The sequence below is a fragment of the Streptomyces sp. NPDC000345 genome, from assembly GCF_042898825.1.
In the GTDB taxonomy this organism is placed as follows: domain Bacteria; phylum Actinomycetota; class Actinomycetes; order Streptomycetales; family Streptomycetaceae; genus Streptomyces.
Window position 1 is genome coordinate 222,795 of record NZ_JBIAZE010000006.1, and the last position, 53,422, is coordinate 276,216.

A 53,422-nucleotide genomic window follows, 5' to 3' on the forward strand; every position below is an offset into this window, starting at 1 on the left:
GGCTGCGGATCGTCCCCGACCTGGCGCTGGACTCCGTACGCCCCGAGGACAGCTCGCTGCTGATCCTTCCGGGCGCGGACCTGTGGGACGCGGGCGACGACCTCGCGCCCTTCGCCCGCACGGCCCGCGCGTTCCTGGCCGCCGGCACGCCCGTCGCCGCGATCTGCGGCGCCACCGCCGGACTCGCCCGCGAGGGCCTGCTCGACGACCGGGACCACACCAGCGCGGTCTCCTTCTATCTGGCGGCCACGGGCTACGGCGGCGGACCGCGGTACGTCGAGACGGACGCGGTGACGGACGGCCTCCTGGTCACCGCCGGGCCGACCGAGCCCGTCGCTTTCGCCCGGGAGATCCTGCGGCTGCTCGGGGTGTACGAGGGTGAGGTGCTGGACGCCTGGTACCGGCTGTTCCACGACTCCGACGCGCAGGCGTACGCGGTGCTGGAGAAGGCGGCGGCCCGGTGAGCCGTGCGCACCAGGAGCTGCTCAGCCGCAGCGCGCTCGGCGCGTTCCGGCTGAACGGCCGCTTCCTCGCCGTCGCCGAGGAACTCGCCCGGCCCGCCGGGATCACCGCCGCCTGGTGGCAGGTGCTGGGCGCGGTACTGGGGGAGCCGCTGCCCGTGTCGGGGATCGCGCGGGAGATGGGGATCACCCGGCAGAGCGTGCAGCGGATCGCCGACCTGCTGGTGGACCGGGGGCTGGCCGCGTACCGGCCCAATCCGGCCCACCGGCGGGCCAAACTGCTCGCGCCGACCGAGGAGGGCCTGGCGGCGATCGCCCGTATCGACCCCGGGCACGCGGCCTTCGCCGAGCGGCTGGCGGCGGCGTACGGGGAGGCGGAGCTCGCCGAGGCCGTCCAGGTGCTGGAGCGGATGTCCGAGGTGCTGGACGCCCTGGAGCCGCCCGCCGCGCACCCCGCCGGACCGCCCGTTACGGAACCGTAGACATCGCGCCACGCGACTCCCCGAACGGCCGGTTTATTCTCGGCTCGATCACACATGTGGGGGAAAGGCGGCGCTGCCATGGAGAAACTGGGGCCGAAGGACCCGCAGCGCATCGGCGGCTACCGGCTGCTCGCGCGGCTGGGGGCCGGAGGCATGGGACAGGTCTACCTCGCCCGCTCCGACCGGGGACGGACCGTCGCCGTGAAGCTGGTCAGGCCTGAGCTGGCCGCGCGCGAGGAGTTCCGGGCCCGGTTCCGCCAGGAGGTGCGCAACGCGCAGCGGGTCGGCGGGTTCTGGACCGCGCCCGTGCTCGACGCCGACACCGAGGCCGCGGTGCCCTGGGTGGCCACCGGCTACGTGGCCGGGCCGAGCCTCCAGCAGGTCGTGGGCCACGACCACGGTCCGCTGCCCGAGCGGTCGGTGCGCATCCTCGCCGCCGGGCTCGCGCACGCGCTCACCAACATCCACGCCGCCGGGATCGTCCACCGCGACCTCAAGCCGTCCAACGTGATGGTCACCATCGAAGGCCCCCGCGTGATCGACTTCGGGGTCGCGCGGGCCCTGGAGACGGTGACCGACAGCGGTCTCACCCGCACCGGCGCGGTGATCGGCTCGCCCGGCTTCATGGCGCCCGAGCAGGTGCGCGGCGAGCAGATCACCCCCGCCAGCGACGTCTTCTGCCTCGGTTCCGTCCTCGCCTACGCGGCCACCGGCACCCTCCCCTTCGGCGGCGACGAGGGCGGCGGGGTGCACGCCGTGCTGCTCCGCATCACCGAGGAGGAACCCGATCTCGCGGGCGTGCCCGAGGGCATCGCCGACCTGGTCCGCGCCTGCCTGCGCAAGGACCCCGCCGCCCGGCCCTCGCTGGCCTGGATCCTGGAGCGGACCGGCGCCGGGAACACCGTCTCCGACGGCCACTCCCGTGAGCCGTGGCTGCCGGGCGCGCTGGTGGCCCAGCTGGGCCGGCACGCGGTCCGGCTGCTGGAGACGGAGGACCCCGAGAGCGCACCGGAGCACAGCGGCCGGTACGGCGAGGGCACGCCGGGGGCCGTGACGCCGACGCTGGTCGCGGGCCCCGGCCGGGTCCCGCCGCAGCAGCCGCCCGCACCCGCCGCCGTGCCGCACCCGGCGTACGGCCACGCCGTGCAGCATCCGCAGGCCGGCTACGGCCGTCCGCAGCAGCCGACGGGCGCGCCGATGCCCTACCACCCGTACACGGGCGGCGCCGGCGGCGGCTCCGCGTACGGCACCTCCGTCCACGGCACCTCGCCGTACGGCGGCCCTCCGCCCGTCGGTGCGACCCCGTCGTACGGCGGCCCCCACGATCCGCCGTACGGCCACGACCCTTCCCACGACGAGCCGGAGCCGGCCGGCCGCGGCGGCCGGACCACCGCGCTGCTGGTGGTGCTCGCACTGGTCGTCGCCCTCGCGGTCGGCGGCTCGGTGTACGCGTTCAGGAGCGGCGACGGTTCCCCGGACACGAAGGCGGGTCCGACGCCGAGCCGGACGGCCGCCTCCCGGGGTTCCGGCTCCTCGGGGTCCGAGGAGTCGTCCTCCCCCTCCCCTTCGCCCTCCGCCTCCGCCACCGACGGCGTGATCCCCGCCGCCTACCTCGGCACCTGGACCACCACGATCGACAACGCGAGCGGCGAGAACACGCGCCGGCTCACCATCGAGCAGGGCGAGGTCGGCGACGCGGTGCTCTCGCTCGTCGCCGAAGGGGACACCTACCACTGCGAGTTCACCGCCGAGCTGGCCGGCCGGCCCGAGGGCGACGGCCCGTTGGAGATCGGCCCGTCCACCGTCACCTCCGGCCGGCCCCGCTCCTCCTGCACCCCGGGCGCCGCCACCGAGGTCACGCTCCTGTCCGACGGCAGGCTGCAACGGGTCAACAACGACACGGGGGAGAAGCTGACCTACAGCCGCCGGTGAGCGGACGCCTCCGTCACCGGACCCGCCCCGGCTGCCGCCCGCCCCGTGCGCCGGTGGGCGTCACCGCGGCTCCGGCGGCCGCTGACGGGGCATGTTCGGGCGGGAGTTCGCGCCAGGCGGGAGGGGAAACCTGCCCTGCCCCGCCGCCGCGTCCTGCCGCCCGCCGGACGCCACCGCGGCCTGGATCCCCAACGGCGCCGACCCGGTGCGGAACTCCACCATCCAGTCGGCCGTCTCCGTCCGCACCAGCTCCATCACATCCTCGGAGAACCGCCGCAGCACGCCCAGGCACCGCTCGGCCGCCTCACTCGCCGTCCCCTCCGCGGGCCCCAGCACCTCCCGCACACTCTCCGACGCCCAGTCGAACTGCAGCACCTGCAGCCGTCGCTGCACGGCCTGCGCCGTCGCCATGTCCCTTATCCACCCGGACGTCACCCCGAAGAACCGGTCCACCACCACACACGCCACCGCCAGCAGCAGCGCCAGATAGCCCCACGGCGCCACACCCCCCAGCACCCCGGTGAGGTCCAGCAGCGGAAGCCCCGCCCCGGCGACCGCCCCCGCCGCCGCCCCGCCGCGCAGTACCCGCGCACCCCGCCGCTTCCACACCCGGTCCGCGAGATACCAGGACGCCGTCTGCAACGCCCCCCGCTCCACCCACCGGTACAGCTCCTCCAGCCGCTCCGCCGGCTCGCCCCAGTCGCCGAGCGGCAGCGCCCGCCCGGCCAGATCGCCCGGCCGCAGCCCGGCCGCACCCTCGCCCCGCCCGTCCTGAGGCGGACCCTCGGGCTGCATCTCCGGCTGCTGACCCACCCGGCACTCCCTACTGATCCCGGCCGAACACGAACGGCGACGTCACGTGACACTCGATGACGACGGTGCTGCTGACACGCCGGATCCTTCCTACCGCCCAATGGGTGGCGGAGAAGCGGCTTTCGCCGCCTTTCCGCCCGGAAGTGGGCCTTGATCAGGTATAGACCGCCGACCGAACTCACTCGAAAGAGTGCTGGGGCGACACCCGCACAGACCACGTAGGCTCGTGCCGAGCGGGAAAATCCCGTACCGATCTCAGGCCCTGAGGGTCCGGAAGAGGAGCTGATCGTGATTCCCGGTGGTGGCCAGCCCAATATGCAGCAGCTGCTCCAGCAGGCTCAGAAGATGCAGCAGGACCTGGCCCGTGCCCAGGAGGAACTGGCGAACACGGAGGTCGACGGGCAGGCGGGCGGCGGTCTGGTGAAGGCCACGGTGACCGGCGCCGGTGAGCTGCGCGCGCTGAAGATCGATCCCAAGGCGGTGGACCCGGAGGACACCGAGACCCTCGCCGACCTGATCGTCGCGGCCGTCCAGGCGGCCAACCAGAACGCGCAGACGCTCCAGCAGCAGAAGCTCGGCCCGCTGGCCCAGGGACTGGGCGGCGGCAGCGGCATCCCCGGCCTGCCTTTCTAAGACGGGCCCCGGCCAACTACCGTACGTACTGCAAGGAACCCCAGGAAGGACGGCAGTCCGTTGTACGAAGGCGTGGTCCAGGACCTCATCGACGAACTGGGGCGGCTGCCCGGCGTCGGTCCCAAGAGCGCGCAGCGGATCGCCTTCCACATCCTCCAGGCGGAACCGACGGACGTACGGCGTCTCGCGCAGGCCCTCATGGAGGTCAAGGCGAAGGTCCGCTTCTGTGCGACCTGCGGGAACGTGGCGCAGGAGGAGCTGTGCGGCATCTGCCGCGACGCCCGCCGCGATCTGTCGGTCATCTGTGTCGTGGAGGAGCCGAAGGACGTGGTGGCGATCGAGCGGACCCGCGAGTTCCGCGGCCGCTACCACGTGCTGGGCGGAGCGATCAGCCCCATCGAGGGGGTCGGTCCCGACGACCTGCGCATACGAGAACTTCTCGCGCGGCTGGCCGACGGGACGGTGACGGAACTGATCCTGGCCACGGACCCCAACCTGGAGGGCGAGGCGACGGCGACGTACCTCGCCCGCATGATCAAGCCCATGGGCCTGAAGGTCACCCGCCTGGCCAGCGGCCTCCCTGTGGGCGGCGACCTGGAATACGCGGACGAGGTCACCCTCGGCCGCGCCTTCGAGGGGAGACGACTCCTAGATGTCTGACGCCACGCTGCACGCGACCGAACGGAATCCGGACGACTTCGCGGTCCAGATCGCGGACCAGGTGGAGAGCTTCCTGGTGGCCGTCACGGAGGTCGCGAAGGGAGACGAGCCGGACTCGGCCGTCCCCTTCCTCCTCCTGGAGGTCTCCCAGCTGCTGCTGGCCGGCGGCCGCCTCGGCGCGCACGAGGACATCGTCCCCGACGAGCGCTACGAGCCCGACACGGGCCCCGACGCGGACGTCGACGAACTCCGCGAGAACCTGGCCCGTCTCCTGGACCCGATCGACGTCTACTCCGAGGTCTTCGACCCCTACGAGCCCCGCAAGGCGCCCGTCCCGGCCCGGATCTCCGACGACCTCGCCGACGTCATCACCGACCTGCGCCACGGCATGGCCCACTACCGCGCCGGCCGCACCTCCGAGGCCCTGTGGTGGTGGCAGTTCTCCTACTTCTCCAACTGGGGGTCCACCGCCTCCGCCACCCTGCGCGCCCTGCACTCCGTCCTCGCCCACGTCCGTCTGAACCAGCCCCTCGAGGAACTCGACGGGCTCGACACCGACCAGGGCGTGGGCGACGACACCCTGGAGTTCGAGGCGGGCAAGGTCATGGAGGAGGAGATCGCGGACCACCTGGGTCTGGGCCGCGCGAGGTGACGCCCGTCCCCGGCCGGCCCGGCCCCGAGCCCCTCGGCCGGCTCGTGGGCCCGGCCCCGTGGGGGCTCACAGCCCCCACAGCCCCTTCGCCATCGCGCTGAACCCGCCCGTCAGGGACAGGGCCAGGATCAGCAGGCGGGCTCGGGGTTCCGGCAGACGGCCCGCGAGGGTTCTGCCGAGGAGGGCGCCCGTCATCAGGGCGGCGGCGACCGAGGCCCACTGGGGGCCGGTCAGAGCCGGCGTGCCGTTCGCCGCCACCGAGAACGCGTTCACGACCACGCCGTAGAACTGCGCGTTCGGGACGAATTCCCGTACCGTCCAGTCCGCGTTGACGGCGTAGAGGGAGACCGGCGGGCCGCCGACGCCCGCCGCCGCGTTCATGAAGCCGCCCGCCGCGCCGGCCACCACCGCACCCCGCACGCCCCGCAGCGCGGGGACCCGGGCGCCCCGCATGACCAGCAGGACCGCGAGGGTCACCAGGGAGCCCATCACCAACAGCAGGACCGGCTCGGGGAGTTGGCGGGTCAGCCAGGCCCCCGCCGGGACCGTGCAGGCCGCGGCCGCGCTCAGCGGGACCATCGCCGCCGGGCGTACCCGGCGCCAGCCGCCCGCCAGGCCCACGACGCTGATCGCGCCCGCCGCGCAGTTCGCGAGGACGACCCCCTCGGAGGGGCCGAGCAGCAGCACCAGCGCGGGGACCGCCACCAGCGCGAAGCCCATTCCGGTCAGCCACTGCACGCACGAACCCAGCAGCACGATGCCCGCCAGCAGTGCGTCGGCCATGCTCGCTCCACCCGTCATGGTGTACCTGCCTACACCCCCGGTCCGGGGGTGCGCTCTCTCCTTTGTCCAGGCCGGGGACGGGATCGTTGATCCCGCAAGCGCAGCGCCCACGACGTCGAAGGACACGACCCCATGAAGACGCTCCTCTCCTCCCGCCCCGTCCTGTGGTTCCTCTTCCTCTTCAATCTCGTCGTGGCCCTCGCCGCGCCCTTCGTGCTGGACGGGACGCGGGGTGTGATGACCGCCGTCGGCATGGGGGTCGTCTCGCTCGGGGCCGGCGTCAGTCTGGTCCGGGACCGCGCCGGCCGGGCCTCCGCCTGAGAATTGGCAGGGTCCTGGACGTCCCCTGTACGACGGCTGCACGGGCCCTAACCGACCGGACGCGAGTCTTGAGTCATCCCAACAGGCACTGCCCGCACAGGAGTTGCGATGACCCGCACGACCCGCGTACGCGCCGCCCTCGTCACCGCCACCGCCCTCGTCACCGCCGCCACGGTGACCGCGGGGGTCAGCGCGGCCGGTTCAGAGAAGGCCCGGAAGCCGACCGAGAAGCAGATCGCCGCCCTCTTCGACGGCTGGAACGCCGCCCTGCGCACCGGCGACGCCGAGGCGGTGGCCGACCGCTACGCCAAGGACGCGGTCCTGCTGCCCACCGTCTCCAACAAGGTCCGCACCGACCGCGCCGGCATCGTCGACTACTTCGCGCACTTCCTGCGGAACAAGCCGGTCGGCAAGAAGACCGAGACGCACATCAACGTCCTCGACGCCGACTCCGCGATCGACACGGGCGTGTACGAGTTCACCCTCACCGACCACGACACCGGCGAGAAGCGTGTCGTCGAGGCCCGCTACACCTACGAGTACGAGAAGCGCGGCGGCGCGTGGAAGATCGTCAACCACCACTCGTCCGCGATGCCCGAGGGCTGATCACCCCACGCGCTGCGCCGCCCGCAGGGTGATGCGCACGCACAGGCCTCCCCCGGCCGCGTCCGCCAGGGTCACCGTCCCGCCGTCGTCCGTCACCAGCTGCTTGACGACGGCGAGGCCGAGCCCCGAACCGGAGCGCCCGGTCAGGCCCTGGCCGCGCCAGAAGCGGTCGAAGGCGCGGGACTTCTCCGCGTCCGACATGCCCGGTCCCTCGTCCGCCACGGACAGGACCACTTCCCCCGCCCCGGACTCCATCCGGACGGTGATCGTCCCGCCGTCCGGGGAGACCTCCAGGGCGTTCGAGAGCACGTTGTCCAGCACCTGGTCCAGATGACCGGGGCCGGCCAGCACAGACGGCCGGTCGCCGACACCACTCCCCCTGAGCGTGATGGTGACTCCGCGCTCGTCGGCGGCCGGTCTCCACACCGTCAGCCGTTCGTCCACGATGTCCTTGAGGGACAGCGGCTCCGCGGCCGTCACCTTCGCCTCGGCCCGCGCCAGCACCAGCAGGCCGTTCACCAGACGGCTCATACGGACCACCTCCGCCGTCGCCTGGTCCACGTCCTCCCGCACGGACTCGTCGTCCACCCCGTCCGCGATGTTGTCCAGTGACAGGCGCAACGCCGTGAGCGGCGTGCGGAGTTGGTGCGAGGCGTCGGCCACGAAGATGCGCTGCGAGGCGACCAGGGTGTCCAGGCGTTCCGCGCCCTGGTTGAGGGTGCGGGCGAGGGTCTGGGTCTCCGGCGGGCCCGTCACGGGGGAGCGGGCGGTCAGGTCGCCGTCGCTGAACTTGCTCGCCATGGAGTTGAGTTCGCGCAGCGGCGCGGTGATCCGGCGGGCGGCGAACGCGCCGATGGCGGCCGCGGCGGCCAGGACGAGGACGGCGAGCCCGGCCCGGAAGCCCCAGATCTGCCACAGCCGTCTGGTCATGTCCGAGGTCGAGTAGACGATCCGCACGGCCGTCGCCCCCCGGGCGGGTACGGTCACCGTCAGACGCTCGCCCCAGATGAAGTCGGAGCCCCAGTCGGTCGTCGGATCGTCGTGCCTGACGGCCCGGGTCAGCGCCGCGTCCGCGGTGGGCTCCGGCAGGTGCGGGGCGCAGCTGCCGGTGGGGGTCGCCTGGACGTCGCCGGGGGTCTCACGGCCGTACGCCCTGGCCACCTCGGTCAGCGCCTCGCAGGAGATGCGGTCGCCGTTGCCCAGCAGCAGCGCCATGGTCTCGGCCTCGCGCAGCACGGACAGCTCGGTGTCGTCGCGCAGCTGCCTGGTGAGCGTGAAGGCCACCGGCACGGTGAACAGCAGCACGGCGACCGCGACGAGCAGGATGTAGCTGCGGATGAGCTGCCGGTTCACGAGGCCTCGGCGTCCTGGACGATCTCCAGCCGGAAGCCGACCCCGCGCACCGCCTCGACGGCGATGACCCCGGCGAACTTCCGCCGCAGCGCCGCCACATGCACGTCCAGCGTCTTCGTCGGGCCGAACCAGTTCGCGTCCCAGACCGCTTCCATGATCTGCTCCCGCGACATCAGGGCGCCCGGTTCCTCGGTGAGGAAGGCCAGCAGGTCGTACTCCTTCGGCGCGAGGGCGACCTCCTCGCCGTCCACGCGCACCCGGGCCGCCTTGCGGTCGATGGTCAGCCGGGACCCGTACCGGTCCGCCCCGCCGGCCTCGTCCGGCGAACGGGGCTGCGCGCGCCGCATCACCGCCCGTATGCGCGCGATGACCTCCCGCACCCCGAACGGCTTGGTCACATAGTCGTCGGCGCCCAGCTCGAGGCCGACCACCCGGTCCGTCTCGTCGCTGCGCGCGCTGATCACGATGATCGGCACGTCACCGCGCCCGCGCAGCGCCCGGCAGACGTCGAGGCCGTCGGTGTCGGGCAGTCCCAGGTCCAGGAGGACGACGTCGTAGGGGCCCGCGTGGGCGAGGGCCGCGGCGCCCGTGGCGACCCAGTCGACCTCGAAGCCGTAGCGCTTCAGTCCGCGCCGCAGCGACTGGGCGACCGGCTCGTCGTCTTCCACCAGGAGTATGCGCACAGCCGCACGATAGTGCTTGAAACTTAATTCACAGCTATCACTTCGGCGTCAGGGGGAAGGGAAGTCTCCGAGCGGGCGTCCGGCACATCTCACGATGCGGTACTCGGGAGGTGAGATGCGGGCGCTCGTTAGACTGAGCCGACCGCGGTACAACGGCGTATGTGCGGAAAGAGACAAACTGAGCGAGGAGCGCACGTGGGCCTTGTCGTGCAGAAGTACGGAGGCTCCTCCGTAGCCGATGCCGAGGGCATCAAGCGCGTCGCCAAGCGGATCGTGGAAGCGAAGAAGAACGGCCACCAGGTGGTCGTCGTCGTTTCCGCGATGGGCGACACGACGGACGAGCTGATCGATCTCGCCGAGCAGGTGTCGCCGATGCCTGCCGGGCGTGAGTTCGACATGCTGCTGACCGCCGGAGAGCGGATCTCCATGGCACTGCTGGCCATGGCGATCAAAAACCTGGGGCACGAAGCCCAGTCGTTCACCGGCAGCCAGGCAGGCGTCATCACCGACTCGGTACACAACAAAGCCCGGATCATCGATGTCACGCCGGGCCGCATCCGGGAGTCCCTGGACAAGGGCAACATCGCCATCGTCGCCGGGTTCCAGGGTGTCAGCCAGGACAAGAAGGACATCACGACCCTGGGCCGCGGTGGCTCCGACACCACCGCCGTCGCCCTCGCCGCCGCGCTCGACGCCGAGGTCTGTGAGATCTACACCGACGTCGACGGTGTGTTCACCGCCGACCCGCGGGTGGTGAAGAAGGCCAGGAAGATCGACTGGATCGCCTTCGAGGACATGCTGGAGCTCGCGGCCTCCGGGTCCAAGGTGCTGCTCCACCGCTGTGTGGAGTACGCCCGCCGTTACAACATCCCGATCCATGTCCGGTCCAGCTTCAGCGGACTTCAGGGCACCTGGGTCAGCAGTGAGCCGATTGGGGACCAGAAGGTGGAGCAGGCCATCATCTCCGGTGTCGCGCACGACACCTCCGAGGCCAAGATCACGGTCGTCGGTGTGCCGGACAAGCCGGGCGAGGCCGCCGCGATCTTCCGGACGATCTCCGACGCCGAGATCAACATCGACATGATCGTGCAGAACGTGTCGGCAGCGTCGACCGGGCTGACGGACATCTCCTTCACCCTCCCCAAGGCCGAGGGCCGCAAGGCCATCGACGCCCTGGAGAAGAACAAGGCCGGCATCGGCTTCGACTCCCTGCGCTACGACGACCAGATCGGCAAGATCTCGCTGGTCGGCGCCGGGATGAAGACCAACCCGGGCGTCACGGCCGACTTCTTCACGGCCCTGTCCGACGCGGGCGTGAACATCGAGCTGATCTCGACCTCCGAGATCCGCATCTCGGTCGTCACGCGCGCCGACGACGTCAACGAGGCCGTCCGCGCCGTGCACACGGCCTTCGGGCTCGACTCCGACAGCGACGAGGCCGTCGTCTACGGAGGCACCGGGCGCTGATGCCGGGAACCCGCCGGCCGACGCTCGCGGTCGTGGGAGCGACCGGAGCCGTCGGCACCGTGATGCTCCAGATCCTGTCCCAGCGTGCGGACATCTGGGGCGAGATCCGTCTCGTCGCCTCGCCGCGTTCGGCCGGCCGCAAGCTGGCCGTGCGCGGCGAGGAGGTCGAGGTGGTGGCCCTGTCGGAGGAGGCCTTCGACGGGGTCGACATCGCCATGTTCGACGTACCGGACGAGGTCGCCGAGCAGTGGGCGCCGGTCGCCGCCGCCAAGGGCGTGGTCGTCGTGGACAACTCCGGCGCCTTCCGGATGGATCCGGACGTGCCGCTGGTCGTCCCCGAGGTCAACCCGCACGCCGTGCACATCCGGCCGCGCGGGATCGTCGCCAACCCCAACTGCACGACCCTGTCCATGATCGTCGCCCTGGGCGCGCTGCACGCCGCGTACGGGCTCCGCGAGCTGGTGGTGTCCTCGTACCAGGCGGTCAGCGGGGCCGGGCGGGCCGGCGTGGCGACGCTGCGGCAGCAGATGTCGCTGGTGGCCGGGACCGAGCTGGGCACCAGCCCCGGTGACGTGCGGCGGGCCGTGGGCGAGAACACCGGGCCGTTCCCGGAGCCGGTCGCGCTGAACGTGGTGCCCTGGGCCGGGTCGCTGCGCGAGGACGGCTGGTCGTCGGAGGAGATGAAGGTGCGGGACGAGTCCCGCAAGATCCTCGGGCTGCCGACGCTGCCGGTCGCCGTGACCTGTGTGCGGGTGCCGGTCGTCACCACGCACTCCCTCACCGTCCACGCCCGCTTCCAGGACTCGGTGACCGTCGAGGGCGCCCGCGAGATCATCGCCACCGCCCCCGGCGTCGTCCTGTGCGACAACCCCGAGGCGGGCGAGTTCCCCACGCCCGCCGACGTCGTCGGCACCGACCCGACCTGGGTGGGCCGGGTGCGCCGGGCCCTGGACGACCCGACCGCCCTGGAACTGTTCGTGTGCGGGGACAACCTGCGCAAGGGAGCCGCCCTCAACACCGCGCAGATCGCCGAACTGGTGGCGGCGGAGCGGGTGTGACGTCTGCGGCGCCCGCAACGCTGGACAAGTGAGCGCTCCCACGCGGAAATGCCCTGGCCAGGACCGGGAGCGTTTGTATGATCGCGGAACGAAGTGTGAGCCGGTCGATGGTCCGGACCACTTGTATCGGACATCTTTACGGCCGAAGATTGTCCGAAGACTTTCCTCCCCGCCCACCGCAACCATGCGGAGGGCGGGGAGCGTCTTTGCGGTCCCGGCGTGGGGACGCCGTGGCCCGGGCGTGGGGACGCCCGTACATATGGATACAGGGGAAGAGCGGGACACATGAGACGGGTATGCGTGGCCTCGGTCGACGTAAAAGTGACACCCGGCGCGTACAACCTCCACGGGGGGACGTGTGTCCAACTGGCGTGGCAGAAGTACTCGACTTCCCCGTGGCGACCCGCGGTACGGCCCTTCGGCCGCCCCGCGCCGTCGTCCGACCCCGTGTGCCCGGGGCACCCGGCGGCATGCCGGTGATCGCGCCCATGCCCGCAGCGCGGCCCACCCGCATCCCCAGCCAGCGTGACGGTTCCGAGTACGCCGAACCCGCCGAGAACGCGGTCGCGGCCGGCACCACCGTCGACCACCTCACCGAGACCTACCGGGCGCACTACCGCTCGCTGCTCGGTCTCGCCGCCCTCCTCCTCGACGACACCGCCTCCTGCGAGGACGTCGTCCAGGAGGCCTTCATCCGCGTCCACTCCGCCCGCAAACGCGTCCGCGACCCGGAGAAGACCCTCGCCTACCTGCGCCAGACGGTCGTCAACCTCTCCCGCTCCGCCCTGCGCCGCCGCATCCTCGGCCTGAAGCTGCTCTCCAAGCCGATGCCGGACATGGCCAGCGCGGAGGAGGGCGCCTACGACCAGCTGGAGCGCGACTCGCTCATCAAGGCGATGAAGGGACTGCAGCGCCGCCAGCGCGAGGTCCTCGTGCTGCGCTACTTCGCGGACATGACCGAGGCCCAGGTCGCCGAGACCCTCGGCATCTCCCTCGGCTCGGTCAAGGCCTACGGCTCCCGCGGCATAGCCGCCCTGCGCACCGCGATGGGGGCCTCGGCGTGAACGACGAGGTCGAGGGCCGGGGCTCGCACGAGCGCCATGAACCCTACGCGTGGCACGAGCCGATGACGCCCCCCACACAAGAGCCGAAGCAATCGCACGCTGGGAACTCAACCGTGAACCACCACCTCGACGACCAGGGCTCCGACGGGCTCGACTCGGACGAGCTGGCACTGCGCCGGATGCTGCACCAGGCGGTCCAGGAGATGGAACCGCGCGACGGAACCCTGGACCACCTGCGCCGGGCCGTCCCCGCCCGCCGGGCCCGCAAGCGGCAGGCCACCGTCGGCATGGCGGCCGCGGCGCTCTTCCTCTGCACCGCCGTCCCCGCCGTGCTCCACGTGTCCAACGCGGGCGGCTCCGACGCCAACCCCGCCATCGCCGGCCAGGCCTCCCAGTCCGAGGGCGGCGCGAACGAGGGCAAGGGCCCCGACGGCGGGTCCACCGGCAAGGTCGGCGGCCCCTCGGACAAGACCGACGAGCAGGGCAAGGAGAGCGCGGGCGACTCCGGCCAGAACAAGGGCACGGGCAGCACCGGCACCTCCAGCGGCTCCGAGTCCTCCTCCACCTCCACCGCGTCCGCCCCCGCCTGCACGGCGTCCCAGCTCGGCTCCACCTCCGCGGGCGTCAACGGCCCCGACTCGGCCGGCACCGTCTACGGCACGTTCCGGGTGGCCAACGTCTCGGGCACCGCCTGCACCGTCGCCGGGGCCGTCTCCCTCACCCCGACCGCCCAGGGCGCCGCAGACCCCACGAAGATCAGCGTGGCGCAGCATGTCTCCGGCGACGCGGCGGCCGGCCTGCCCGACCCCTCGCTCTACGTCACCCAGCACGTGCTCTCCCCGGGCTCCGCGTACGAGGTGCGGTTCGCCTGGGTGCCGTCCGAGACCTGCCCGACCACGAACAGCAGCGGCGGCGGCACCGGAGGCGAGTCCTCTCCCTCCCCGACACCGACCGGGCAGACCGGCACCACCGGCGACACCGCCTCCGGCGCGACCACCCAGATGCTCACCGAGGACGGCACCGCCGACGGCAGCGTGGTCGTCACCTACACCGCGGACGACGGTTCCACGGCGCTCTCGGCGACGGTGCCCGACGCGTGCGCGGGCGTCGTCTACCGGACGGGCGTGCTGGCCTCGTCCTGAGCCGGCGCCTCCGCGGCGCCGGAAGCCTCGTCCGGGACGATCCCGAGGGCCGCGTCCCGGGCGAACTCCACCTCGCGGCGCAGCAGCCGGAACCACATGAACACCACGAACCCGGCGAAGACGAACCACTCACCGGTGTAGCCCAGGTTCTGGAACGCCTTCAGGTCCAGCCCCGAGTCCGGCGCCGCGCTCACCGGCACCGTCGTCATCCCGGCGTCGGCGGAGCCGAGGGTGACCCACGCGTCGTACACGTCGTACGGCACGAGATTGATCAGGGACGCGGCGCTGATCGCCGCGGTCTGGCCGTCCGGCAGGCCGCCCCGGCCGCTCACCCCGTTGTCACCGGGCTGCTCGGAGGCCTGCAGGGCGCCGGTGACGGTGACCTCGCCGGAGGGCGGGGCGGGGGCCTCGGCGGGGTCCGCCTTCCCGGGCAGCCAGCCCCGTACGACGGGCAGCGCCTTGCCGCCGTCCGTCCGCAGCAGGGTCAGCACGTAGTACCCGCTCTCGCCGTCCAGGTCCCGGTCCGGCACCAGCAGCTGCTCGCCGTACCGCCCGCTCGCGGTGACCTTCTTGCCGACGGTCGCCTTGTCGACGGGCAGCAGTTCCGCCAGCGGCCGGGCCGCCTCCTCGCGGTTCGACTCGGCCCGAGCCGTTGCCTCGCGATGGTCGTCGACACGTGACTCGAACCGGCTCAGCTGCCAGGACCCCATGAACACGCAGAAGGGGATGGCCAGCAGTACGAAGACGTTGATCCCCCACCAGCGGGGCGTCAGCAGAAACCGGTACACGCCCTCCACGGTACGTGGCGGGGCCCCTGTGCCCGGGCGCGGGGTCGACACCGGCGGGGAACGCGGTGCCAGGCGTCTTGCGCACCCTCACCGGAAAGCGGTTCACGCCGCTCTGACCTGCGCGGATGTAAAGGTTGTCCACAGGCCTGCGGCCACGGCGGTCGATTGTCGTCGCGGGCGGGCAGTATGGGTCCATGACTGAGAGCTACGGATCCGCTGCGTCGGAGTTTTACGAGGAGATGCCGGACTGGGAGAAGCGCTTCAGGGCGCCCAGGGTGTCGCTGCCGGACTGGGCGGAGGACGCGCCTGACCGTTCCCTGTTCGTTTCCAATGCGACGGGTACGTATGAGCTGTACGCCTGGGACCGCGCCACGGGCGAGCAGCGCCAGGTGACGCAACGGGCGAACGGCACGACGGACGGCGTGCTCACCCCGGACGGTGCGTGGATCTGGTGGTTCGACGACAAGGACGGCGACGAGTTCGGCGTCTGGCGCCGGCAGCCGTTCGAGGGCGGAGAGGACGAGCTGGCGACGCCGGGACTGGATCCCTCGTACCCGGCGGGGCTCGCGCTCGGCCGGGACGGCCGTACGGCGGTGGTGGGCCGTTCGACGGACGAGGAAGGCACGACGATCCATGTGGCACGGACCGGTGAACCCCCCTTCGAGCTGTACCGCCACCGGGAGTCGGCGGGCGTGGGCGACCTGTCCCACGACGGCTCGCTGATCGCCGTCGAGCACACCGAGCACGGGGACGCGATGCACTCCGCGCTGCGGGTGGTGCGGCCGGACGGCACGGTCGTCGCCGAACTGGACGACACCAAGGGCGGCCAGGAGGAACTGGGCCTGGAGGTCCTGGGCTTCGCGCCGGTGGACGGCGACACCCGGCTGCTGATCGGGCATCAGAGGCGCGGCCGCTGGGAGCCGCTGGTGTGGGACGTGGCCACGGGCGAGGAGACGGACCTGGCGCTGGACCTGCCGGGCGATGTCAGCGCCGAGTGGTACCCGGACGGCTCCGGCCTGCTGATCGCGCACAGCTTCGAGGCGCGGAGCGAGTTGTTCCGCTACGACCTGGTGAACGGCGGGCTGGACCGGGTGCCGACCCCGCGGGGCACGGTCTCCGGGGCCACGGCCCGCCCGGACGGCAGCGTGGAGTACCTGTGGTCCTCGGCCGCCGAGCCGCCGGTGGTCCGCTCGACGTCGGGCCGGGTCGTCCTCGACCCGCCGGGCATGAAGTCCCCGGGCTCGGTCCCCGTGGAGGACGTGTGGGTGGAGGGCCCCGGCGGCCGTATCCACGCCCTGGTCCAGAAGCCCGCGGGCGCCACCGGGCCGCTCCCCACCGTCTTCGACATCCACGGCGGCCCGACCTGGCACGACAGCGACGCGTTCGCGGCGGCCCCGGCGGCCTGGGTCGACCACGGGTACGCGGTGATCCGGGTCAACTACCGCGGCTCGACGGGCTACGGCAGGGCCTGGACGGACGCGCTGAAGGTGCGGGTCGGCCTGATCGAGCTGGAGGACATCGCGGCGGTGCGGGAGTGGGCGGTCTCCTCCGGCCTGTCCGACCCCTCCCGCCTGATCCTCACCGGCGGCTCCTGGGGCGGCTACCTGACCCTCCTCGGTCTGGGCGTCGAGCCGGACGCGTGGACCCTGGGCATCGCGGCGGTGCCGGTCGCCGACTACGTCACGGCCTACCACGACGAGATGGAGGCCCTGAAGGCGATGGACCGCACCCTGCTGGGCGGCACCCCCGAGGAGGTCCCCGACCGCTTCGAGGCCTCGTCCCCCTTGACGTACGTCGACGACGTCAAGGCTCCCGTGTACATCTCGGCCGGTGTCAACGACCCCCGCTGTCCCATCCGCCAGATCGACAACTACGTCAAGCGTCTGGAGGCCAGGGGAGCCACCCACGAGGTCTACCGGTACGACGCGGGCCACGGCTCCCTGGTCGTGGACGAACGCATCAAGCAGGTGAGGCTGGAACTGGAGTTCGCGGAGCGGCACCTGCGGTAGGCGGGCCGGGCCGGGGCGGGGCGCCGGGGGAGGCCGGGGCCGGGGAACATCTGCGGGCGCGTCATGGCTGATCGCGCCGTTCCCCGCGCCCCTTTCCCGCCGATCGGGTCCCCCGCCGCTCGAGCGGGGCCGAGCCGAGCGCGGGGGGAGGGCGGGCGCAGCGTCACCCCACGAGCGCGGGGGAGCGGACCGCCTCGGGCCACCACCCGCGCCTACCCCGTCGTCCGCCCGCGCCTCGCAGTGACCTGCCCGCGCGGCCATGCCGTCGTCCGCCCGCGCCTCGCAGTGACTTGCCCGCGCCCGCGCGGTGACGCCTACGCCTGCGGGGTGCCCCGCCTGCGCCGTCCCAGCAACTCCGCCAGCCCCCGCCGAGTGGCCGCCAGCACCACCCGGTCCGAGTCCCGCAGTACATACGTGTCGGGCAGGTCCCACACCAGCCCGCCCCCGCCCTCCCTCTCCGCACCCGCGTCCAGCGCCAGCACCCGCCACAACCCCGGCCGGAACGCCTCCCCGACCGTCCTGCCCGTCAGCTGCGCACACCCGCCGACCTCCAGCGCGGCGAACAGCAGTACCCGCCGCTCCACCGGGATCGCCCCCAGGATCTGCCGCCCCATCATGGCCCCCGCGAACGACGGCGCCGAAAGATGCGACACGCTCCGGCTCCGGGTCAGCGCCTGCGGATGCGCGGCCCGCAGCGTCCGGTACACCGCGGTCGCGAAGTCGTCGTCGTACAGCCGCAGCACCACCCGCAGATCGCTGCGCAACGACCGCGCGTACAACGCGGCCTCCAGATTCGTCGTGTCGGAACTGGTCACCGCCAGCAGTGCGTGCGCCCGGTGGATCTTCGCGGCCTCCAGCACCCCCTCCTGCGTGACGTCCCCCAGCACCACCGGCACCCGTAACCGCCGCGCCACCGCGAGCCCCCGTGCCTCGGGCCCCGCCTCCACGCACACCACCGGGATGTTCAGCTCCCGCAGCCGGGTCAGCACCCGGGTCCCGATCTTCCCCAGGCCGAGCAGTACGACATGCCCGCCCAGCCCCCGGGGCGGCCGGCGCAGCGACCCAGCCCCCCGGAACGTCCCGAGCGCCTCCAGCACCGCCGCCAGCAGCACCGGCAGCAGCAGCAACCCCACCAGCCCGGACAGCAGTTGCAGCACCTGTCGGGCCGTACTCGCCCCGACCGCCGGATCGTTGATCGAGAACAGGTCCAGCAGCGTCAGATAGAGCGCCCCCAGCGGATGGATCCGGGTGACCACCCACAACGCCACCGCCAGCGCGAACACACACCCCACCAGACCGGCCAGCGACCACCGCAGCCGCCGTGAGAAGAGGGAGGCGAACGGCGCCACGACGCCCATGCCCCGCCCCGCCTGCTGCGCGGGCCAGGCCGAGTACGAGACCTGCTCCAGGACCACCGAACCGCGCCGCCCGGCCGCCTCCCGCACCGCCGCCGCGTCGGGCAGCAGCAGCGGCCCCTGCTCGCCGCTGTTCTCGGAACCGTCCGCGAAGGCGGGGTCGTTGCCGGTCGCGGACAGCAGCGCGAGGGTGGGGCGGCCGCTCAGGCCGCCGAGGGCGTCCCCCTCCCCGGCCGGCGGCCGCTCGACCGCACGCAGCATCAGCCCGTCCGTCTGGACGACCTTGGTGGTGCCGGCGACGGCGGACGCGGCCAGCGCGGGCGCGGCGGTGTCGGCGTCGGACAGCACGGTGGTGGAGGCGTCGCCCCCGTCCGCGCCGGTACCGCCGCCCGTGGCCAACGCCGCTGCCTGGTCGAGGAGTTCCTCGATGTGCTGGCCCAACCGCCGGTTGTAGAGCCGCAGCACGAGCCGCAGCCGCGGGTTGAGCCTGCGGGCGGTGAGGGCGGCGCGGATGTTGGTCTCGTCGTCGTCGTACACGAGCGCCAGCGCCGCGGCCCGCTCCACGCCCGCCTCGGCGAGCACCGCCTCGGTGGCCTCCACGGCCTCCAACGTCCGCTGTCCGCCGACGGGTTCACCCGCGGCGGGGGCGGTGCCGTTGCCGGCTGCCCGGCTCACCGCCGCGCTCACCACGCGGTCGAGGAGCGCCGCCGACACCGCGCGGGCGCGTCCGACGACCGGCGGCCGCACCGAGCGCTCGGCGGGCGGTACGACGAGCGTGACCTGCTCCTCGTAGACACCCCGCAGCTCGGCGGCGAGCCGGTGCGCGAGCCCGTCGTCGCCGCATACGACCATGTGCGCACCGGCGTCGCCCGGTGCCCGGCCCTGATTCGGAACGCTCCCCACGAGGGAGAAGACTGCCTCACCGGGACGGGAGGTTCCACGGAGCAGGTGAACACCGGGCACCCGGCTCCCGTAGAAAAGGGGAGGGAATGCGAGAAACAGGGATCAGGCAGAGCACGGAACGCGGAGGTGCCCGGCCCGTGGCCATCACCAGACCGGCCCCGCAGGACGGGGACACCGGCAGGGACACCGTTCCCGCGCCGCCCGACGAGCCAGGGCGGCTGACCTCCCCCCTCGCCCTGACCCTGCTGCTGCTCCTGCTGGTCCTGCTGCAGAGCCCCATCCGCCGCGCGCTGTCCGCCCCGGTGATGCAGAGCTGGACGACGGTGTTCGTGGCGGTCGTGATCCAGGCCCTGCCCTTCCTGGTGCTGGGCGTCCTGCTGTCGGCGGCGATCGCGGTCTACGTCCCGCCGTCCTTCTTCGCCCGCGCGCTGCCCTCCCGCCCCGCCCTCGCCGTCCCGGTCGCCGGGGTGGCGGGCGCGGTCCTGCCGGGTTGCGAGTGTGCCTCCGTGCCCGTCGCGGGGGCGCTGGTCCGCCGGGGCGTGACCCCCGCCGCGGCCCTCGCCTTCCTCCTCTCCGCGCCGGCCATCAACCCGATCGTGCTGACCGCGACGGCCGTCGCCTTCCCCCGGAACCCCGAGATGGTGCTGGCCCGTTTCGTCGCGAGCCTGCTGGTGGCGTGTGCGATGGGCTGGCTGTGGCAGCGGGTGGGCCGCACGGACTGGATGCGGCCGCCGGCACACGCGCATCACGAGGGGCGGACCAAGGGCGCCTCGTTCTGGGACTCGGTCCGCCACGACGTGATGCACGCGGGCGGCTTCCTGGTGGTGGGCGCGATGGCGGCGGCGACACTGAAGGCGGTCGCCCCGGAGAGCTGGCTGCGCACGGCGGCGGACAACCCGGTGGTGGCGGTGCTGGCGCTGGCCGTCCTCGCGGTCGTGCTGTCCATCTGCTCGGAGGCGGACGCGTTCGTGGCCGCGTCCCTCACCCAGTTCTCCCTGGCGGCCCGGCTCGCGTTCCTGGTGGTGGGCCCGATGATCGACCTCAAGCTCTTCGCGATGCAGGCGGGCACCTTCGGCCGCGCCTTCGCTCTCCGCTTCGCCCCCATGACCTTCGCCCTGGCCATCGCGTCGGCCGTACTGACAGGAGCGGTCCTGCTGTGAACCGACAGTCCCAGGCCGCCGTCCTCTTCCTCCTCGGCGCGGCCCTCCTCCACGCCGGCACCACCGACCTCTACCTCCGCTACGTCAAGGCGGGCCTGCGTCCCCTGCTGCTGGCGTCCGGCGCGGTCCTGATCGTCGCCGCGCTGGCCACGGCGTGGTACGAGCGCCGCCGGAACAAGGGCGACGGGACGGACGGCCCGGGTCACCCGCACCCCGAACCCCGGATCTCCTGGCTCCTCGTCCTGCCGCTGCTCGCCCTGATCCTGGTCGCCCCGCCGGCCCTGGGCTCCTACAGCGCGACCCGCACCGGCACGGCCCTGCAGGAACCCCTCGCCTACCCGGCCCTGCCGGACACCGACCCCCTGCGCCTCGGCATCGTGGACTACGCGGGCCGCGCGGTCTACGACCACGGCCGCGGCCTCACCGGGCGCCGCGTCCAGCTCACCGGCTTCGTCGCCCTGGAGCACGACGGCACCCCCTACCTGGTCCGCATGGCGCTCAACTGCTGCGCCGCCGACGCCCAGCCGGTCAAGGTCGCCCTGACCGGCGACATCCCGCCGGTCCTGCAGCCCGACACCTGGCTGACCGTCACCGGAACCTATGTCCCCCGCCAGTCCCGCGACCCCGTCAACGACGGTCCCATCCCCTTCCTCGAGGTCACGACCGCGAAGCCGGCGGCCGAGCCCCGGGACCCGTACGACGAGTCGTACAACAACTGACGTTCCCTGCTTCACCCGTGTCCCGTCAGACGCTGCGCGAGGATCCCGTCCGGCGCGTCACGAGGTGCCCATCAGGGCCATGACGGCCGTGACGACCGGGGTTCCCACGGCGCCGAGGACGGCGGCGATTCCGGCGATCCTCTCCAGTACGTTGCGCAGACCCTCGCCGGAGGGGTGCGAGGCGATGTCCCTTACGGCCGCGTCCACTTCCGCCCGGCGGCCGTCGTCCAGGTGCTGCCGCAGCGCCCGGACCTCGCGCAGAAGTGTCTCCAGGGCCGCCGCCCGCCCGTCCGTGCCGCCGCCCGTGTGCTTGCCGCCGGCCACGATGTCCCCGGAACCGCTGTGGACGACTTTGCCGAAGTTGCCGGAGCCGTACTGCTGGATGTGGTCGCCGCTCATCGCGAGCCCACGATGTTGCCGGAACCGCTGTGCTGGTTCTTGCCGGTGTTGTGGTCGCCGTACTGGTTGACGATGTCGCCGTTGACGGCGTGCTGCACGTTGTAGGTGATCTGCGCGATGTCCGGGTGGCCGATCGCCTTGGTGATCTCGCCCACCAGGTACATGATCTCGCTCTCCTCCGTGGACCACACGGCGTCGTGCTGGGTGCCGGAGGTGTTGAGGACCAGGCCGTACAGGGTCGGCTTGGCGAGGGTCTTCACGAGCTGCCAGACCAGCAGGCCGTGCACCGCGAGCCAGACGAGAACGGCGAAGGTTCCCGCGACGGACGCGATGAACCCGCCGAGGAAGAGGCAGACGAGCGTGCGCTGGATGAACCTCTTCCAGACCGCGCCTCTGTCGATCTCCAGCACGCGCTGTCCTACGTGGGCGATGTTGCGCAGTGGATAGGCCTCGGCCTCCACCCACAACACGCCCTCGTTGACCCTTACCTGCACCACGTCGGCCTCCTTTGTTCGGTGATGGCCGCGACGGGATGGACAGTAGGGGTGGGAGCAGCCGCCCTTCGGCATTTGCCGGTTATTCACGCAAACTGATTCATATGGACAATCCGTGGGGCGCGGATGACAGAGTCAGGAGGCCGAGGGGGACGCGCCGTAGGGGGATTCCTCGATGGTGCCGCCGAGTTCGGCCCGGGCCTTGTCCATCGCCGTGCGCGGGTCGGCCGAGAGCACCCAGCGGTTGCCGACCAGATAGACACCGCCGTACATCTGCGCCGTGTCGAGCCAGTCGCGCTGGCCCTCGGCGGTGTCGAAGGTCAGCAGCACGTAGTCGGCGTCCGCCGACGCGCACACGCCCTGCCGGAAGTCGAGGGTCTTGCCGGCCTCCTTCGGCGCCGTCTCGCAGCCGACGGCCTTTCCCAGCGCCTCCAGGGTCATGGGGCGCGCGCTCGGCACCGCGCTCTTCGACGCGGCGGCCCGCTTCTCGTCCCCGCCGCCGGAGCCCGCGCCGCATCCGGCGAGCAACAGCGCCGCGGCGACCGCGCACACCGCAACACCGAGAGGACGACGGACGGGACGGGACATCGGGACTCCGTACGCGGGTGGGGGACCGGTCCCCCTGGAGTACGGGAGGCGGCTTGCGGGTGTTCAGCCGTGTCCCCGCCGGCCGGGGCCGCGCGCCCTCGCCCCGGGCATCGCCGGACGGCGCTACGGCCCGGTTACGTCTGCCTCAAACTCTGGTGGCCGTGCGGTGAGCACCCCATGATGGGGCTATGACGACGGCCTGGCATGCCCTGGCACAGCTGGTGAGTTGGCCCGATCTCACGGAGACCGGGTCCAGTTGCGGCACCGGCCGGGCACTGCGTTCGGCGGGCGCCGAGCTCGCGCACTTCCACTCCGACCGGCGGGTCGACCTGCACCTCACGGCCCCTGCCATCCGCCGGTACGAGCGGGACCTGCGGCGTTCGACCGCGATCCGGCTGGTGCCCGGCTCGCACTGGGTGACCGTACGGCTGGAGTGCGAGGCGGACGTCAGCCTGCTGATGACCTTGATGAGCGCCGCCCTGCGGGCCCACCAGGAAGGGCCGGACACACCCGACGCCCCGGCCGCGCGCTGCAACGACCGGCTCGAGGCGGCGCTGGCACAGCGCGAGTACCTGTAAGGCGATCCGCAGGCAGGGCAGGCAGGGCAGGCAGGCCAGGCACGGCGGGGCAGGGCCGGGCCGGGAGGGTCGTCCGGGCTCGGCTCAGGTCCGTCCGCGCACGGCCGCCGTGCGCCGCGTCAGGGAGTCGAGGACCACCGCGGTGTACAGCACCCCACCGGTGATCATGAACTGCACGGGCGATCCGACCCCCAGCAGCGCCATGCCCGAGGCGATCGACTGGATGATGAGCACGCCCAGCAGCGCCGACCAGGTCGAGCCGCGCCCGCCGAAGAGGCTGGTGCCGCCGATGACGGCGGCGGCGACGGCGTTGATCAGCAGCATGCCGGAGCCCGGGACCTGGCTCGCCGAGGTGAGCCGCGACGCGACGAACAGGCCGCCGACCGCCGCCAGGGTCCCCGACACCGTGAACACCGCGATCCGTTCGGCGCCGCCGCCGTCACCTACGGGCTGGCGGCGCCCGTCACGGCGCGAGGGTGATCCCGCCATCCCCGCCGCCGCCACCGCCCCCGGCGCAGCCCCCGGCCAGGCTCAGGGCGGCGGCGACCGCGACGGCCACGGACACGCGGGCGAGGGACCCGCGCCGCACGGCCGAAAGCCTGACACCGAGACCCATCGTCGGTTCCTCAGAGATCGGTCCCTCAGGAATATGTTCGGTAATGACCTTTATGGGAGTTTAGTACCCAGCTCAAGGATGTCGCCGAAGCACCCCGGCGCTTCGGTGCTCGGCCCGACGGGTCAGACGTCCCTGGCCGGCCAGTCCAGCAGCCGGGCCCCGATGACCGCGGTCTGCAGCTTGTAGCGGTGGGCGGGATCGGCGGGATCGGCGCCGGTGAGCTTGTGGATGCGCTCCAGGCGGTACGTCAGGGCGCGCACGCTCAGGGACAGGCGCCGGGCGGTCTCGGCGGCGACGCAGCCGCAGTCGAAGTACGCGGTGAGGGTGTCCAGGAGCGGCTCGGCGCCGCCGCGTGCGGTGGTGAGCGGGCCGAGGGTGCCGAGGACGAGGTCGGCCATGGCCTGGCGGTCGCGGGTCAGGACGGGGTAGACGAGCAGGTCGACGGCGCGCAGCACCGGGTCGTCCAGACCGAGGCGCTCGGCCAGTTCGAGGGCGTTGAGGGCCTCCTCGTACGACTGGACGACCCCGCCGGGCCCGGGCTGAGGGCGCCCGATCGCCACCCTGCCGCCTTCGGTGGCGGCGTGGGCCTGCTGGGCGAAGCAGGGCAGGATCTCCTCCTCGGAGCCGGGGGCGATGCACAGCAGCCGGCCGTCCTTGGTGGTGAGCAGCACGTTGCGATGGCCGAACCGGGCCAGCAGGGCCTGCTCCACCCGCCGGGGGACCGGTGCGCCCTCCTCGTAGGCGGCCGGGCCCTCGGCGACGGCCACCGCGTGGGCGTGGGAGAGGCGCAGACCGAAGCGCTCGGCGCGTTCGGCGAGGCGGCCCAGGTCGCTGCGCCCGTACAGGAGGTCGTCGATGAACTCCCGCCGCGCCGCCTCCTCCTGGCGCACGGCGAGGCGCTGGGCCCGTTCGTAGCCCTCAGCGAACGCGTCTATCGCCTGGTGCGCGGCGGCCAGCGTGCTCTCGGACGCGGTCAGGACCTGCGGCCAGGTCGCGCGGGTGGCGGACAGATGGGCGCTGACGAGGGCGCGCAGTCCGTGACCTGCCTCCGCGGCCTGTTCGCCGAGCACGCGCCGGGCCTCGAGCTCTTCCCGGGTGAGGCGGCGGCCGGTGGCCGAGACCTCCTCCAGGATGCGGGTGTAGCCGTCCAGATACCGCTCCGGAATCCCCCGGTCCGTCACGTCGCCCCCCCCGCATCCTGACGCGCCGTCGACACCGCCTCGGCGGCCCACCGGCATCCAGACCCTAGTGAACACTGCCGGAGATCGGCAATGCGCGGGCGTGCGCCGGTCGCCCATCATGGCCCGAGGGGAGCACTGCGGAGGGTTCCGGTGCCGGACTCCGGCAACAGCACGGCAGGAGTACGGCACCAGGACCCGGACGCCGCAGTACGGCACCGGGACCCGGACGCCGTGGTACGGCACCGGGACCCGGACGCCGTGGTACGGCGATCGACGCGGCCGGACCCTCCCGACCGTTACACCGGGCGCGGGGAACTCCGCCACCGCGTCATCGAGTTGATCGGGGCCGCCCCGGTGAACGGGGGGTGCCGGCTCAGGACGCGGCCGCGTCCGCGACGGTGTCCCGCACGTCCAGGACGGTGTCGGCTCCGGTGACCTCCAGGACGCGTCTGAGCTGGGGTGCGGGAGCGGCCACGCGCAGGGTCGTGACCTGGTGGACGCGCAGCAACAGGTTCAGCAGCGTGGAGTCCGCGAAGGTGATCCCGGCGGCGTCCAGCACCACGCGGGGGTGCTCCTCGGCGGCTGCCCGCAGGGCGTCGGCGAGCGGGCCCAGGGAATGCATGTCGTAGGCGCCTCGCGCCTCGACCACCCAGGCCGCGCCCCGAGCGTACTGCGTCACACCCGCCGGCTCCTGCTCGTGCCCGTTGAGCCGGGCGGACGGCTCGGGCCCGTTCCTGTCGACCGGACTCATGTCCGGGAGTATGCCCCGACGGGGCGTCCGAGGTGCAGTACGCCTCAGCTCTGGAGAAAGCCTTTACGCCGAGTCAGGGGCGAGCGGCGCAGACGCCGTCCACGGCGCGAGCGGCGAAAGATTGGCCGCTTGCTGGTCTGCCGCTGTCGTTTCTCTGGCCTTGCTCTGTACCGCGTGTCCCTAGGGTCGTCGACATCCCCCGGAGGACCGGCGGCGAACCGCCCCGGCCCCCGCTCCCCGAAGCTCTGGAGACGTCTGATGCGTGCACTGCCCCGTCGTGCCCTGGCCGCCGCCGCTCCCGCCGCCGTCCTGATGTTCGCCCTGGTCGCCTGTGGCGGCGGTGCCGACTCCGACTCCGGCGGCTCGGCGGCCGCGGACAGCCGGCAGTCGGCGCGGAGCGCGGGCGGCGCTCAGGCCGAGGGCGAGGCCGCAGAGGAGGCCGGTGAGAAGACGGAACCGCCGCTGACCGGCGAGGTCAAGGAGAAGGCCGAGGCGGCGGCGCTCGCCGCGTACCCCGGGACGGTCGTGAAGTCCGAGGAGGACGTGGAGAAGCCCGGCATGTACGCGGTGGAGATCAAGAAGGCCGACGGCTCGACCGTCGAGGTCTACCTCGACACGTCGTACAAGGTCACCGACACGAAGGAGGAGGGCACGGAGGAGGACGAGGGCTGACCCCACAGGACGGCGAAGGCGCCCCCGGCCAGGTCCCCGCGAGTTCCCGTGAACAGTTCAAGCGCCCCCGCTCAGCTGTGCGAGCCTGTCGCCATGCGGCTGCTCCTGATCGAAGACGACGACCGGATCGCGGGACCCCTCACGGAGGGGCTGGGCCGTTACGGCTTCACCGTGGACCGGGTGCGCACCGGCGCCGCCGGACTCGCCGGCGACGGCTCCGCCGACCTGGTCCTGCTGGACCTCGGGCTGCCGGACATGGACGGCCTCGACGTGTGCCGCAGCCTGCGCGCCCGCTCGCCCGTCCCGATCATCATGATCACCGCGCGGGGCGAGGAGGCCGACCGGGTGGCGGGCCTGGAACTCGGAGCGGACGACTACCTGGCGAAGCCGTTCGGCGTACGGGAGTTGGTGGCCCGCATCCGCGCGGTCACCCGCCGGACCGGCGCCCTCCCGACGGTGCCACCGGCCCAGGCCACCGCTCCGCCCACGGCGGCCGCCCCCCAGCGGCTGGGCTCGCTGGAGGTCGACCGCCGGACCCGGCAGGTCCGGGTCGAGGGCGGGGAGATCGCCCTGACCCCCAGGGAGTTCGACCTGCTCGCCTACCTCGCCCAGGACCCGGGGGCGGTGCACTCCCGGCAGCAGATCATGGACGCGGTGTGGGACCCGCACTTCTTCGGCCCCACCAAAACCCTCGACGCCCATGTCGCCTCCCTGCGCCGCAAGCTCGGCGACGCGGGCTGGATCACCACGGCGCGCGGCGTCGGCTTCCGCCTCACCGTGCCGGGGGCTCCGCCACCGGGGGCCAGCGCATGACCCGTCGTCTGCTGCTCAGTTACCTCGGCCTGGCCCTGCTCGTGCTGGCCGGGCTGGAGATCCCGCTGGGCTGGATCTACGCCCGCGGGGAGACCGCCCGCTTCTCGCAGAGCGCCGAGCGGGACGCGTCGATGCTGGCCGAGCTGGCCGAGGAGGACATCGAGGAGGGCAAGACGTCCGAACTGCCCGCTCTGGTCGGCGAGTACGCCGCCGAGTCGGGGAGCCGCGTGATCGTGGTCGACCGCACCGGCATCGTCCTCGCGGACTCCGCGGACTCCGCGGACTCCGCGGACTCCGCGGACTCCGCAGGTGCCGGTGGCGCCGCGGCCCACCGCCCCGGAACCGACCTCTCCCGCGAGCCGGACATCGCCGCCGCCCTGCGCAACCGGACCACCGTCACCACCCGCACCGACGCCGACGGCGGCGAGGTGCTCTCCGCCACCCTGCCCGGCTCCTCCGGCACCACTGTGCGAGGCGCGCTGCGGCTGACGTACCCGATGACCGTGGTCACCGACCGGGTGCACCGCATCTGGCTCGCCCTCGCGCTGGCCGGCGCCTGTGTCCTGGCCGTGGTGGCCCTGGTCGCCTTCACGCTCGCCCGCTGGATCACCCGCCCCCTGCGCACCCTGGAACGGGCCACCGCGCAGCTCGCCGACGGCCACCTCGCCCACCCGCCCGACGCCACCACCGGCCCGCCCGAACTCCGCCGTCTGGCAAGCTCGTTCACCCGGACCGCCACCCGGCTGCAGCATCTGCTCAAGGCCCAGCACGCCTTCGCCTCCGAGGCCTCCCACCAGCTCAAGACCCCACTGACCGCGCTGCGGCTGCGCCTCGAGAACTTCGAGCCGTACCTCGACCCGCGCGCCCATGCCAGCCTGGACGAGACCATCGACGAGGTCGAACGTCTCGGCCGCATGGTCCAGGGGCTGCTCGCCCTCGCCCGGCTGGAGAACACGGCGACCACCGCCGAGCCGGTCGACCTGGACGCCGTACTCGCCGAGCGGGTCACCATGTGGGAGCCGCTCGCCGCCGAGCAGTACGTCGCGCTCGCGGTCACCGGATCACCCCCCGGCCCGGTGTGGGCGATTCCCGGAGCCCTCGAACAGATCATCGACAACCTCGTCGCCAACGCCCTGCGGGTCTCCCCGCCCGGCTCCACCCTCACCCTGCACCGGACTCCCGGCGCCGAGCTCCACGTGATCGACCAGGGCCCGGGCATGACCGAGACCGACTGCGCGCGTGCCTTCGACCGCTTCTGGCGCGCCTCGGACTCCCTCCACGACGGCACCGGCCTCGGCCTGCCCATCGTCCGCCACCTGGTGCACGCGTCCGGCGGCGACGTCACCCTGCGGCCGGCTCCCGGCACCGGCCTGGACGCGGCCGTCCGCCTGCGCCCGGTCGACGCGGGGCGCGCACCGGGCGCGAAGGGGGCACTCCGCGCCGCGCGGGCGCCCGCGCGGTGAGGCGTCACGCGGTGAGGCGTCAGCGGGGGCCTTCCACGGCGCGTCGGCGGGAGGCCTCGATCTCCGCGTACGCCTGCTCGCGGCCCTCCCAGTGGGAGCCCTCGACCGATTTGCCCGGCTCCAGATCCTTGTAGACCTCGAAGAAGTGGGTGATCTCCAGCCGGTCGAAGGAGGGGATGTCCCCGATGTCCTGCGCGGTCGCCCAGCGCGGGTCGTGGGCGGGCACGCAGAGGATCTTCTCGTCCGGGCCGTGCTCGTCCTTCATCACGAACATGCCGACGGCCCGGCATTCGATGATGCAGCCGGGAAAGGTCGGCTCGCCGGTCAGGACGAGGGCGTCCAGGGGGTCGCCGTCGCCGCCGAGCGTGTGGTCGATGTAGCCGTAGTCGGCCGGGTACTTGGTCGAGGTGAACAGCAGCCGGTCCAGCCGGATGCGGTGCAGTTCGTGGTCCATCTCGTACTTGTTGCGGGATCCCTGGGGGATCTCCACGATCACGTCGAACTCCATGACGCCTTCCTCGCCTCCTCGCCGCGCCGGCCGCCGCACCCGAACCGCCGGCCCGGCTCCGCCGCCGTCACGGCGTCTCCTCCCGCGCTCCCAGTTCCTCGCGCAGGCGCCGCAGTTCGTCCGCCGGCCGCCCCAGACCGTTCAGCTGCAGCCGGGCCGCCTCCGTGCGGGCGTCGGGGTGCACGGTGAAGGCCAGGTCCGCCGCCTGGCGCACCATCCACTGGGCGTAGGACAACAAACGCTCGGCGTACGCCCGGGCCCGCACGAGGTCGGGTTCGGTGAGCCGTGTCTCCCGCAGCCGGGCCCGCAGCCGCAGGAGGGCCGAGCTGACGTCGCCGCAGTCCCGGGCGGCCCGTCCGGAGACGGGGCCGGGCTCCCCGCACGCGGCCACCGCCGCGTCGGCTGGCCGCTGGGCGGCCACCGCCTCGTCCAGCACCGCGAGCAGCGCCCGCAGCTGCGCCGGGCGCGACGGACAGGGCGGAGCGGGCCGGGCCCGACGGCGGGCGAGCAGCGGCACGATCTGCCGCCGCCGGACGGCGCCTTCACCGGGCGAGGACACGGGCATGGTTCCTCCTGGCCGGCACGGCTGGACCGGGGTCTGGCCGGCACGGCTGGGCCGGGGACCGTCGGCGGAGGCGTCCGCGGTAGCGGCGAGACCCGCCACCGGCGCGCCCTGAACGGCAGTGTGCCCTTCCAGTGTGCGCCTCCCGCGCTTCCGGGGCGGCTTCCCGCGGCCTCGCACCCCGCCCCCGGTCTCGATCAGCTGTGGGAGAGGGCGAAGGAGACCAGGAATCCGCTGACGGTGATCAGTCCCATGGCCAGGTGCGTGTCCTCGAACGCCTCGGGGATCATCGTGTCGGCGATCATGGCGAGGATCGCCCCGGCCGCGACCGCGGTCACTCCGGCGATCACGGCGGGGGAGAAGGCGCCCACCACCGTGTAACCGAGGACGGCCGACACCGTGCTCGCGGCGGCGATGGCGCCCCAGACGCCGAAGACGTACGCGGCGCCGCGGTGCGCCTTCTTCATCCCGGCCGAACTGGACAGCCCCTCAGGGACGTTGCTGATGAACACCGCCGCCACGGTCACCAGGCTGACCGTGCCGCCGTCGAGGAGACTCACCCCGATGACGGCGGACTCCGGCACGCCGTCGAGCAGGGCGCCCAGCGCGAGCGCCGTCCCGGACCCGCTCTGCTCGCCCTCCGACGGCTGCGCCCTCTCCCGGTGGTGACCGGAGCGCTTGCGATGGCGGGCGCCCCGGCGGGCCAGCCACATGTTGCCCACGGTGTAGGCGAGCGCACCGCCGAGGGTTCCGACGGCCGCCGGACCGAGGCCCGCCTGGTCGTACGCCTCTCCCAGCAGCTCGTAGGAGACCGCGGACAGCAGCACCCCGGCACCGAAGGCCATCACGGTCGCGATCACCTTCTGGGGCACCCGCAGCCCGTATCCCAGCGCGGCCCCGATCAGCAGCGCCGACCCGGCGAGCAGTCCCCACAGCGCAGCCTGCACCACTTCACTCATGACGACCCTTCTACCCGCACCTGGTCGTCGTCCACTGCGGCGGCCCGGTCAGGCGTGTGCCCGCCGGGGTGCGCCCGGGCGGACCCCGGCGCGCGCCGGGGCAGACGGGGGAGACGCGGCGGGCGAACGGCTGGGCGGCACCCGTATGGCCACGTCGACGACACCGAGGACGATGCCGGCCTTCACCGCTCCGGCGCCGTTCCGGCGCCGTTCCGACGGCCGCCCGGCGCGCCGACGGAGCGTCAGGTGCGTACCGGGCCGGGTGCCGGGTCCTCGCCGGAGGCCACGTCCGGTCCCTGGGCGGCGACGCGGGCCTGCCTGAGGGGAGCCCCGGCCCGGTGGAGGCTGGCGAGGGCCTGCCGGTAGGAGCTGATCAGCCCGCTCTCCGCGTAGTCCAGACCCAGTTCCTCGCAGTGGCGCCGGACGATGGTCCGTGCCCTGCGCAGGTTGGGGCTGGGCATGCTGGGGAACAGGTGATGCTCGATCTGGTGGTTCAGCCCGCCCAGCGCGATGTCGGTGAACCGGCCGCCGCGCACATTGCGTGAGGTGAGCACCTGGCGGCGGAGGAAGTCCGGGCGGTCCTCGCCGGTCAGGATCGGCATGCCTTTGTGGTTGGGGGCGAAGAGGGAGCCGAGGTAGACGCCGAACAGGCCCTGGTGGACGGCGATGAAGGCGACCGCCATACCGGGCGGCAGCAGCCAGAGCACGGCGGCCAGGTAGACCGCGAAGTGCGCGAACAGCAGGGTGCCGTCGAGCGCGCGGTGCTTGAGCGAGCGGTTGGCCAGCGCCCTCACGCTCGACACGTGCAGGTTGAAGCCCTCCAGCGTGAGGAGCGGGAAGAACAGGAACGCCTGCCGGGGGCCGAGCAGGCGGGCGAGGCCCTTGGCGGCCCGGGCCTGGTCCTGGGACCAGACCAGCAGGTCGGGGTCGAGGTCGGGGTCGAGTCCCGCGTGGTTGGGGTTGGCGTGGTGGCGGGTGTGTTTGTCCTGCCACCAGCCGTAGCCCATGCCGATACCGGCACCGGCGATCCGTCCGGACACCTCGCTGGCCCGGCGCCGGCGGAACACCTGGCGGTGGGCCGCGTCATGGGCGAGCAGCGCGACCTGGCCGAAGACGACGGCCAGGAAGACGGCGACGGCCAGCGCCCACCAGCTGTCGCCGATGAGCGCGACGGCGGCCCATCCGCAGCCGTAGAGCCCGACCACCACGGTGATCCGCACTGCGTAGTATCCGGGACGACGCTCCATCAGGCCGGCATCGGCGATCTTTCTCGACAGCCGGGCGAAGTCGCTGCCGGATGTCCGCGAGGGCGGTGGGCGGACCGTGGTTTCTCTGGTCATGACGATGGAACTCTCTCCGAAGGGCGGATGGCTCGGCGCCGCCGGGGGTCCGCCGAGGCCGGGCCGCGGTGGGCGTGCGCTGCCGCCCCTGCGAGATGCGCAGTGCGCGACCGCGGAGCAAGGGCGACGTCCGCATCGTCGGCCGGCGGCAGCGCAGGCCCTTCATCTGCAGGCGAGTTCCCCGTACGGCAGGTCTCACACGGCGACAGGGCAGGGCCGGTGGACCGTCCGCGCGACGGGGACGGGGCCGGGCTCAGCTCGCCGGGCTGCCGGTGACGGGCGGCCGGTCCGTGGTCTCGGTGATGAGGACGGCGGCGGTGACCGGGCCCGGGGCGCCGGCGGTGGCCGCGGCGGCCACGGCGGCCCGGACGGCGCGGGCGACGTCGAGGGGACGGTGTCCGGGGGCGACTGCGAGCTGCACCTCGATGTGCCGGCCGGGCGGGTCGTCGTGGTCCTCCACCTTGACCGGGCGGCTCCCCAGCACGGCGGTGAGGCGGGCGACCCCCGGAACACCCGCCGCGACGGGCGCCAACTCCCCGGCGAGCCCCTGCGGGGATCCCGTGCCGGTCGCCGGGGGTGAGCTGCGCGCGGCTTCGGCTTCGGCATCGGCCGTGGGCCTCAGGCCCCTCGCCGCGCTCCGCGACGCCCCGCCGGTCTCCGGGCCCTGATGGAGATCCGTGACGCGCAGGTCGGCTGCCACGGCGGTCAGGCCGAGCCCTTCGGCGGCGTCGAGCAGAGCGTGCCTCACCTCGAGGGCGGTCTCGGGCAGCGGCTGCCCGAAGGATGCCGTGAAGGCGGCGTCGATCCTGAGCGGGCCGGGCGGCAGCGCGCTGGCCGGCGGACGGACGGCAGGCTCGGACACCGGCTCGAGCGGGGCCGCCCCGACGCGCAGGGACTCCATCCGGACACCGGGAATCCCTGCGACTACGCGCCCGAGAACCCGGACGGCCGCTTCCTCGGTGATCCATGTCCCGTCGTCGGGGCCACCGAGCGGGAGAAGCCGGCCCAGGTCGAGCTGGTGCCGTACTGCCTGCGTCAACGCATCGGTCACCGGCCGCCCACCTTTCCCATATCGGACAAAATGGCTAAAACAAATATAGTATTAATTAATGGTGCATGGTGGGCTTCTTGAGGGAGGAAGGCTCGATGACTGAGATCACCGGCGTCAAGCGTGACAGTCCGCCCGGTTCCCGCGGCCGGACGACCGTCGCCGATGTGGTGGTGGAGAAGATCGCCGGAATGGCGGCACGGGACGTGCTCGGCGTCCATGCCCTGGGCAGCGGATTCGCGCGCTCGATGGGGTCCGTGCGGGAGCGGATGCCCGGCGCCGGCAGTGGAAAGTCCGTCACACGCGGGGTCAGTGTCGAGGTCGGCGAGCTGCAGGCGGCCATCGATCTGGAGCTTGTCGTCGACTACGGCGTCTCGATCACGGACGTGGCCGCCGCGGTGCGGGAGAACGTGATCTCCGCGGTGGAGCGGATGGCGGGCCGGGACGTCGTGGAAGTCAACATCACGGTCAGCGACGTGAAGCTGCCCGACGAGGAGGACGAAGGGGAAGAGCGGCAGCGGATCCAGTAGCCGGGGCGAAGCAGCCCGCTTGAGTGAAGGAGCGCGTGATGAGCAGGGCCGTGGTGGGCTTGATGGCCGGAATGGCGCTGGGTTTCGCCGCGTATTTCGGTGACTTCTGGGCTTTCCTGCTGGTACTGGGGCTCGGCGCCGTCGGGTACTTGGTCGGGCGGTTCATCGAAGGTGACTACGCACCGGGCGACTTCGTCCGCCGCCGGGACTCGCAGGAGCGGTACCACGATGACCGGCGACGGCCTCGGGGAGCCTGGTGGCAGTGACCGGTGAAGCCGACGGGCGTCCCGGCATCCCCGGCGGGGAGCGCGGTGCGACCGCCGTCGCCGACCGGGTCGTGGCGAAGATCGCCGCCCGGGTGGCGCGCGAGGCACTGAGCCGGTTCACCGAGTCGGTCAGGCACGTACCACCCGGCCGCAGGACACCCCGCGTGAGCACATCCGTGCGGCGGGCACCGGAGCGGCACACCGGGGCACGGGACGGCGAGCCCGCCGCCGAACCGCAGGTGGTGCTCGGCGAGGCACGCCTGCGCATCACCGTCGAGCTCGGCTATCCGTCCGACATCCCGGCGCAGTGCGCCGCGGTGCGCCGGGAGGTCACCGAACGGCTCAGGACACTGGCCGGCATGCAGGTGTCCGACCTCGCGGTGTCGGTCGGGAGACTGCACACGGTGTATGCGCGGCACACGGACCGGGAGAGGGTGCGATGAGCTCGAACACCAGGCGGCAGCCGACCGATGACAGCCACCTCCCCTCCGATTCCGAACAGGCGCCGCCGCCCGCCGACGGCACCCCGAAGACGGGTGAGGGGACTGGCGAGGGGGCGGAGGCGACGGGGGAGGCCGGTGCATCTGGCCGGCCCGCACGCCGTTTCTGGTCGACACGGCGGATTCCCGCACTCGTGGTGGCCCTGCTGTCCGCCGCGGCCACGGGACTGCTCCTGTACGACGTGATCGCGGTGCGGGCAGGCGCTTCGGCGATGCGCTGGCGGCGGCGGCTCGCCGAAGAACTGGCCACACGGCCGCTGGACGACGTCTGGATGATCGTCGGGGCGGTGGTGGCGATGGTCGTCGGCCTGTGGCTCTTCCTCCTGGCGGTGACACCGGGACTGCGCCGGCTGCTGCCCATGCGGGAGCCCACCGGCCTTCCCGCGACGCAGCAGGTCCGCGCCGGGCTCCACCGCCGCGCGGCCTCCCTGGTGCTGCGCGACAGGGCCATGCAGGTGCCCGGCGTCCAGTCGGCCCAGGTCGCCGTCGGACGCCGGAAGGTCAAGGTCCGGGCATGGGCGCACTTCCGCGATCTCGACGAGGTCCGCTCGGACCTGGACACCACGCTGGAGGACGCCGTGACGTCCCTGCGCCTCGCCCGTCCACCCACGCTCGCCGTGCGCGTCCGGCGCCCGAAGAAGAAGGGCTGAGGTGATCCGCATGCTCAAGACGGTGAACCGGGTGCTGCTGGGCCTGGTCGGCCTCGGACTGTTCGTCCTGGGCGGCGGCGTGCTGCTGGGCGGGCTGGATCTGCAGCGCCGTTGGGATTTCGGCATGCCGGGCTGGTGGCCCTTCCGCGGGCCGGACGATGTCGTGCTGGGCGCCGAGGGACGCACCCGGTGGCGGGACGAGGGCTGGTGGTGGCCGACCGTCATCGCGGTGCTCGCCGTGCTGCTGGTCCTGCTGCTGTGGTGGCTCCTCGCGCAACGCCGACACCGCCTGGACCGGGTCCTCGTCGACAGCGAAGACGGCGCGGCGGCCCGACTCGACGGCCGCACGCTGGAGGACGCCATCGAGGAAGAGGCGCAAGCCCTGGACGGAGTCGCGCGGGCCCATGTCAGGCTGACGGGCCGCCGTACCGCTCCGGCCGCCCGCGTGCGGCTGTTGCTGGAACCTCACGCGGACCCGGCGCGCACTCTCGGGCGACTGAGCCGGGAAACCCTCGCACACGCACGGGACTCGGCCGGCCTGGACCGCCTCCCGGCGAAGGTCCGGCTCCGGGAAGTCCGCCACCGCGCCCACCGCACCGCCTGAGACCGCCCCGCCGTCGTGGTCAGGCCTCGCAGATCCCACGCGGTCCTTCCCGGGAGGCGTCCGTCATGGTCCTCTTCCTGATCCTGCTCGGCGCGGGAATCGCCCTGATCGCCATCGGTGCGGCCGTCGACGGCTTGCTCTTCCTGGCGTCCGCCGGCGTACTGCTCCTCGTCGCCGACCTGCTCTACCTGGCGGCCCGCTCCATGTGGGGCTCCCCCCGGCGCCCGGTTCGCTGAAAGGGCCTGGCCCGCTGAGAGGACCTGGCCCGCTGAGACGGCCTGGCCCGCTGAGAGGGCCTGCTTCGCCATGACGGCCCGGCCACGACGGCGGGTGGCCGTAAGAGCGTCCGCCCTGCTCCCGGCGGCCCGCGTCCGTCGTCCGCAGCACCGCAACGACCCCGGCGTATACACACCGGGGTCGCCCTTCCGGACCGGCCGCACGTGAGAGTGTGCCGACCCACTTTTCATGGTATGCCCGGTATGCGTTTCGAGCATCAGGCGTCCGTGTGGACGGCGCTCCTCGAGCCGTTCGCCTCCGCGCGGCCGGGGAAGCGCCTGGCCCGGCATCAGCCGCGCTCCTCCTCCGCGCTCTCCATGAGCCGGATCCCCTGGTGGGTCAGCGACACCATCGCCGGGGTGTTCCCCTGCTCCCAGTCGACCGAGACCAGTCCCTCGCCCGCCAGATACGCGCAGGCGGCAGCGAGATCCTGCCGGGGAATCCGGAGCTCGTCGCGCAGCTTCGGGCCGGTGACGCCCAGGAGCCGATTGCCCTCCGTGGCCTCGTACAGGGCCTTCAGGATCGCCTCGCGGTAGTTCTTCCGCTCGCGCAGCGTGGCCATGGCGGCACCGCTTCAGATCTCGTCCGTGTGCGTACGGCCGTTTCCGGAGGACCGACTGGTGATCAGCCAGGAGCGCGCGGGCTCCGCCGCCCGGGCGGTGTCCACCGTGAGGTGGAGGCGGGTTCCGCCGGCCGCCGTGCCGACGGGATAGCTGCGCTGCTCGGTCGAGGCGAAGCAGCGCCGCAGAACCTCGGCGACCTGACGGGCGGCCTCCGGGGAGGCGGCGACGAGACGCACGTCGACGTTCCCGGCGAAGGGCAGTTCCGGTGACTCCGCGGGGTGACGCCCTCCCTGGCTGCCGACCGCGTCCACGGGGGAACCGGCGGACTCCTCCGGGAAGCCGACCGGCTCGGGGTCCTCGACCGGCTCGGGGTCCTCGACACGGGGCGATGCGGCGGTGGGCGGCGCGGAGGGCTTCTCCGCTCGTCGGCCCTTCGCCCGCGGCTGCCCGATACCCGGCAGCGCGTCGCCGTAGCGGTAGGCCCCGATCCTCGCGTCGTGCAGCGCGTTGAGCCGACGGATCAGGACGATTCCCAGGGCGATCACGGCGATGATCACCGCCGCGGTGATGACGGTTTCCACGTCCTCACCTCCCTCAAGCGGAGGCACGACGCCGACCGCGTTGGTCACCGGGAACGACACCGGCATCTGATCGGGTGTACGAAATGCTCCCGGTATGTCGACCCTACTCCGCTCGGAGGTCCCTGGGGCGGGACGCATCGGCCCCGGCGCCCAAGCCCGTTCGGCTGGTCCGAGGAGTACGCTGAAATCACCGAGGATATTCCGCGCACCGGCTTCCACGCTCGTGTCGTTTTCGGCGATTGAATATGCCGGGCCGGTTGCGGCCGGCCCGGGGCAGGGTTCGCGTCATGACTGCGACCATCGTCCCCTTGCCGACAATCGAAGACCGGCTGTCGTCATCCTCTCCCTCTTCTTCCGCGCTCCGTCTGTCGTTGGCGCCCGCGGGTCCCGCGCCGGCCCTGCTGGACGGCGCATGGTGGCCCCGCTCCCGTGATCTCGGGGCCGAACTCCCCGTCCTGACAGCGGTACTGGACCCGCTGTGGGGGCGGATCACGCGGGTCACGGTGAATCCCACCCACTGGCCGGTCGTTCCGCGCAAGGTGCCCGTCGCCGGGCACGTGGTGAACGTGGGCTGGTTCCTGGCCGAGCAGGATCCGCATGAAATCCTCCTGCTCTCCTATCACTTGGGCCGCTGGAACCTGCTGGTGGTCCCGCCGGGGACGGACCCCGGCTCGGCCGCCTGGCTGATGGCCGCCGCGAGCGACCCGCTGGGCACGTCGACCGCGAGCCAGTTGATGGACGAGGCGGCGCGCCGGCCAAGGGCGTCCGGGGCCGCGCGGACCGTGGAGGAGGCCGCCGAGCGGGCCGTGAAGGAGGTGTGGGACTCCGAAGGAGGGCATGAGGCCCGCGATCCGGCCGCACGGCCACCGACCCCGCCGGTCCTGGCCGGGGGCGGAGACCGCGCCGCCGCACCCGCCACACCCGCCGCGGCCCCGAATCGGCCGAGGGGGATGTGAGCGTCATGGCGACCTTCGTGACCGTGGTCGCGCCCCTGGCGATGATCGCTCTGGGTGTGCTTCTCATCCAGCTGTTCAACAGGCAGCCCGGTGAACACGGCGCGGCCTTCCACCACGGCCGCTCCCGGGCGGCCGTGCGGGGACGCCGCCCCCGGAAGGAAGCGGGGTGAGCCCTCGTGATCCCCATCAGGCTTCTGGCCGACACCAGCAGGGAGCCGATCCTCCCGGGCACCGCGGTCCTGCGGGTGGAGACAACGCCCAAGCGCACGGGGACGTTCGACGGCGCGTGGTGGCCGAGGTCACGTGACCTGGAGGGCCAGTTGTCCGGGCTGCTCACCGCGCTGACCGCCCGGCTGGGCCCACTCGCCCGCGTCGGTCTCGACGCGAGCGCCTGGGACGAGAGGCCGGGCCATCTGGTCGTCGACGGTCGGACCGTCCGCATCGACTGGTCGGCCGTCGCTGACGACACGATGATCGTCACTCGGGGTGAACAGGACCACTTCCTGTTCCTGGTGATCCCTCCGCAGACGGTTCCCTCGCGCGCCCGCGCCGCGATGGCCATGGCGGTACGGGACGACAACAACGCCTCGGCCCAGCAGATCTTCGCCGCCACCGGCGTCACCCACGCCGGCCGCAGGCGCGTACTTCCCGGCGGTCCCGGCCGGCGGTCCCGCTGATCGCACGACGCGCAGCCGGGGACCCGGCGGCCGCGTCAGCATCGCGTACGGCGTCAACTTGCCCTGTCGGAAGGGGAGTTCAATCCGTCCGCCACCGACACCCGCGCACCCGCGCACCCTCGCCCTCATGCGTCGGACAGAGGAGCCATGGCCCTTCCCCCGCTGAACGTGTACCGGCACGACCGCGCCACCCGCGCTCTGATCACCCTCGTGGGAGAGATCGACCTGACCACGGCGCCGCTGGTGAGCGACGTGCTGGCCGCGTGCCTGCGCGACGGCATCCGCAGGATCGACGTCGACCTCACAGCGGTCACCTTCTGCGACGCCAGCGGCCTGAACGCCTTCCTCCGCGCATCCCGGCTCGCCACGGACGCCGACGCTTCCTTGAGGCTGCACCACCCGTCGCCGTGCCTGGCCCGCGTCATCGAGATCACCAGCACCGGATTCCTGCTCCACTCGTTCCCTGCCACCGGCGCGCGATCACGCCGTACACCCGCTTCCACGAACAGCGCGCCGCGGCCCCGCCAGGGCGAGAACAGCCGCCGCGGAGGGCCGCAGCCCAGCCGCCCGCTCGACACCTGACGGCCGGCGCCTCGTTTTCGCCGGGGGCGGCGGAGGCGGTCCGCTGAAAAAAGCTTTATGTGATATTCCGATACGAGTCTCACTGGATCCGCCGGAAGTCCACCCGAATGGATCGCGCATTGACGTTCTCCATTGAGCCTCGCCAGTTAATGTGAATCCCACCTCTTTCCGGACAACGCCGGGCAAACCCCTGAATCCCACGGCGCTTGTAAACGAAAAGAGGTTCCGGCTCGCGGCAACTCGGCAAGGACAGCGAACCATTCACCGTATTTCCCCAGAGGAGTACCCCCCTCGATGACGCAGAACATCTCCGGCGCGTATCAATGGCGCTCAGTGCCCGCCTGGATTGCGGCGACCGTCACGGTGTTGATCGCTGCTGCCGCAGTGGTGATGGTGCCCACGCGGGCAAATGCCATCACAACACCCGTCCCCCTCGGTGCTGCCAACAGCTTCGCGGTGCTGGGCGGCGAGGCGGTCACCAACACCGGTTCCTCCCTGATCAGCGGAGACGTCGGGGTGTCACCGGGCACTTCGATCACTGGATTCTGTGACCCGCCCCCGCCGGGGGTCGCCGCGTCCCCGCCGTGCGCCAATGTGATCAACGGGAGCATCCACCTGACGGACGGCCCGGCCAACAGCGCCCATGCCGCACTGCAGACCGCTTACAGCCTCGCCGCGGCCCGGGGCCCCGTCGACGACACCCTCAACTCGGAGCTCAGCGGCGCGGGCGGCCCGACGGGACTGGGCCCGGGCCTGTACAACTTCGTCCCCGGTGTGGTCACGAACTCGGGTGTTCTCACGCTGAACGGCGGCCCCGACGCCGTCTGGGTGTTCCAGGTCCCCTCCGGACTGACGCTGGCATCTGGCAGCCGCATGGAATTCACGGGCGGCGCCACGGCGTGCAACGTCTTCTGGCAGATCGGCAGTTCCGCCAGTTTCGGCAGTGACTCCTTCTCCGTGGGTACGTTCATGGCCCACACCTCCCTCACCATGGAGAACCGTGCCGTGGTCGAGGGCCGCGTGCTGGCCGGCGCCGTGGACGAGTCCGGAATCGTGTCGATGATCAACAACACGATCACCCGGCCGACGTGCGGGACCGCCACCACGGGTGGAACGACGACGACGGGTACCACCACCGGCACGACCACCGGTGCGACGGCGGGAACCACCACCACCGGCACGACCACCAGTGGCGGTCTCGTCACGGGGGGCCTCCTGGGCGGAATCCTCGTCGGGACCGGCGGCACGCAGGGCAACGTCGCCGGCAACACGTCCGGCAACACCGCGGGCAACACCGCCGGGAACACGGGTAACACCGCGGGCAACACGGCCGGGAACACCAGCGGCGGGAACGGTCACGGGCCGGGCGGCCCGGGCGGCCCGGGCGGGCCGGGCCACGACGACAAGCCGGGCCGGCCGGGCCACGGCGGCAAGCTGGACCTCGGGCCCTACTTCCAGCCCGTCAAGCCCGACCACGGCAGGCCTCACCACGACAGGCCCCACCACGACAGGCCCCACCAGCCCAAGCCCGTCCACGGCAAGCCCGACCACGGCAAGCAGTCGGACAAGAACTACGGCTACGGCGACACGCCCAAGGGCTACGCGGACGACTACTCCAAGAGCCACGAGGGCTGAGGAGCTCACGACGGCCGGTCCGCTCACCGGATGACGGCGCGCGGCGGAATTCTCATCGAATCCGCCGCGCGCCGTCGACGGCATTCAGCGGTAAAAGTCAGACGTGAGCAGCTGATATGAGAAAGACAGGTAGGCGGTGTCGAGCGGAATTGACGCAGCGGACGTGACGGAACTCCGACACTCCGAATCCGGTCCGGTCACGCAGGAATACCATGACAGAACGGCCCAGCCCGTCAGGCCGCCGAGAGGTGTCCGCGCACTGAAAGCCGGGCTGTGCGGCGCCGTGGCCCTGTGCCTGGCGGTGAGTGTCGTCCACGTGATTCTGGTGTTCCTTCATGTGGCACCTGCCAACACCGTTTCCAAGCGTTACGGTCCGCAGATCAATGCATGGGTTTTCCCCTTCTTCGAACAGAACTGGCGGCTCTTCGCCCCGGACCCCGAATCCGTCAACCGGCAGATCCTGGCAAGAACCGCACACACCCGCTCCGACGGATCGGTACGGGTGAGTCCCTGGTTCGACCTGACCGCCGTGGACCGCTCCGCCGTCGAGCATCATGTGTTCCCGAGCCACACGGCCCAGAACATGCTGCGCCGCGCCTGGGCCACGTACGTCGACTCGCACGGCGGAGACGACAAGCCGCGCACGGAACGCGCCCTGATGATGCAGAAGTACCTGAGCAACATCGCCGCCGACCGGGTCGCCGCCCACAGCGGCGGCACCTTCGAATTCGTTCAGCTCCGCGTCGTCACCCTGTCCGTCGCCGCGACCGCCACCGGCGCCGGCAGCCGCCCGCCGACGCCGGTCGAGAACCGCATGCTGCCCTGGTGGAAGGTGACCCGCCATGCACGGTGAGGCGCACAAGACCGCGCCCTTTGGCGCCGACGGGTGGCTCCTCGGCCGGATCACCCTTGTACGGGGACTCCTGACCGAACGGCCGGTGTCCCTGTACGCCGCGTCGGTGCTGCGCATCGGCTACGGGCTGCTCTACCTGATCTTCCTGCTGCGTGAGTTCCCGCACCGGGACGAGATCTGGGGCCCCGGCTCTCCGTGGACGCCCGCCCTGGCACTGCAGCTCTTCGAGCAGACGGGCTGGTTCAGTGTCCTGACCCTGTCCGGCAGCCGTGCCTACTTCGAGCTCTGTTACGTACTGGCCCTCGTCACGTCCGCGCTGTTCATGCTGGGCTGGCGGACCCGCGTCCTGTCCGTCCTCTTCGCCGTCGTGGTGACCTCGTTCCACGCGCGAGCGATCTTCATGACGGACGGAGGCGACAACCTGATCCTCCTGATGGCCCTCTACCTCGTCCTCACCGCCTGCGGCCGGCGCTGGTCCCTGGACGCGCGCAGACACCGGCTGAAGGCGGCCCGTGACACCAACGCGACGGAGCCGACGCGGAGCCTCTTCGCGCGACAACTCCGCGATGCCCGGACCACCTTGGTCACGGTGGTGCACAACTGCGGCATGCTCGTCATCGCGGCACAGGTCTGTTTTCTCTACGGATCAGCCGGCCTGTACAAGGTCCAGGGCGCTTCCTGGGGTAGCGGCACCGCTCTCCACTACGTCCTGAACCTCGAACTCTTCCGGCCCTGGCCCGCGCTCTCCCACCTCGTGGACGAGCACACGCTTCTGGTCGCCCTCGCCGGCTACATGACCGTGCTTCTGCAGGTCGCCTTCCCGTTCGTGCTCTTCGGCAGGCTCAAGTACCCGGTTCTCACCCTGCTGCTGGGCATGCACATCGGCATCGCGGCGCTCATGGGGCTGCCCCTCTTCTCCGGCGCGATGATCGTCGCGGACGCCGTGTTCCTCCCCGACCGCTTCTACACCGTCCTGCCCCACCTGTGCCGACGCGCGGCGCGGCGGACGACCAGCCGACGCTCGGCACCCGCGGAAGCACCGGCATCCGGAACAGTCCCCGCCCAAGGCGGCCCCGCCGTACCCGAGGCAAAGCCCCGAGTCCCGCTCCCCACAAGACGAAAACACCCCACCCCCACCCCCACCCCCGAACCCGCGTCTTCCCAGCTCCCCCCGAAGAACAACTGAGCGGGAAACCGAGCCGGACCACACCTCGTAGTGGTCGGCGGTCGCCCGGCGGCCTCCCCACCAGGCGTGGCCTTCGTCGAGGCCGGGGCGCGGCAGGGTCATTTCTCCCGCAGGCCCGTACTCGAGCTGATGTACACCCTCAACCGGATCCTCGCCGGCGACGCCTTCTACATGAAGATCACCGACTGGCAGAAGGGCAGCGGCTCATGGCACTCCTGGCCGAATACCGCTTTCGTTGACGGCCGGGTTCTTCTGCTGTGGGCCGCTGTCGATCCGGCCACGTCCCGTTCGACGTCATGATGTGCGGCGCCTCGGCTCACGATGGCGCGACAGGACCTGACGAGGACACACGTGGATCAACTGCTCAGAGTGATGAACTTCAACGTCTCGAGTGATGGAATCGGTGCCGGTGAGCACCAGAGTCTCGAGCGGCCGTTCGGCCACGACCATCCCGAGAGGCTGTTCGCCTGGGCCGGAGCCACGGCGAGCTGGCCCATGCGCACGGATCCCGGAGGGAGCCGGGGCCTCGACGACTACTTCACGCGGGACTTCGCGCGCAACATCGGTGCCGAGATCATGGGCCGCAACAAGTTCGGGCCCCAGCGCGGGCCCTGGCAGGACCACGGGTGGCGCGGCTGGTGGGGGCAGGAGCCCCCGTTCCGCACTCCGGTCTTCGTCATGACCCACCACACACGCCCGTCGTTCACGCTCGCCGACACCACGTTCCACTTCGTCGACGGCGACCCGGCCGCGGTCCTCGAACGGGCGCGGGAAGCGGCGCAGGGCCAGGACGTCCGGCTCGGCGGCGGGGTCACCACCATCCGTCAGTTCCTTGATGCCGACCTCGTCGACACCATGCATGTGGCGGTCTCGCCGGTGAAGCTCGGGTCCGGCCTGCGACTCTGGAAGTCCCCCGACGAGCTGCTCGACCGGTTCCACCTGGAGGTCGCACCCAGCCCGAGCGGCGTGACACACCACCTGTTCTGGCGAAGGTGACGCGAGGGGGCGGCGCGATGGCCTGATCAACTTCCTTTTGCCCCCTCTCTGGCCCTCCCGAGCACGGCAGAGGCCACATACGGAAACCCGTATGTGGCCTCTGACCTGTGTCGGGGTGGCGGGATCTGAACCCACGACCTCTTCCTCCCGAACTCTCGGCCGGGAGGTCATCGAAGCCCGGTGGGCTGGGCAGTCGGCCATCGACGGCTGTTGGCGGTCAGCCGCGTTCAGGCGGTTGCTGTACTCCGCTGCTGTACCGCGGCCCTCATCGCAGGCGCTCCGCCTGGTCGTACGGCTGCCCTGAACGTGGGGCGGTACGTGATCTGAGGTGGGGTTCGCTCGGTCACCGCCAAGAGCGCCTCGGTGGCGAGACACGGCCGGAAGCACCGGGACGGCGGGCTGCTGCCGGTGTTGCTCTCCTGGGCCCCGAGGGCCGGCGTGGGCCGGATACCGTTCCCCGACATGAAGATCGTGATCTGGTCCTTCCTTGCCCTGTTCCTCATCGTCAGCGCCATCGGCGGCTTGCTCAGCGCCGTAAACGGTCACGACGCCCCAAGCGTCATGCGTGGCCTGGCCGCCAGTGCCTGGTTCTCGTGGGGGGCCTGGACCAGTTGGAAGAGGGCGTCTCGCCCCCGGCCCCCGGGAATTGCCCCTGTCCAAGGACCGCACCAGAGACTTTGGCGGCGACGATGACAGCCTGGTGCCCCACACCGCGCCAGGGCAGCGCCTTCGGCCGGCGGTGATCTCGACCGGAGGAGACTGCGCAATGCGATGCCCGCTTTCGGAGTTCGATCCACACCCGCTTCGGACGCTGTCGGCGACTGATGCGACGGCCGGACAGGGGTGCTGGTGTACGCCCGACTGGACGCAGACGGTTGTTGTGGGTGCGGTACCTCGCTGCCGTCTCGATGCCTGACCCCAGCAGCTGCCGGCCGTGTGGACCGCTACGCGCCGGGAGCCCGGTACTGGACTTGCCCGGCTTTGCGCAGGGCATCCATGGTTTCGTCGACGGTCAGGAGAACGGTCGTCTCGAACGAGCTGAGTGCACCGCCTCCGCTGATCGCCAGGGCGACCGCGGCCATGGAGACGTTGTCGGGGGCCTCCCACAGGTTGTAGCCGTCGTGGGTGCCGAACGCGTACCAGAAGCCGTGGAGCTTGCCGCCGACGGACTCGATGTACGTCTGAGCGGCCTTTGCGCGGTCCTCGGGGTGGCCGATGAGTCTCGCCCAGGTCTCCGGCGTGTAGCTGAACCTCGATAGATAGAGCGGCATCATGTCTCCCTTTCGTCCCAGCAAGGGATGCCCGCGCGAGGTGGGATACGTCTCCGAGGCCGCCCGCGTATCCCCCGAACGGCCGGGATGATGACCGGCATGGCCACTGCCGGTGCGCGACCCAAACGGTCTCGTCGAGTCGGCCACGCCATTCGCCGTCCGCTGCCTGGCGTCGGAGACTGCCGATGTGGTCCGGACAAAGTGCGCGATGGCATCGCGGGTGCTCACCAGCGTGGGTGCGGGCGCTGGAGGGGTGCGGGTCGGGTCACACCTTCTTGACGACGATCGTGTCCGAAACCAGTTTCTCCAGGTCGTCGACGTCCGAGGTGAAGACGGTGACCTGTCCCTTCTGCTGTCGCGCGATGACGGCGAGCACGGCGTCGATCGCGTACTTGTGGCCGTGCAATTCGGCATCGGTCAGGAGCCGGCGTGCCTGGCGAGCCTCGTCCTTGCCGATGTCGACGACCTGGAGCCGGGACAGTACCCAGTCCCAGCGCTGCTCGGTCGTTCTGCCGTCGTACGCCTCGACCAGTGTCATCGGGGACGTCACCACCTCGGCTTCCCCGCGTGCCGCGAGGTCGAGCCAGGCGATCATCTTCCGGTCGCCGCGTACTGCCAGGGACAGGGCTTCACGGTCCAGGACGAAGACACGGAGGGGCCGCTGTCCGTGCTCACCGGCTCGCTTCTTCACGCAGCCTCTCCGGCGTTGTGCTTTCCGGTGGTTCGACGCCGCTTGTGTTCGGCGTCGAGTTCCTCCAGCTCGTCGAGCGCTGCCGCGTGCTCGTCCTCGGTGACGGGGCCGTGTTCTTCCTGCAGCCAGTCGACCATTTCCGCGAGCCGGTCCCGGTCGCGCTTGAAGCGCAGCGCCTCGGCGACGTATGCCGACAGGCCCCGCTCTGCCGCGCCCGCGCGGATCTCGTCCAGGAGATCCTCGGGAATCGTCACGGTTACCTTCTTTGTCGCCATACAAGAGACCATACTCTTGGTGTCGCACTCCTTAGCAGTGGGTCACGTGCTCGACGCTCGGCTGTCAGGCAGCCGGGGCGGGGCGTGGGATGCCGTCAAAGACCTGGCTGGTGTGCCAGGAGCGGTGGGTCGCCGCGACGGGGCGGGCGCCCGGTTGAGGTCCGATGAGCGGGCGGCCGGCGAGCGCTATGACGTGCTCGCGGGCGGCTGGGCTGTGGCCGACGAAGCGCTGCGAGACCAGGATGCGGTGGCTGTCGCCGATGCCGAGGACGCCCTTGTCGAAGAGCTTGTGGTGCAGCGAGCACAGGCACAGGCCGTTGTCGACGTCGTCAGGGCCGTCGAACGCCCACCAGCGCACGTGTGCCGCCTCCAAACCGACGGGCGCCGAGCCGATCATGCCGTCGTAGCCGCAGAAGGCGCACTGGTACTCGTACGCGGTCAGCACCATCTCCCGCATCCGGCGGTCTCGCTGCCGCCTCTCGGGCGCTGCCAGCGCGTCGGCCTCCGCCAGTTCCAGTTCCAGGCCCACCGCGTCGCACAGGTCCTGGTGCAGCGACGCTGGGAAGTGCAGATCCAGCAGCACCCTTGCCATGCGGCCCAGCAGCGACGGTTCCCGCCGGAGCGCCACCTGAAGGTCCGGCGCCAGCCGCCCAGTGGCCCGGCTGGCCCGTAGTTCCCGCACCCCGGCGCCCGGGCTGCCGGCGCCGTGCTCGGTCCGCACTTCCCACACCCCGTCGCTGACCAGATGGTGGAAGGGATAGGCGGGCGTGGTCCCGCGCGGCGGACCGTACTCCACCAGCAGTTGCTTCAGATCCGACTCCACCGCGCTGTACGGCAACTCGTCCGCGGCATCCGCCTGAAAACGGCCCAGCGCGTACAGCAGCAGCAACGGCTTGTGCGGCGCCCGCACACCGTCCCGACTCCACTGCCTCAGGTTCGCGGCACGCTCCAGCCAATCCATGACAGTGATCGTAGTGATGCTTCGACGCACATCACGCTGTCCGGCCGGCAACTCCTCCTGCGCCTGCGGCAGGCACGCCGGCTTCACCCATGCGCCTGCCGGCCCGCCATTCCAGCGCCTGGGGTTCCTCGGTGAACTCGATCAGATGCTGCCCGGCGAACCGTTGCAGCGCGTCGCGCCCCTGCGCCGGGGTGGCGTAGAAGAACTCCTTCCGACTGTTGACCTGGTTGACCCGCTGCGAGGCGAACTGTCGGTGGAGTTCCGTCTCCAGGCCGACCGCGTCCTTGCTGAAGATCAGCGCGTGCACATCGAAACGGAAGGGCACAGCCGCGCCACTCAACTCGTAGACACGCTCCAGAGGTTCGAGCCTACGCGTCATGCCGATCTTCACCATACGATCGCCGAAGGCGCCGATGTTCGAGATGACGTACACATAGCGCGATCGTCTCGCGGCTCTTGAAGAGCCGGTCGACGAGGGAGCTCAGCCGGTGCGGCCGCATGGACCGCACGGCCTAAGGCAGTTGGCGAGGGACATCACGTCATCGCCAGGATCCGCTGGGCCACATCGGAACTACTCGTCTAGAGGTTTTTGTGACGTGTCACTTTCACTGAGGTAGTCGTGCCGACCCGGCTACGTCCACGTCTCACGACCGGCCGGGAAGCGGACCTGGCTTCGGTAGGCACCCAGGGAACGATCCTGGTGGTTCGGCGTATTGGCGTACTCCCGCGAGAGCACGCTAGACGGTAGGGGCTCATCTGCGACACCAATGAAAGCTGCGCTCTCTGGAGACCCCCGCTTTAGGAGTTCGATCCACGCCCGCGCCTGGGGCCGTCGTCGGCTGGTCCGGCGGTCGCGTGGGGGTGCTGCTGTGTGCCGCCGTCCGGCCTCGTTGATGTCAGCCGTGGATGTCAGATGTCGGCCTCTGGCCTCGACTAACGATTGATCGGGATCTCATAGACGATCTCGCAGTGAGCCGTGGGCACCACGATGTCCGCTGTCTCCACGGGCCGGCCTTCGTCGCTGTAGTACGTCCGCCGGATGTGCGTAACGAGCGCGGCCTTCTGGATACCCAGTAGCGACGCCTCCTCGGCGGTCGCCTGCCGCGGCTCCGGCTGCTCCACGGCATGGCTGACCGTGATGCCGATCGCGGCCATGCGGTTCACGACACCCGCTCCAGCGTGCGGCCCTCCCTCGGGGAGGACGACGAGCGTGCCGGCCGTGAGGTCGTACGGCTCCCAACTCGTCGACAACTGCACCGGCCTGCCGTCCGCCAGGAACTCGTACGTCGTACGGACGCACAGCTCGCCCTCGGCGATCCCGAGCCGCGCCGCGATCTCCGCCGGAGCCGGCACCTTGGCGTCCGTCCGGCTCTCCCAATCGCCCTGCCTGCCGACGGCCTTCATGTCCGCCCGGAACGGCGAACCGCTGGGCTGTTCCCTTGCCGACGACCGGACAACGCGCACCCGTTGCCGGGGCTCGGCGACGTACGTGCCCGATCCGGCGCGGCCCTCCAACACACCTTGGGAGATCAGCAACTCCTGCGCCCGGCGTACGACGTTCTCGCCCACGCCGCACTCCTCGCCGATCTGGGCGCGGGAGGGCAGGCGGTCTCCCGGCTCCCACACGTGCTCCGCGATCCGTCGCCGGAGTTCGTCGGCGATGCGGAGATAGGGCGGCTGCTCAGGCATATGGAAAATCTAGTCCACTAGCTCTAATCTAGTTAACTAGCTTCACTCAAAGTGATCGCCGGTGACGGAGGCTGCCCTGTGCCCGCTTCGGGAGTTAGCGCGGCGGCCCTCGCCGCCCGGCTGTCCGCCCTCGGGCTGCTCACACGAGTGGAGGAACACCCCCGGCACACGTCGGTGGAAGCCGAGGTGCCGGAATCGGTCTCCGCCGAGACATGGCGGGAGGTCCTGGACGTGGTGGCGGAGGCCGATCGGTTCGGGCTCCTCGCCTCCAGCTTGAACGGCCGCACCCTTTGGGCGGTCGTACGCAAACGGTCCCCGCGACGGGCGATGTCGGGGGACCGGGCCATCAGCGATAGGAGCTGAACAGCGTGCTCAACCGTATCCGCCGTGCCCTCTCCCTCACCAGGGTGCGGACCTCCACAACGGGCAGGCACCGCCGACCGTTAACGCCCTCCACTCCTCCGGCGTTCCTTCCCGCCCCCGTTGACGTATTGACCCCCGTCCTGAGCCGGGCCTCCGCTGACGCGGTGGCTCATCGACCCGTGCTCAAGGGGGAGGACGTCGCGCTCGTCCGCCCGTACGTGCTGGCCTGGGAAAGCCGCGTACGGACCCGCGCGGTGGTGGTCGCCCCTCACCTGCCGGCCGACGCCTGGTCGGCCCTGGCGGGGGTCCGCTGATGCCGCCTCGTCGACACCCGCACCTCACGGACACCTCGTCCGTCCCCTACCGCTCGACCGCCTGCCGGATCGGTACTCACCTCGCCTGCGCGGAGTCCTCCCCTGCCTCCGCGCCGGAAGACCTCCCGGTGATCTACGAAGCGTGCGACTGCCCTTGCCACTTGGTGCCCGGCCGGCCCACGCCCGGGGGAGCGACGCAGTGAGCAACCGGGCCTTCGGCGGCGCGCTGGTCTCCCACATCGAGGTCACCGCGGCCACCGTGCAGCGCGGCGACATCATCCAACTCGGCGGCCGTGCCTGCCGGGTGGGAGACCTCTTCCAACTTCCCCAGGGAGCGAAGCAACTGGTCTTCGAGTCGGGCGAGTTGCTGACCATACACACCCGCACGCGGCTCGTCGCCGTGCGGACACTGAGAAGGCGGTGACCGGGCCATGCCTTCCCGTCACCAAGACATCGCCGACGACCTGCGCCACCAGATCACGAGCGGCCACATGCAACCCGGCGAACGCCTTCCTTCCGAAACCGTCCTGGCCGACCGGTACGCGGTCAGCACAGTGACGCTGAGGCACGCTCTCGCGATGCTCCAGAGCGAAGGCCTCGTCGAAAAGATCCACGGAAAGGGGAACTTTGTCCGCCGCCCTCTTCGCAAGATCATGTACGTCGGCGGCTGGGGAACGCTGGACCCGTGGACCGCGGCCGGCCCGGCCTTACGCGTCACGGTCCGCAGCAACACCGTTCAGGCTGACGGGCACCTCACGACTCTCCTGAAGGTGCCCACGGGCAGTCCTCTCGCGGAGTACTTCTGCCTCAGCCTCGAAGAGGAGTCGCCGCACGGGCTGGCCCGCATCTACCTGCCGCGTGACCTGGCCCCGGCCGGAGTGCTCGACGACGGCTCCGCGGGCCAAGAGGCAGTCACAAGATTCGCCGTCCTCGGTCCTCCGCCGGCCGCTGTCCGGGAGACGGTGTGCGCCCGCCCCGCGACACCGGATGAATCCGCGGCGCTCCGGATCAGCCCCACGGCGGTCGTCCTCGCGATCACCCGCATCGCGACCGACTCCACCGGCCGCGTGGTCGAAGCCGCGCTCCTGGCCTTCCCAAGAGATCGCGTCGACGCGGTCTTCACCACGCACCACGTGATCGACGAGAGGCAGACCCAAGGATGACGACGCCGAACGAACTGCGGCTTCTGCCGTGGGCGGGTCCCGAAGGTAAACCCTGCTACCTGAGCACCGACGACCGGGGCAGCTACATGTCCCGCTTGGCGGACACCATCGAAGCGGCTCAACTCGGCGCGGCGGCCGAGCTGCTGGAACAGGCCGCGGAAACCCTCGACAACCCGGACACGGCCCTGGACGAGACGCGACGCCTGGCGACGGAACTGACCGGGGCCCTGTGCGACGTCCTCCGCGTCGCGACCAGCCGCGGTCACCTCCTGGCGGTGAGCGAACCGCAGCGGATCTGAGGGAACTGACGCGAAACGGCGCCGGCCGAGGACAACCCTTCCAAGCGGGGAGGGGAGCCCAAGCACCCACCTGGGCTCCCCTCCCCGCAGCGCTATGTCGGTCCGGCCGCCGCGCATCGACTGCGGAGAGGAACCCTCGCGCCGTCTGCACCTCAGCCGACGACAGTCAGCCACGACGGCGGGCGCGCCGACCGACCACGCACGCGTATGCCTCGCTGCACCCGCGCCGGCCTCAGCCACGCTGCCTAGTGAAGTCCACCAGAGGAAGCCACGAAGGCGGAAGCGTGGTGATCAAGCTTTGGGGATGTGACTTCTTCATCCCGAAGCAACTTGGGCGGGCGCTCGACCTTGGGCCAGTGCCCTTCTCACCTGCGGCGGCAGTCCATGGGCGTTCGCGGTTGTCCGCCGCTGTGTGCTGGCGTTGCCACGCAGTTAAACACTCACCTTCCAACGGGGCAGTGTCGCAGGGCTCGGCTACTTTTCCTGCATGACTGACAGGGATCCGCTGGTGCGATCGGCATAGTTGATGACCAAGAGGAGTGAGGTGAGCTGGATGCATCCTCAGTTCAGCTACAACTGATCACCGGCAGCCGTGACGTGCGGCTCAACTCCTCAGGCCGAAGTCTTCGGGCGAGTCGCCACCCCGGGAGTGCGGTGGCCGCCAGGTCTTTCCGGTAGGCAGGTCGCCGCCTACATCGCGGCGGTAGTTCTCCTGGGCTTTCGAGCTGGCCTGACGACCGCCGATGTCCACCAGCGCCCCCTTTACCGAATGTAGCTCGGGGCCCCCGCGCATCGGCTTCTCATCCGCAGGGGGCTCGGGGGCGGAAAGTAGCGGGTCGATCTCGCTGCTCTCGTGGGCGGCATGCTCCTCGTCGGGAGGGAGGGCGAGAGCGGCCCATACGGCGAGGACCGCGCCGCCGACGACGAGCATCTTCGGCCCGTTCTTCTTGAAGAAGTCCTTCACCTTCCCACTCACGGGAGCGGTCTGGCCGTCCTGGGGAGCGGCCTGGTCGTCGACCTCAGGGGTCTCGTCGGAGGCGTTCACCTGCACAGACCTACCGGACCCAAGTCTCGGCTGTCAGGCGATTACCGACATCGCCCAAGCAAGTTCAGCGGCGCTCGCCAGGCTGAAGTGCGCATGCGTGTTCGAGGCTTCCTGAAGGTGAAGCCTCCGACCGCACCCGTCAATCGGGAGACCAACTCCTCTAACATCCGAGTCTCCGTGCATGGCCCGACCACCGCATGTCGTCAGTTTGACGATTTCGCCCCCCAGTCGGAGTTGCCGATGGGAGGCTGGCCTCATGCACGCCTTCATCTCTCACAACCACCGCGACAAGCCTGATGTGAAGCCGCTTGCTGCCCGCCTGCGACTGCTCGGCGTCGACGTCTGGCTCGACTCCTGGGAGATCCGCCCTGGGGACTCAATCCCGGGCAAGGTCAACGAGGCGCTGGGGCTGGTGGACACCGTGATGGTCTTCTGGTCGGTGAACTCCTCAACGTCTGCTTGGGTGAACACGGAATGGGAGGTCGCCCTCACACGGCGCATGCGGGACAACTCTGTCCGTGTCATCCCGATCATCCTCGACGACACCCCCCTCCCGCCGCTCCTTGAGCCGATCATGTGGGTATCCCTTGCTGATGGCGATGTCGATCGAGCTGCTCGGGAACTTGTAGGCGTGGAATCCCAGGCACAACTCCTCAAGCTGATGCAGCAGACAGTCGAAGAGTCCGGACTCGAATACCGGTACTTCGAAGGGTTCGGCGTCATAGTCGGCTGTCCCCGCTGCGGGGCGCCGAGTTCGAAGCTGGAGGGCTGGAGCGCTGTCGATGACCGCAGGGACGACATGTACGCGGGAGTTCGTTGCGGCCAATGCGGCTGGGACGAAGGCGGTGAGATCTGACGACGCTTCGCCAGAAGAACAGGGATTCCGTACTGCGAACACCATCCGGGGACAGGACTGGAACCGCACTCAGTCGGCCTGTGCAAGCCGTCGTTTGGTCCTCAGCTGACGACAGTCAGCCACCGCGGCGGGCTGGCCGGATGGCCAGGTGCGCGTGTGCCTCGCTGCACCCCCACCGGCCTCAGCCACGCTGCCATGCCGTCGACCAGAGCAAGCCGCTCCGACGGAAGCGCGGCGGTGAGACCTTGCGCCATGACTTCTTCGTCCCGAAGCAACTTGGGTGGTGGCTCTGCCTTGGGCTGAAGTGCCTCTCTCCTGCGCCGATGGCCCGTTGGCGTCCGCGCTTGTTCGCCGCTGTTCGTCTGCGTTGTCACGCAGTTAGACACTCACCAGCCCGGACGCTCGGTGCCCTGACCCTACTCAGGAGGGAACGCGGTGCGCTCTCGTGTGCGGAGGACGGCGGCCTTACTGTCGTAGGGGTCGGCTAGGTTGCGGGAATGACTGCCATGGATCCGCTGGTGCCGGCCCTTGCCGGGCTGGTTGTCGACGTCGTCTGGTTCCTCGACAGTTGCGGTGACGACGAAGTCGATCCCGATTCCGCGGTGAAGATGCTGGAAGGCGTGG

The 53,422-nt window shown here is 71.4% G+C and carries 65 protein-coding genes and 2 pseudogenes (2 of these 67 only partly in view); 41 read left to right on the forward strand and 26 right to left on the reverse strand.

Annotated features, from left to right (window positions below):
* The 3 genes from ACFY30_RS16790 to ACFY30_RS16800 all read left to right on the forward strand — a co-directional run.
* Positions 1 to 464, forward strand: the 3' portion of a protein-coding gene (locus ACFY30_RS16790) for a type 1 glutamine amidotransferase family protein (RefSeq protein ID WP_390845930.1). 145 nt of this gene lie to the left of the window's left edge; only the last 464 of its 609 coding nucleotides appear in the window; its start codon lies off the left edge, out of view; it ends in the stop codon at positions 462 to 464.
* A complete protein-coding gene (locus ACFY30_RS16795) occupies positions 461 to 943 on the forward strand; it encodes a MarR family winged helix-turn-helix transcriptional regulator (RefSeq protein WP_390845931.1) in 483 nt (160 codons plus the stop codon). The genes ACFY30_RS16790 and ACFY30_RS16795 overlap by 4 nt, the downstream gene beginning before the upstream one ends.
* Before the next feature lie 78 nt (positions 944 to 1,021).
* Positions 1,022 to 2,875, forward strand: coding sequence for a serine/threonine-protein kinase (locus tag ACFY30_RS16800; RefSeq protein WP_390845932.1), 1,854 nt, complete (start codon positions 1,022 to 1,024; stop codon positions 2,873 to 2,875).
* Between the two features lie 60 nt (positions 2,876 to 2,935).
* Here ACFY30_RS16800 and ACFY30_RS16805 read toward each other — a convergent pair whose 3' ends face one another.
* A complete protein-coding gene (locus tag ACFY30_RS16805) occupies positions 2,936 to 3,670 on the reverse strand; it encodes an SLATT domain-containing protein (protein WP_390846124.1) in 735 nt (244 codons plus the stop codon).
* A 306-nt stretch (positions 3,671 to 3,976) separates the two neighbouring features.
* Between ACFY30_RS16805 and ACFY30_RS16810 the strand changes: the two genes are divergently transcribed.
* Genes ACFY30_RS16810 through ACFY30_RS16820 form a run of 3 tightly spaced genes read left to right on the forward strand, consistent with a single transcriptional unit; the run spans position 3,977 to position 5,633 of the window.
* Positions 3,977 to 4,321, forward strand: a complete 345-nt coding sequence (locus ACFY30_RS16810) for a YbaB/EbfC family nucleoid-associated protein (RefSeq protein WP_390659284.1) — start codon at positions 3,977 to 3,979, stop codon at positions 4,319 to 4,321.
* A gap of 60 nt (positions 4,322 to 4,381) precedes the next feature.
* On the forward strand, positions 4,382 to 4,981 hold the full coding sequence (gene recR, locus ACFY30_RS16815) for a recombination mediator RecR (protein ID WP_390659285.1): 600 nt from the start codon (positions 4,382 to 4,384) through the stop codon (positions 4,979 to 4,981).
* On the forward strand, positions 4,974 to 5,633 hold the full coding sequence (locus ACFY30_RS16820) for a DUF5063 domain-containing protein (RefSeq protein ID WP_390845933.1): 660 nt from the start codon (positions 4,974 to 4,976) through the stop codon (positions 5,631 to 5,633). Before recR ends, ACFY30_RS16820 begins: the two co-directional genes overlap by 8 nt.
* Before the next feature lie 66 nt (positions 5,634 to 5,699).
* Here ACFY30_RS16820 and ACFY30_RS16825 read toward each other — a convergent pair whose 3' ends face one another.
* Positions 5,700 to 6,416 carry a TSUP family transporter gene (locus ACFY30_RS16825; protein ID WP_390845934.1) on the reverse strand — a complete coding sequence of 239 codons (717 nt, stop codon included), beginning with the start codon at positions 6,414 to 6,416 and terminating at the stop codon, positions 5,700 to 5,702.
* 132 nt (positions 6,417 to 6,548) lie between these two features.
* Between ACFY30_RS16825 and ACFY30_RS16830 the strand changes: the two genes are divergently transcribed.
* Positions 6,549 to 6,737, forward strand: a complete 189-nt coding sequence (locus ACFY30_RS16830; RefSeq protein WP_390845935.1) for a hypothetical protein — start codon at positions 6,549 to 6,551, stop codon at positions 6,735 to 6,737.
* A gap of 108 nt (positions 6,738 to 6,845) precedes the next feature.
* A complete protein-coding gene (locus ACFY30_RS16835) occupies positions 6,846 to 7,343 on the forward strand; it encodes an SgcJ/EcaC family oxidoreductase (protein WP_390845936.1) in 498 nt (165 codons plus the stop codon).
* Here the strand turns inward: ACFY30_RS16835 and ACFY30_RS16840 are convergent, their stop codons facing one another.
* Both ACFY30_RS16840 and ACFY30_RS16845 read right to left on the reverse strand, forming a co-directional pair.
* Complete coding sequence (locus tag ACFY30_RS16840; protein ID WP_390845937.1) at positions 7,344 to 8,696, reverse strand: sensor histidine kinase; 1,353 nt, start codon at positions 8,694 to 8,696, stop codon at positions 7,344 to 7,346.
* On the reverse strand, positions 8,693 to 9,379 hold the full coding sequence (locus ACFY30_RS16845) for a response regulator transcription factor (protein WP_390845938.1): 687 nt from the start codon (positions 9,377 to 9,379) through the stop codon (positions 8,693 to 8,695). Before ACFY30_RS16845 ends, ACFY30_RS16840 begins: the two co-directional genes overlap by 4 nt.
* A 195-nt stretch (positions 9,380 to 9,574) precedes the next feature.
* Between ACFY30_RS16845 and ACFY30_RS16850 the strand changes: the two genes are divergently transcribed.
* The 4 genes from ACFY30_RS16850 (at position 9,575) to ACFY30_RS16865 (ending at position 14,110) form a co-directional block, all read left to right on the forward strand.
* Positions 9,575 to 10,846 carry an aspartate kinase gene (locus ACFY30_RS16850; RefSeq protein ID WP_390659292.1) on the forward strand — a complete coding sequence of 424 codons (1,272 nt, stop codon included), beginning with the start codon at positions 9,575 to 9,577 and terminating at the stop codon, positions 10,844 to 10,846.
* Positions 10,846 to 11,904 carry an aspartate-semialdehyde dehydrogenase gene (locus tag ACFY30_RS16855; protein ID WP_390845939.1) on the forward strand — a complete coding sequence of 353 codons (1,059 nt, stop codon included), beginning with the start codon at positions 10,846 to 10,848 and terminating at the stop codon, positions 11,902 to 11,904. The genes ACFY30_RS16850 and ACFY30_RS16855 overlap by 1 nt, the downstream gene beginning before the upstream one ends.
* Positions 11,905 to 12,275: 371 nt before the next feature.
* A complete protein-coding gene (locus ACFY30_RS16860; protein WP_390845940.1) occupies positions 12,276 to 12,968 on the forward strand; it encodes a SigE family RNA polymerase sigma factor in 693 nt (230 codons plus the stop codon).
* 113 nt (positions 12,969 to 13,081) lie between these two features.
* Entirely contained in the window at positions 13,082 to 14,110 is a 1,029-nt protein-coding gene (locus tag ACFY30_RS16865) for a hypothetical protein (RefSeq protein ID WP_390845941.1), read from the forward strand.
* On the opposite strand, the gene ACFY30_RS16870 is transcribed toward ACFY30_RS16865, so the two are convergent.
* Positions 14,080 to 14,898 carry an SURF1 family protein gene (locus ACFY30_RS16870; RefSeq protein WP_390845942.1) on the reverse strand — a complete coding sequence of 273 codons (819 nt, stop codon included), beginning with the start codon at positions 14,896 to 14,898 and terminating at the stop codon, positions 14,080 to 14,082. The genes ACFY30_RS16865 and ACFY30_RS16870 overlap by 31 nt on opposite strands.
* A 194-nt stretch (positions 14,899 to 15,092) precedes the next feature.
* Here ACFY30_RS16870 and ACFY30_RS16875 point away from each other — a divergent pair, with 194 nt between their 5' ends.
* A complete protein-coding gene (locus tag ACFY30_RS16875) occupies positions 15,093 to 16,907 on the forward strand; it encodes a prolyl oligopeptidase family serine peptidase (RefSeq protein WP_390845943.1) in 1,815 nt (604 codons plus the stop codon).
* Positions 16,908 to 17,221: 314 nt separating this feature from the next.
* Here ACFY30_RS16875 and ACFY30_RS16880 read toward each other — a convergent pair whose 3' ends face one another.
* Entirely contained in the window at positions 17,222 to 19,114 is a 1,893-nt protein-coding gene (locus ACFY30_RS16880; protein ID WP_390845944.1) for an NAD-binding protein, read from the reverse strand.
* Positions 19,115 to 19,302: 188 nt separating this feature from the next.
* On the opposite strand from ACFY30_RS16880, the gene ACFY30_RS16885 reads away from it, so the two are divergent.
* Positions 19,303 to 20,325: a permease gene (locus ACFY30_RS16885; RefSeq protein ID WP_390845945.1), complete on the forward strand. Its 1,023-nt coding sequence runs from the start codon at positions 19,303 to 19,305 to the stop codon at positions 20,323 to 20,325.
* On the forward strand, positions 20,322 to 21,044 hold the full coding sequence (locus ACFY30_RS16890) for a TIGR03943 family putative permease subunit (protein ID WP_390845946.1): 723 nt from the start codon (positions 20,322 to 20,324) through the stop codon (positions 21,042 to 21,044). The genes ACFY30_RS16885 and ACFY30_RS16890 overlap by 4 nt, the downstream gene beginning before the upstream one ends.
* A gap of 57 nt (positions 21,045 to 21,101) precedes the next feature.
* On the opposite strand, the gene ACFY30_RS16895 is transcribed toward ACFY30_RS16890, so the two are convergent.
* The 3 genes from ACFY30_RS16895 to ACFY30_RS16905 form a co-directional block, all read right to left on the reverse strand.
* Positions 21,102 to 21,443, reverse strand: coding sequence for a hypothetical protein (locus ACFY30_RS16895; RefSeq protein WP_390845947.1), 342 nt, complete (start codon positions 21,441 to 21,443; stop codon positions 21,102 to 21,104).
* Positions 21,440 to 21,940 carry a DUF6232 family protein gene (locus ACFY30_RS16900; protein ID WP_390845948.1) on the reverse strand — a complete coding sequence of 167 codons (501 nt, stop codon included), beginning with the start codon at positions 21,938 to 21,940 and terminating at the stop codon, positions 21,440 to 21,442. Before ACFY30_RS16900 ends, ACFY30_RS16895 begins: the two co-directional genes overlap by 4 nt.
* 132 nt (positions 21,941 to 22,072) lie before the next feature.
* The gene (locus ACFY30_RS16905) at positions 22,073 to 22,525 is read right to left on the reverse strand and encodes a hypothetical protein (protein ID WP_390845949.1); all 453 of its coding nucleotides are present in this window, start codon (positions 22,523 to 22,525) and stop codon (positions 22,073 to 22,075) included.
* Positions 22,526 to 22,713: 188 nt separating this feature from the next.
* Between ACFY30_RS16905 and ACFY30_RS16910 the strand changes: the two genes are divergently transcribed.
* Complete coding sequence (locus tag ACFY30_RS16910; RefSeq protein WP_390845950.1) at positions 22,714 to 23,103, forward strand: luciferase family protein; 390 nt, start codon at positions 22,714 to 22,716, stop codon at positions 23,101 to 23,103.
* A gap of 84 nt (positions 23,104 to 23,187) precedes the next feature.
* Here the strand turns inward: ACFY30_RS16910 and ACFY30_RS16915 are convergent.
* From ACFY30_RS16915 to ACFY30_RS16925, 3 genes and pseudogenes are all read right to left on the reverse strand, one after another.
* Positions 23,188 to 23,526 (reverse strand): annotated as a pseudogene (locus ACFY30_RS16915) (sugar ABC transporter permease); the annotation flags it as partial.
* A 315-nt stretch (positions 23,527 to 23,841) separates the two neighbouring features.
* Entirely contained in the window at positions 23,842 to 24,900 is a 1,059-nt protein-coding gene (locus ACFY30_RS16920) for a PucR family transcriptional regulator (RefSeq protein WP_390845951.1), read from the reverse strand.
* Positions 24,901 to 25,273: 373 nt separating this feature from the next.
* Positions 25,274 to 25,651, reverse strand: coding sequence for an STAS domain-containing protein (locus ACFY30_RS16925; protein ID WP_390845952.1), 378 nt, complete (start codon positions 25,649 to 25,651; stop codon positions 25,274 to 25,276).
* Positions 25,652 to 25,909: 258 nt separating this feature from the next.
* On the opposite strand from ACFY30_RS16925, the gene ACFY30_RS16930 reads away from it, so the two are divergent.
* The 3 genes from ACFY30_RS16930 (at position 25,910) to ACFY30_RS16940 (ending at position 28,599) form a co-directional block, all read left to right on the forward strand.
* Positions 25,910 to 26,323 carry a PepSY domain-containing protein gene (locus tag ACFY30_RS16930; protein WP_390845953.1) on the forward strand — a complete coding sequence of 138 codons (414 nt, stop codon included), beginning with the start codon at positions 25,910 to 25,912 and terminating at the stop codon, positions 26,321 to 26,323.
* Positions 26,324 to 26,416: 93 nt separating this feature from the next.
* The gene (locus ACFY30_RS16935) at positions 26,417 to 27,136 is read left to right on the forward strand and encodes a response regulator transcription factor (protein ID WP_390845954.1); all 720 of its coding nucleotides are present in this window, start codon (positions 26,417 to 26,419) and stop codon (positions 27,134 to 27,136) included.
* Positions 27,133 to 28,599, forward strand: coding sequence for a sensor histidine kinase (locus ACFY30_RS16940; RefSeq protein WP_390845955.1), 1,467 nt, complete (start codon positions 27,133 to 27,135; stop codon positions 28,597 to 28,599). Before ACFY30_RS16935 ends, ACFY30_RS16940 begins: the two co-directional genes overlap by 4 nt.
* A 19-nt stretch (positions 28,600 to 28,618) precedes the next feature.
* Here ACFY30_RS16940 and ACFY30_RS16945 read toward each other — a convergent pair whose 3' ends face one another.
* From ACFY30_RS16945 to ACFY30_RS16965, 5 genes are all read right to left on the reverse strand, one after another.
* Positions 28,619 to 29,107 carry an inorganic diphosphatase gene (locus ACFY30_RS16945; protein WP_390845956.1) on the reverse strand — a complete coding sequence of 163 codons (489 nt, stop codon included), beginning with the start codon at positions 29,105 to 29,107 and terminating at the stop codon, positions 28,619 to 28,621.
* A gap of 67 nt (positions 29,108 to 29,174) precedes the next feature.
* Positions 29,175 to 29,672 (reverse strand): hypothetical protein, encoded by a 498-nt coding sequence (locus tag ACFY30_RS16950; protein WP_390845957.1) that lies wholly within the window; start codon positions 29,670 to 29,672, stop codon positions 29,175 to 29,177.
* A 194-nt stretch (positions 29,673 to 29,866) separates the two neighbouring features.
* Positions 29,867 to 30,628, reverse strand: a complete 762-nt coding sequence (locus ACFY30_RS16955; protein ID WP_390845958.1) for a ZIP family metal transporter — start codon at positions 30,626 to 30,628, stop codon at positions 29,867 to 29,869.
* Positions 30,629 to 30,870: 242 nt separating this feature from the next.
* Positions 30,871 to 31,968, reverse strand: a complete 1,098-nt coding sequence (locus tag ACFY30_RS16960; protein WP_390845959.1) for a fatty acid desaturase family protein — start codon at positions 31,966 to 31,968, stop codon at positions 30,871 to 30,873.
* A gap of 253 nt (positions 31,969 to 32,221) precedes the next feature.
* Positions 32,222 to 33,019 (reverse strand): hypothetical protein, encoded by a 798-nt coding sequence (locus ACFY30_RS16965; RefSeq protein ID WP_390845960.1) that lies wholly within the window; start codon positions 33,017 to 33,019, stop codon positions 32,222 to 32,224.
* Positions 33,020 to 33,114: 95 nt separating this feature from the next.
* On the opposite strand from ACFY30_RS16965, the gene ACFY30_RS16970 reads away from it, so the two are divergent.
* The 6 genes from ACFY30_RS16970 (at position 33,115) to ACFY30_RS16995 (ending at position 35,802) form a co-directional block, all read left to right on the forward strand.
* Entirely contained in the window at positions 33,115 to 33,546 is a 432-nt protein-coding gene (locus ACFY30_RS16970) for an Asp23/Gls24 family envelope stress response protein (RefSeq protein WP_390659314.1), read from the forward strand.
* A gap of 38 nt (positions 33,547 to 33,584) precedes the next feature.
* A complete protein-coding gene (locus ACFY30_RS16975; protein WP_390845961.1) occupies positions 33,585 to 33,812 on the forward strand; it encodes a hypothetical protein in 228 nt (75 codons plus the stop codon).
* A complete protein-coding gene (locus ACFY30_RS16980) occupies positions 33,809 to 34,255 on the forward strand; it encodes an Asp23/Gls24 family envelope stress response protein (protein WP_390845962.1) in 447 nt (148 codons plus the stop codon). Before ACFY30_RS16975 ends, ACFY30_RS16980 begins: the two co-directional genes overlap by 4 nt.
* Positions 34,252 to 34,962, forward strand: a complete 711-nt coding sequence (locus ACFY30_RS16985; RefSeq protein ID WP_390845963.1) for a DUF6286 domain-containing protein — start codon at positions 34,252 to 34,254, stop codon at positions 34,960 to 34,962. The genes ACFY30_RS16980 and ACFY30_RS16985 overlap by 4 nt, the downstream gene beginning before the upstream one ends.
* A gap of 10 nt (positions 34,963 to 34,972) precedes the next feature.
* Positions 34,973 to 35,566 (forward strand): alkaline shock response membrane anchor protein AmaP, encoded by a 594-nt coding sequence (amaP, locus tag ACFY30_RS16990; RefSeq protein WP_390845964.1) that lies wholly within the window; start codon positions 34,973 to 34,975, stop codon positions 35,564 to 35,566.
* Between the two features lie 65 nt (positions 35,567 to 35,631).
* Positions 35,632 to 35,802 carry a hypothetical protein gene (locus tag ACFY30_RS16995; RefSeq protein WP_390659319.1) on the forward strand — a complete coding sequence of 57 codons (171 nt, stop codon included), beginning with the start codon at positions 35,632 to 35,634 and terminating at the stop codon, positions 35,800 to 35,802.
* A 329-nt stretch (positions 35,803 to 36,131) separates the two neighbouring features.
* On the opposite strand, the gene ACFY30_RS17000 is transcribed toward ACFY30_RS16995, so the two are convergent.
* Together ACFY30_RS17000 and ACFY30_RS17005 are read right to left on the reverse strand one after the other, a co-directional pair.
* Positions 36,132 to 36,404, reverse strand: a complete 273-nt coding sequence (locus ACFY30_RS17000) for a hypothetical protein (RefSeq protein ID WP_390845965.1) — start codon at positions 36,402 to 36,404, stop codon at positions 36,132 to 36,134.
* Between the two features lie 12 nt (positions 36,405 to 36,416).
* Positions 36,417 to 36,665, reverse strand: coding sequence for a hypothetical protein (locus ACFY30_RS17005; protein ID WP_390846125.1), 249 nt, complete (start codon positions 36,663 to 36,665; stop codon positions 36,417 to 36,419).
* A 608-nt stretch (positions 36,666 to 37,273) separates the two neighbouring features.
* Here ACFY30_RS17005 and ACFY30_RS17010 point away from each other — a divergent pair.
* The 9 genes from ACFY30_RS17010 (at position 37,274) to ACFY30_RS17050 (ending at position 43,871) form a co-directional block, all read left to right on the forward strand.
* Positions 37,274 to 37,942: a DUF5994 family protein gene (locus ACFY30_RS17010; protein ID WP_390845966.1), complete on the forward strand. Its 669-nt coding sequence runs from the start codon at positions 37,274 to 37,276 to the stop codon at positions 37,940 to 37,942.
* Between the two features lie 5 nt (positions 37,943 to 37,947).
* Positions 37,948 to 38,112 carry a hypothetical protein gene (locus tag ACFY30_RS17015; RefSeq protein ID WP_390845967.1) on the forward strand — a complete coding sequence of 55 codons (165 nt, stop codon included), beginning with the start codon at positions 37,948 to 37,950 and terminating at the stop codon, positions 38,110 to 38,112.
* A gap of 6 nt (positions 38,113 to 38,118) precedes the next feature.
* A complete protein-coding gene (locus tag ACFY30_RS17020) occupies positions 38,119 to 38,619 on the forward strand; it encodes a DUF5994 family protein (protein WP_390845968.1) in 501 nt (166 codons plus the stop codon).
* Positions 38,620 to 38,766: 147 nt separating this feature from the next.
* Positions 38,767 to 39,201: an STAS domain-containing protein gene (locus tag ACFY30_RS17025; protein ID WP_390845969.1), complete on the forward strand. Its 435-nt coding sequence runs from the start codon at positions 38,767 to 38,769 to the stop codon at positions 39,199 to 39,201.
* 294 nt (positions 39,202 to 39,495) lie between these two features.
* Positions 39,496 to 40,836, forward strand: a complete 1,341-nt coding sequence (locus tag ACFY30_RS17030) for an ice-binding family protein (protein WP_390845970.1) — start codon at positions 39,496 to 39,498, stop codon at positions 40,834 to 40,836.
* A gap of 163 nt (positions 40,837 to 40,999) precedes the next feature.
* On the forward strand, positions 41,000 to 41,689 hold the full coding sequence (locus ACFY30_RS17035; RefSeq protein ID WP_390845971.1) for a DUF5819 family protein: 690 nt from the start codon (positions 41,000 to 41,002) through the stop codon (positions 41,687 to 41,689).
* A complete protein-coding gene (locus ACFY30_RS17040; protein ID WP_390845972.1) occupies positions 41,679 to 42,875 on the forward strand; it encodes an HTTM domain-containing protein in 1,197 nt (398 codons plus the stop codon). Before ACFY30_RS17035 ends, ACFY30_RS17040 begins: the two co-directional genes overlap by 11 nt.
* Before the next feature lie 66 nt (positions 42,876 to 42,941).
* Positions 42,942 to 43,175: a hypothetical protein gene (locus ACFY30_RS17045; RefSeq protein ID WP_390845973.1), complete on the forward strand. Its 234-nt coding sequence runs from the start codon at positions 42,942 to 42,944 to the stop codon at positions 43,173 to 43,175.
* Between the two features lie 51 nt (positions 43,176 to 43,226).
* Positions 43,227 to 43,871, forward strand: a complete 645-nt coding sequence (locus tag ACFY30_RS17050) for a dihydrofolate reductase family protein (RefSeq protein ID WP_390845974.1) — start codon at positions 43,227 to 43,229, stop codon at positions 43,869 to 43,871.
* Between the two features lie 944 nt (positions 43,872 to 44,815).
* Here the strand turns inward: ACFY30_RS17050 and ACFY30_RS17055 are convergent.
* From ACFY30_RS17055 to ACFY30_RS17080, 6 genes are all read right to left on the reverse strand, one after another.
* On the reverse strand, positions 44,816 to 45,142 hold the full coding sequence (locus ACFY30_RS17055) for a GYD domain-containing protein (protein ID WP_390845975.1): 327 nt from the start codon (positions 45,140 to 45,142) through the stop codon (positions 44,816 to 44,818).
* Positions 45,143 to 45,407: 265 nt separating this feature from the next.
* Positions 45,408 to 45,833: a PIN domain-containing protein gene (locus ACFY30_RS17060; protein ID WP_390845976.1), complete on the reverse strand. Its 426-nt coding sequence runs from the start codon at positions 45,831 to 45,833 to the stop codon at positions 45,408 to 45,410.
* Entirely contained in the window at positions 45,830 to 46,108 is a 279-nt protein-coding gene (locus ACFY30_RS17065) for a CopG family transcriptional regulator (protein ID WP_390845977.1), read from the reverse strand. Before ACFY30_RS17065 ends, ACFY30_RS17060 begins: the two co-directional genes overlap by 4 nt.
* A gap of 64 nt (positions 46,109 to 46,172) precedes the next feature.
* Complete coding sequence (locus tag ACFY30_RS17070; RefSeq protein ID WP_390845978.1) at positions 46,173 to 47,069, reverse strand: phosphorothioated DNA-binding restriction endonuclease; 897 nt, start codon at positions 47,067 to 47,069, stop codon at positions 46,173 to 46,175.
* A 31-nt stretch (positions 47,070 to 47,100) separates the two neighbouring features.
* Complete coding sequence (locus ACFY30_RS17075) at positions 47,101 to 47,502, reverse strand: GIY-YIG nuclease family protein (protein ID WP_390845979.1); 402 nt, start codon at positions 47,500 to 47,502, stop codon at positions 47,101 to 47,103.
* A gap of 500 nt (positions 47,503 to 48,002) precedes the next feature.
* A complete protein-coding gene (locus ACFY30_RS17080; protein ID WP_390845980.1) occupies positions 48,003 to 48,758 on the reverse strand; it encodes a GntR family transcriptional regulator in 756 nt (251 codons plus the stop codon).
* A 78-nt stretch (positions 48,759 to 48,836) separates the two neighbouring features.
* On the opposite strand from ACFY30_RS17080, the pseudogene ACFY30_RS17085 reads away from it, so the two are divergent.
* From ACFY30_RS17085 to ACFY30_RS17105, 5 genes and pseudogenes are all read left to right on the forward strand, one after another.
* Positions 48,837 to 49,114 (forward strand): annotated as a pseudogene (locus ACFY30_RS17085) (hypothetical protein).
* 171 nt (positions 49,115 to 49,285) lie between these two features.
* The gene (locus tag ACFY30_RS17090) at positions 49,286 to 49,435 is read left to right on the forward strand and encodes a hypothetical protein (protein WP_390845981.1); all 150 of its coding nucleotides are present in this window, start codon (positions 49,286 to 49,288) and stop codon (positions 49,433 to 49,435) included.
* 199 nt (positions 49,436 to 49,634) lie between these two features.
* Positions 49,635 to 49,859 (forward strand): hypothetical protein, encoded by a 225-nt coding sequence (locus ACFY30_RS17095; protein WP_266458221.1) that lies wholly within the window; start codon positions 49,635 to 49,637, stop codon positions 49,857 to 49,859.
* Positions 49,860 to 49,866: 7 nt separating this feature from the next.
* On the forward strand, positions 49,867 to 50,598 hold the full coding sequence (locus ACFY30_RS17100) for a GntR family transcriptional regulator (RefSeq protein WP_390845982.1): 732 nt from the start codon (positions 49,867 to 49,869) through the stop codon (positions 50,596 to 50,598).
* Positions 50,595 to 50,897 (forward strand): hypothetical protein, encoded by a 303-nt coding sequence (locus ACFY30_RS17105; RefSeq protein ID WP_390845983.1) that lies wholly within the window; start codon positions 50,595 to 50,597, stop codon positions 50,895 to 50,897. Before ACFY30_RS17100 ends, ACFY30_RS17105 begins: the two co-directional genes overlap by 4 nt.
* A 604-nt stretch (positions 50,898 to 51,501) precedes the next feature.
* On the opposite strand, the gene ACFY30_RS17110 is transcribed toward ACFY30_RS17105, so the two are convergent.
* Positions 51,502 to 51,942, reverse strand: coding sequence for a hypothetical protein (locus ACFY30_RS17110; protein ID WP_390845984.1), 441 nt, complete (start codon positions 51,940 to 51,942; stop codon positions 51,502 to 51,504).
* A gap of 256 nt (positions 51,943 to 52,198) precedes the next feature.
* Here ACFY30_RS17110 and ACFY30_RS17115 point away from each other — a divergent pair, with 256 nt between their 5' ends.
* Together ACFY30_RS17115 and ACFY30_RS17120 are read left to right on the forward strand one after the other, a co-directional pair.
* Positions 52,199 to 52,798 carry a toll/interleukin-1 receptor domain-containing protein gene (locus tag ACFY30_RS17115; RefSeq protein ID WP_193458817.1) on the forward strand — a complete coding sequence of 200 codons (600 nt, stop codon included), beginning with the start codon at positions 52,199 to 52,201 and terminating at the stop codon, positions 52,796 to 52,798.
* A gap of 497 nt (positions 52,799 to 53,295) precedes the next feature.
* Positions 53,296 to 53,422: the 5' end (the start) of a hypothetical protein gene (locus ACFY30_RS17120; RefSeq protein ID WP_390845985.1), read on the forward strand. It continues 152 nt past the right edge of the window; only the first 127 of its 279 coding nucleotides appear in the window; its start codon is at positions 53,296 to 53,298; the stop codon falls past the right edge of the window.

Excerpts from the sequence above, each read along its gene's own strand:
- ACFY30_RS16835 (WP_390845936.1), top strand. The coding sequence starts at position 6,846 with ATGACCCGCACGACCCGCGTACGCGCCGCCCTCGTCACCGCCACCGCC.
- ACFY30_RS16935 (WP_390845954.1), top strand. The coding sequence starts at position 26,417 with ATGCGGCTGCTCCTGATCGAAGACGACGACCGGATCGCGGGACCCCTC.
- ACFY30_RS16955 (WP_390845958.1), bottom strand. The coding sequence starts at position 30,628 with ATGAGTGAAGTGGTGCAGGCTGCGCTGTGGGGACTGCTCGCCGGGTCG.
- ACFY30_RS16985 (WP_390845963.1), top strand. The coding sequence starts at position 34,252 with ATGAGCTCGAACACCAGGCGGCAGCCGACCGATGACAGCCACCTCCCC.
- ACFY30_RS17015 (WP_390845967.1), top strand. The coding sequence starts at position 37,948 with ATGGCGACCTTCGTGACCGTGGTCGCGCCCCTGGCGATGATCGCTCTG.
- ACFY30_RS16855 (WP_390845939.1), top strand. The coding sequence starts at position 10,846 with ATGCCGGGAACCCGCCGGCCGACGCTCGCGGTCGTGGGAGCGACCGGA.
- ACFY30_RS17105 (WP_390845983.1), top strand. The coding sequence starts at position 50,595 with ATGACGACGCCGAACGAACTGCGGCTTCTGCCGTGGGCGGGTCCCGAA.
- ACFY30_RS16925 (WP_390845952.1), bottom strand. The coding sequence starts at position 25,651 with ATGAGTCCGGTCGACAGGAACGGGCCCGAGCCGTCCGCCCGGCTCAAC.
- ACFY30_RS17000 (WP_390845965.1), bottom strand. The coding sequence starts at position 36,404 with ATGGCCACGCTGCGCGAGCGGAAGAACTACCGCGAGGCGATCCTGAAG.
- ACFY30_RS17115 (WP_193458817.1), top strand. The coding sequence starts at position 52,199 with ATGCACGCCTTCATCTCTCACAACCACCGCGACAAGCCTGATGTGAAG.
- ACFY30_RS17010 (WP_390845966.1), top strand. The coding sequence starts at position 37,274 with ATGACTGCGACCATCGTCCCCTTGCCGACAATCGAAGACCGGCTGTCG.
- ACFY30_RS16825 (WP_390845934.1), bottom strand. The coding sequence starts at position 6,416 with ATGGCCGACGCACTGCTGGCGGGCATCGTGCTGCTGGGTTCGTGCGTG.
- ACFY30_RS17025 (WP_390845969.1), top strand. The coding sequence starts at position 38,767 with ATGGCCCTTCCCCCGCTGAACGTGTACCGGCACGACCGCGCCACCCGC.
- ACFY30_RS16895 (WP_390845947.1), bottom strand. The coding sequence starts at position 21,443 with ATGAGCGGCGACCACATCCAGCAGTACGGCTCCGGCAACTTCGGCAAA.
- ACFY30_RS16820 (WP_390845933.1), top strand. The coding sequence starts at position 4,974 with ATGTCTGACGCCACGCTGCACGCGACCGAACGGAATCCGGACGACTTC.
- ACFY30_RS16960 (WP_390845959.1), bottom strand. The coding sequence starts at position 31,968 with ATGACCAGAGAAACCACGGTCCGCCCACCGCCCTCGCGGACATCCGGC.
- ACFY30_RS17100 (WP_390845982.1), top strand. The coding sequence starts at position 49,867 with ATGCCTTCCCGTCACCAAGACATCGCCGACGACCTGCGCCACCAGATC.
- ACFY30_RS16930 (WP_390845953.1), top strand. The coding sequence starts at position 25,910 with ATGCGTGCACTGCCCCGTCGTGCCCTGGCCGCCGCCGCTCCCGCCGCC.
- ACFY30_RS16950 (WP_390845957.1), bottom strand. The coding sequence starts at position 29,672 with ATGCCCGTGTCCTCGCCCGGTGAAGGCGCCGTCCGGCGGCGGCAGATC.
- ACFY30_RS17070 (WP_390845978.1), bottom strand. The coding sequence starts at position 47,069 with ATGGATTGGCTGGAGCGTGCCGCGAACCTGAGGCAGTGGAGTCGGGAC.
- ACFY30_RS17055 (WP_390845975.1), bottom strand. The coding sequence starts at position 45,142 with ATGCCGCTCTATCTATCGAGGTTCAGCTACACGCCGGAGACCTGGGCG.
- ACFY30_RS16880 (WP_390845944.1), bottom strand. The coding sequence starts at position 19,114 with ATGGTCGTATGCGGCGACGACGGGCTCGCGCACCGGCTCGCCGCCGAG.
- ACFY30_RS17065 (WP_390845977.1), bottom strand. The coding sequence starts at position 46,108 with ATGGCGACAAAGAAGGTAACCGTGACGATTCCCGAGGATCTCCTGGAC.
- ACFY30_RS16910 (WP_390845950.1), top strand. The coding sequence starts at position 22,714 with ATGACGACGGCCTGGCATGCCCTGGCACAGCTGGTGAGTTGGCCCGAT.
- ACFY30_RS16995 (WP_390659319.1), top strand. The coding sequence starts at position 35,632 with ATGGTCCTCTTCCTGATCCTGCTCGGCGCGGGAATCGCCCTGATCGCC.
- ACFY30_RS17080 (WP_390845980.1), bottom strand. The coding sequence starts at position 48,758 with ATGCCTGAGCAGCCGCCCTATCTCCGCATCGCCGACGAACTCCGGCGA.
- ACFY30_RS16875 (WP_390845943.1), top strand. The coding sequence starts at position 15,093 with ATGACTGAGAGCTACGGATCCGCTGCGTCGGAGTTTTACGAGGAGATG.
- ACFY30_RS17030 (WP_390845970.1), top strand. The coding sequence starts at position 39,496 with ATGACGCAGAACATCTCCGGCGCGTATCAATGGCGCTCAGTGCCCGCC.
- ACFY30_RS16800 (WP_390845932.1), top strand. The coding sequence starts at position 1,022 with ATGGAGAAACTGGGGCCGAAGGACCCGCAGCGCATCGGCGGCTACCGG.
- ACFY30_RS16975 (WP_390845961.1), top strand. The coding sequence starts at position 33,585 with ATGAGCAGGGCCGTGGTGGGCTTGATGGCCGGAATGGCGCTGGGTTTC.
- ACFY30_RS17040 (WP_390845972.1), top strand. The coding sequence starts at position 41,679 with ATGCACGGTGAGGCGCACAAGACCGCGCCCTTTGGCGCCGACGGGTGG.
- ACFY30_RS16905 (WP_390845949.1), bottom strand. The coding sequence starts at position 22,525 with ATGTCCCGTCCCGTCCGTCGTCCTCTCGGTGTTGCGGTGTGCGCGGTC.
- ACFY30_RS16945 (WP_390845956.1), bottom strand. The coding sequence starts at position 29,107 with ATGGAGTTCGACGTGATCGTGGAGATCCCCCAGGGATCCCGCAACAAG.
- ACFY30_RS16940 (WP_390845955.1), top strand. The coding sequence starts at position 27,133 with ATGACCCGTCGTCTGCTGCTCAGTTACCTCGGCCTGGCCCTGCTCGTG.
- ACFY30_RS16970 (WP_390659314.1), top strand. The coding sequence starts at position 33,115 with ATGACTGAGATCACCGGCGTCAAGCGTGACAGTCCGCCCGGTTCCCGC.
- amaP (WP_390845964.1), top strand. The coding sequence starts at position 34,973 with ATGCTCAAGACGGTGAACCGGGTGCTGCTGGGCCTGGTCGGCCTCGGA.
- ACFY30_RS16830 (WP_390845935.1), top strand. The coding sequence starts at position 6,549 with ATGAAGACGCTCCTCTCCTCCCGCCCCGTCCTGTGGTTCCTCTTCCTC.
- ACFY30_RS16805 (WP_390846124.1), bottom strand. The coding sequence starts at position 3,670 with ATGCAGCCCGAGGGTCCGCCTCAGGACGGGCGGGGCGAGGGTGCGGCC.